This is a genomic window from Rhodococcus sp. MurmanLake-1, from assembly GCF_056945715.1.
The window spans coordinates 514,946-572,616 of record NZ_JBWZNF010000003.1; the positions used below are offsets into that span (position 1 = coordinate 514,946).

The following is a 57,671-nucleotide window of genomic DNA, read 5'->3' on the forward strand; positions in this document are numbered from 1 at the left end:
GCGTCACTCTCGGCGAAAACTCGCGCGCGGACATCAAGATCTCGACTCTGCTCGGCCGACGCTCGCTCGACATCACTCCGAACGGATCGCGCTCGTTACCCGGAGGTTCGACCATTCCCATCGAGAACACGAGTGTTCCGTTCACCCTCGACGATCTCGGACGAGGAGCACAATCCACTTCGGAAAACCTTGATCTGCAACAACTGCGAAACATGCTGACCGTGGTGTCCGACAACTCACCGGACGATCCCGAACTCATTCGCCGCTCGCTCGAGGGAATCGACGCACTCTCCGGAGTAGTCAACGACAACGACGTTGCGCTCCGTTCCCTTCTCACCGGAGCGCAGCAGATGACCGCAACACTGATCGAGCAAAAGGACACTCTGGAAACCCTTCTGGGAAATGCGGACCTGGTGATGGCCACGATCGCCGACCGGCGAGATGTGCTGAATGCGCTTGTACAAGACCTCAATCAGTTGAGCACCACACTTGCCCAGTTCCTGGGCGACAACCAGGCATTGGTCGACTCGGTCATGGGAGACATCCACGAGGTGACGGGAGTGCTTTCCGAGAACGAACAATCACTGACCACGTTGCTCGACAACTTCGCCCCCAGCGTTCGGTATGTCACCAATGCGACCGGTAACGGCAACTGGCTCGACCTCAACTCGCCCTCCACCCTCATCCCGGACAACTGGTTGTGCGTCGTCGGGCTCGTTCAGGGGTGTCGATGACCACGACCGTCAAGAAGCTCGCCGTGCTGGCAGCGATAATGATCTGCGCGATCGGTGCGGTCCTGTTCGTCACGCGTGACGAACACCAACTCACTCTCACTGCCGAATTCACCTCGACCGACGCCATCTTCACCGGCAACACGGTGACTATTCTGGGAGTTCCCAGCGGGAGGGTCGAGAGCGTCACGCCGGAAGGGTCCCGGGTACGAGTGGCGATGAGCCTGCCGTCCGGAACACGCATACCGGCCGACGCGCAGGCCTGGGTCCTGTCTCCTTCGGTCATCAGTGACCGCACGATCGAACTCGGCCCCGGCTACGAGGACGGTGAGTTCCTCGTGGACGGCGCAGTGATCCCTCTCGAACGAACTCACTCCCCTCTGACATGGGACCAGCTCACCGCATCGGTGAACGAACTGACGGTGGCGCTCGGCCCTGGCGCGGACGGCGGTGGGATCGGTGACCTCATCGGAGAAGGCGCCCACGCGTTGGACGGCAACGGGCAAGCATTCAACGATGCCGTTCGGTCCATCTCACAGGCTAGTTCGGTACTGGCGGGTGCAAGTCCCGACATCTCCGAACTCGTGAGGAACCTGAACACCCTCGTGCAGTTGATCGCGGACAACCAGACCAAGGTCGACTCGCTGTCGAATTCGGTGACAGTCACCGCCCGCGCGTTCAGTACCCAGCGAGACGACATCAGCGGGGCGCTCGATTCCCTGACCACGTTGCTCGGACAGGTCTCAGCGCTACTCGCCGAACACGGCGAGGCGGTCACCGCCGATCTGGGTGCGCTCGCACAGTTGGCCGGTGCAGTCGCGACCAAACAGGACCAACTGCGCGAGATCATCGAAACGGCACCAACGGGATTCGAGAACGTCGCCAACCTCGTCACCGAAGAAGGCCGAGCCAGAGCGCGATTGAACGTCGCCACCGATCTCTCACAGTTCGACACGACGCGAGAACTGTGCGAGAAGATGCCGATTCCGCTGTGCACCGGGCCTGGGATCGTCAATCCCATCGAATTTCCTTCGGCAGGCAGCTCCGACCTGGCACGCATCCTCGGTGGGGGCAACTGATGGCGTCGAACAAGTCCGTGGTGAGCGTTGTCGTGGCACTTGTCATCGCGGCGCCGTTGACCGGCTGCAGTCTCAACTTCCAGCACCTCCCCCTCGGGCGCAGTCTGCCAGGAGAGTCGTACCCGCTGAACATGGAATTCGTCGATGCGTCATTACTCCCCGTCGGCGGCGAGGTGCGGATCGGCCAGGCAGTGGTCGGCAGAGTCACGTCGATGAGCGCGGAAACATTTGCAGCCGTAGTACATACAGAAATCGAATCGGACATCGAACTACCCGTCGGCACTCGCGCTCGGATCGAGCTGTCCACTCCGATCGGCGACGCATTTGTCAACCTCGAAGTTCCGGTCGATCCAACGGGCCCCAGGCTCGAACCAGGTTCCACCATCGCGCGATCGGAGACCGTGCGCGGACCCGATGTCGCACAACTGCTCGGCGCCGTCGGAACTCTGTTGAACGGCAGCGGGTTGGCGCAGGTCAAGAACATCGTCAGTGAGGCTGATCAGATTCTCGACGGCAGGGAAGAGACGATCCGCGATCTGCTTGCGCGCCTTGACACTTTTCTCGGAACACTTGAGGACCGAAAGGAATCGATCAATTCGGCACTGAATTCACTGAACCGGCTCAGCGCTCTGATCGGTGACGAGAGCGCCACCATCGACGAAGGCTTGCGAACACTCACACCCGCATTGGGCGTGATCGCCGACCAACGACAACCGCTCCTCGATCTACTCGACGAAACCGATCGGCTCAGTACCGCAACCAATTCCGTGCTCGACCAGTCGGCCGACCAGATTTCCGAGATCACCGGACGACTGTCACCCATCCTCGACCAGTTCTCGGCAATGGGCCCGACACTGAGTGAGACCATGTCCAACCTGGACAACGCAAGAGCGCTCCTCGAGCGCGCCAGCCCAGGTGATTACGTGAACATCGACCTCGACGTCGATGTCGAGGGCACCGTGACCGGGGTGCTCAACGAGATAATTCCGGGCGCCGCACCGCCACTGCCACCTCTGCCCGCCTCCGATCGGGAACTGCCGATCACGACACCCCTGCAAGGAGGAACGCGATGAAGAACCGAACCGTCTATTTCGAGATCGTCGCCTTTCTCCTCATCGCGGTGGTAAGCACTACGTATGTGCTCCGACAAGTAGGTGCCGGAGATCCTTTCACCGGAACATTCTCGGTCACCGTCGAATTGGAGAACGCGGCCGGAATCGCTCCGGGTTCGGAAGTGGCCTATCGCGGAGTCACCGTCGGCGACGTCGAGTCGGTGGAGGTGGACTCTGCCCAGGACCTCGTCGTGATGACGTTGAGCATCGCCGCCGACCAACAGATCCCCAACGATTCGCATGTGGCCATCAGCCAGGACACCGCCGTTCCGGTATTGAAAGTTCAGTTGTCCTCGCAGACCGACGGCGGCCCGTATCTGGTTGAAGGTTCGGTTGTTCCGACTGAGCGAACTTCGATCCCGGTCGCGTTGGGAACCGTGATTGCGAATTTCAACGCTGCTGCCGACACCGTCGATCCGGCAGATCTGCGTACCCTCTCGCACGAACTCGGTGAGGGATTGAACGGATTGGGTCCGGATCTGCAGGCGCTCGTCGACAACTTCGACGTGCTCGCGCGCACTGTCCAAGCCGATCAACCGCGTGTCAACACACTCGTCGAGAACTCGCGCTCACTGTTCACTGCGAACGAGGAAAATGTTGACGCTCTTCCCGAAGTTGCACTCACACTTCGCCAATTGACAGATCAGGTACGAAACTCCGATCCGCAACTGCGCACACTCCTCGATCGAAGCCCGAGTGTTCTCGACAATCAGATACTGCCTCTCATCGAGCAGAGTCGTGAGCCGTTCAGTCTGCTGTTGGCCAATTCTCTCGTCTCCACTCAGATCGTCACTGCACGGATGCCTGCCGTCGATGCCTTGTTGGTGGTGGTGCCCAAAGGATTCGAGAAGTTCGGAAGTATCGTCAAAGACGGACGGGCACAGCTTGATCTGATCACAGCACTCGGCCCGGTCTGTATCTACGACACGCCCCGGCGATCGGTACAGGACACCTCACCGACCACGCTCGACAAGAACCAACACTGCGCGGACCAGTCGGGCCGGATCCAGAATCGCGGTTCGCAGAACGTCCCCACCGGAACTGGAACGATCGACGGGGTTGCCGAATACGATCCTGCTCTCGGCACAGTTGCGGCCGGTGACGGAACGTCGATTCGTCTGGGCCTCAACGGTGGTCAGAACACCGTTCTCGGTGACAACTCGTTTGCCGCACTACTAGTACAAGGAACGCAATGACCGAGACACCCCAATCCCAGACCCCCGACAGTCCGACACCCGAGAGTCCGACACCCACAATCGTCGAAAAGCCCAAGCGGCTTCGCAAGCAGACCTTGTTGATCGTTGCCGGCGTCCTGGTCGTGGTCGCGGCGCTCGGATGGGGCGCATTCGCGACCTGGCAGAAATCGGCCGACGAAGACGCGCGTACCAGCGCACTGGACAGCGGACGACAATTCGCCACTGATCTTGCGACGTACAACTTCCAGAACCTCGATCAGAATCTTTCCGTGGTGCGTGACAACTCTGTCGGTGAGTTCGCCGGTCAGTACGCCCAGGTGGCAGCCAACCTGCAGAACATGATCGTGCAGTATCAGGCGACCTCGTCCGCTCAGATCATTTCAGCCGGGCTGGCGAGCAGTGATCGCGACAACGCCGAGGTGCTCGTGTTCCTCGATCAGACGATCACCAATACCAACTCCCCCGATCCGAGGATCGACCGTAACCGCATGCAACTTTCTCTGGTCCGCGAGGACGGCGATTGGAAACTGAGCAACGTGCAGTTGTTGTGACTTCGTCGCGGCGTAGTATCTCCCCGAGCATTATCGAGCGATAGCTAGGGGACCACGTATGGCCACGAAAGATTCGGCGAAGGACGCCACAGCCAGTTGGCGACGGATCGAGCCGCTCGAGCTGACTCCTATCCTGGAAGCCGCCCTCGAAGGATTCTACGACAACGGGTTCCACGGTACTTCGATACGCGAGATCGCACGCCGCGTCGGCGTGACGATCCCCGCCCTCTACTACCACCACCAGAGCAAAGAGGGGATCCTCCTTGCTCTGCTGGAGATTTCGACCAGTGACGTCCTCGCTCGTGCCCACAGCGCGTACTCCGACGGCGGAGACGACCCTCGACAACAGCTCACCAACGTCGTCGAAGCGATCGTGCTTCGTATGACGACCCGCTCTCGGTTGGCAGCCCTCGAGGGGGAAGTGCGCTACCTCAGTCCCGAACACCGACAGCGATATCGTGTCGTACGCAAGGGCGTCGAAGAATTGGTGCTCGGTATAGTCACCGAGGGTTCGGAACGAGGTCTCTTCTCAGTAGCAGACGTGCCCGAGACCACCCGCGCACTTCTCGCGATGTGCCAGTCGATTCCGCGCTGGTATCACGCCGAGGGAGAACTCACCCCGGAAGAGGTAGCTCAGAAGTACGCCGTGATCGCACTGAATACGGTTGGATGCAAACCCGGCCGCAAGCGTGCACGTTGATTCTCATACTGTCCTGTATCGCGCCCGAAGTTCGCGCTTGAGGATCTTGCCCGTAGCACCCAACGGAAGTTCCGTGACTATCTCGATGGACTTGGGGCACTTGTAGCCGGCAAGTCGGCTTCGAACGAAACCTGAAATCGAGTCGGTATCGAGTTGATGCCCTGCAGCAGCAACTACGACGGCTTTGACCGCCTCGCCCCACAGTGGATCCTCCACTCCGATGACGGCAACTTGGGATACTCCCGGATAATCGGCGATGACCGATTCGACTTCGATGGGATAGACGTTCTCTCCACCCGTGATGATCATGTCCTTCATCCGATCGGTGATGTAGACGTAGCCCTCGCTGTCGACCCGTCCCACGTCGCCGGTGTGGAACCACCCGTCGGTATCTATCGCAGCGGCAGTCTCTTCCGGCCGTCGGTAGTAACCTTCGGTCGTTTGCGGAGACCTGACATAGATCTCGCCGGCCTCGCCGACCGCAACTTCCTCGCCTTCCGGTGACATCACCTTCAAGTCCACCCAGGGGTAGGGTTTTCCGACCGAGCGCAGCAGTCCGACCTTCTCGCCGTCCACCGCATGGTCACAAGAATCAAGTTGTGTTACTGCTCCATGCGTTTCGGTCAGCCCGTAGACCTGGAACAGGGGCTTGCGGAACGTCTCGAGAGCTCGCTTCAAGACCCATGGTGTGATCGGGGAGGAACCGTAAGCGATCGATCGGAGAGTTGCGAAATTGCGCTCTCGCGCGCCTGGTACGTCGACCAGCATCCCGATGACGGAAGGCACGAGAAAGGTATTGGTGATACTCATCCCTTCCAGTACTTCCAACAGACCGGCAGGTGTGAATTCTGGGAGAACGACGTTATGGGCGCCATTCGCAAGCCCCACGAGCGCCCAACCCAATCCACCGATGTGGAACAGTGGCATCGCACACAAGCTGACCGAGGATTCGTCGAATCCCCATGGCCCGCCGGTTCGCGTGCATGCCTCCAGGTTCCTGTTGGACGTGAGAACGCCTTTGGGTTTTGCCGTCGTTCCGGATGTATACAGTTGCAGTACAACGTCGTCCAGGCTCCCTCTCCATCCCGGATCGACCGAACTTGCGCCTGCCGATCGCGCTTCGTAGTCGAACTCCTCGGAACCGTCGATCCTCACGACACGCAGCTTCGTCCCTCCCGATGCCTGCACCGCCGAGACCACACCCTCGAATTCACTGTGGAAGAACAACACACGAGCGTCCGCGTCGGCGAGCACCTCGGCAACCTCGGCGCCGGACAACCTCCAATTGATCGGGATTGCCACTGCCCCGATCTTCGCTGCCGCAAGTACGATCTCGACGACTTGAGTCGAGCCTCTGTCCACCACGGCCACCCTGGTTCCAGATCTACAACCCAGGTCGAGAAGAACGTTGGCCAGCCGACTGGTGCGGAGGTCGAGCTCGGCAAACGTCATCGACCCGTCTCGACCTGTCAACGCGAGGGCGTCTGGTCGTGCAGCAGCGTGGCGTCGAGACTCATCGGCAAGGCGATATTGCGAGCACATCGTGAAAAGCCCTTTCTGGATTGGACGTAACTTCCGGCCCGGGCGCGTGGACGACACCCGGGCGCTATCAGCACCGACGAACTCTCGACGAGCTATTGCATCGCCCCGATGTGTTTCATCACGTCCGGGTACCGACGTAAGTGGGCACCCCCGTTGACATCGAGAACCTCGCCCGTGATCCACGAAGAAGCATCGGAAGCGAGGAAGAACACCGCTTCGGCAACGTCGCGTGGCAACCCGTTACGTCCGAGCGGAGTGTTCTCGGTGAAGTCCGCCTGAATAGCCGGCACACCGGTGAGACCCTCGACAAGTGGCGTTTCGACAAGACCTGGCGAAACCGCGTTGACGCGTATCCCCCGGTCTCCGAGTTCGAGTGCCGCAACCTCGGTGAGCATGGCGAGGCCAGCTTTGGCGGAGCAGTATCCTGCAAAACCTGCAGCCGCCTGCCGTGCGTTCAATGAGGTGATCGAGACGATCGATCCACCGGCAGTCATGGCACGCGCCGCGTGCTTGATCACGAAGAACCCTCCGGTGAGACAGATGTCAACGGTGCGCCGCCAAGTCTGCGCCTCCAAATCCGTTATGTAGCCCGGCAGATTCACCCCGGCACAATTGACCGCGATATCCAACCGACCATGCTGCGCCTCGGCCCCCTCGAATATCCCCTTGACCGATTCTTCGTCGACGACGTCGACCCGGACTGCTTCAGCTCGCCCACCGAGTTCTACGGCGCGTTTCCGCCCGCCTTCGATGTCGATGTCGCCTATCACGACGCTCACACCTTCGGCAGCCAGCAATTGCGCTGTTGCCCAACCGATACCGGATGCTCCGCCGATCACGACGGCTACTGCACCTTCCATTCGCCCCGGCATCAGCGAGGAATGTTCTCGTAGTACGGGACAACGATTTCGTCCGTACTCGTGACGTCACCGAGCATCATCGTCGTGATGGGGTGGACTACGTGCGGGTCCACCTCGACGTTGATACATGCGGGAACCCCTGCGTCGAACGCGCGTTTCATAGCGTCGGCGATGGAGGCGACATCCTTAACACGCTCTCCGTATCCACCGAAGGCCTCGGCAACCTTCTCGTATGCGCTGTCTGCGAGTTCGGATACGACAATTCCTTCGTCCCCGTACACCGCTTCCTGACCGTGGATCGACATCCCCCACACTGCATTGTTGAATATCACTGTCACAACAGGTATTCCATGACGGGCCATCGTGTCGAATTCCTGGATGTGGAATCCTGCCGCGCCGTCACCGGTAATGAGCACGACGGGTGATTCCGGTCGTGCTCGATGTGCGCCGATCGCGAAACCGGGCCCCACACCCAGACATCCGAGGTAGCCGAGCCTCAAGACACCACCAACCTCTTCGGCGGTAGTGAAGAACTCGCCCCACGACGGGGCCTCGGCACCGTCCATCACGAAAGTAGTACCGGGCGGGCAGGCTTCGACGATCGCGCGCGCTGCAAAGTACGGATGCGCCTTACCGCTTTCCGTCGCTTCGTCCTCGAAACGATGCCGGTGCGCATGTTTCGCACTGGTGGCGGCATCGACCCAGGCACTCCAATCGGGCCATTGACGTTGATCAGCAGCAGTTTTCAAAGCGATGAGCGCTTCTCGACAGTCGGCAAGTATCGGAACGTCCACGTCCTGCATACGCCCGATTTCGGACGCGTCGACGTCGATCTGCACCAACCGCGCACCGGGGAACAAGCTGGTGCGTCCGCCGGTGAACATCCCGGCTCGGGCACCGACAACGAACACCACGTCGGGGGTCGGATACCCAAGGGCAGGCAACGAGCCGATCGCCAACAGTCCGCCGCCGGCCAGTCGATGGCTTGCGGGTACCGCTCCATCGGACTTCCCGGGGTAGAACACCGGCACGTCCACCGTTTCCGCGAACGCCACCAGCGCCGAGCTCGCATGGGAGAAAGTGACGCCACCCCCGATCACAATGGCGGGGTTCGTCGCTTCACCGAGCAGATCGAGAGCGGCCTCGACCGCTGCAGCAGTCGGACCCGACCTCGCACTCACGGTGTAGTTCACCGGAAATCTCACGGTGTCTTCGTCGGCTTCACCGAACATCACGTCGATCGGCACTTCGAGCAGCACCGGACCCGGAATTCCGGTCGTCGCCTTACGAATTGCCAGAGCAACTATCTCGGGGACGCGTGCCGGATCGGTGATGCGGTATGCCCACTTGGTCACCGGAACAGCTGCGGCAATCTGATCGAAACCACCCTGAAGCGGATTCGTCTCGGTCTCACGCATCGGCGGAGCACCGACGACGAAGATAGTCGGCGTGCGATCGAGGAGTGCATTGGTCAGCGCGGTGTAGACATTGGTGAAGCCCGGGCCGGAGGTGACCACACAAACGCCGTAATTGCCCGTCACTCGCGCGTACGCATCCGCAGCGTGTCCCGCAGTGGCTTCGTGTCGGGTGTCGGTGAGCCGGATGCCGTGACGTCGACAGGCTACGAGGAAAGCATCCAAGTGCCCTCCGTGCAGGGTGAAGACCTCGGTTGTGCCCGCTTCAGCTAGTGCCCTGGCAAGTAATTCGCCACCGTTGACAATCATGTATTTCCTTCCGGAGTTTGCCGCTTGATTAACGATCGCTAAGTCATTTCACTGTATCGTGGGTCACAGTGCGACGCCAGAGTGGCATTATGCGAACACATGGCACGAAATTCCCCTCAAACCGATCGAATCGTCATGCTGACCGAACTGCTGGCATCCGACCCCACGGCGGGGCGGAGCCTCGCCGACATCGCACGACACCTCGGCGTCGCAAAGGCGACCTGCTACCCCATGGTCGTCGCTCTCGCCGAGGCCGGCTGGCTCGTCCGTCACCCGATCCGCAAGACCTACCAACTCGGCCCGGCGCTAGTCCCCATCGGCCAAGCCGCTTCCCGCGCAATCGATGTCGTCGATCTTTCACGCACCGTCATGCAAGAACTGGCCGACACATCCGAACTGGCCTGTCTCGGATTCATCCGATCCGGCGCCGACCTCGTTGTCGCCGAGGCAATTCAACCGATCTCCAAGCGCAGCGGAACTCTCGGCTTGCGCATCGGCGACAATGTGCTGATGGCACCTCCACTGGGTGCAGGCCTTGCCGCATGGTTCGACGAGAACGACCTTCACGAATGGTTTCTCCTCGGCAAGGAGGCATTGGACACGGAGGCCGCACTTCTACGGTCGGAGTACGAGCCAATCCTCACGGCCATTCGAGAGCGCGGGTTCGCCGTGGAATGCCTTCACCAACAAGAACGTTCAATTTCCGACGCCGTCGCCGAGATGCGCGGCCCGGGAGTCGGCGGCCAGAGGGCAGCACTCGCACTGAGAGAAGCGCGACGTCTTCTGTCCGCGGATGTCGCGGTCGGAACACTCGACCTCGACGCCAATTATCAATTGCTGTCCGTCAATGCCGTCGCCTTCGCCCAGGACTCGACACCGGCGCTGATCCTCTGCTTGGTCGATGCCCCGTCCTCACTGACCGGGGAGCGGATCGCCGCACTGGGCAAACTTGTGCGTGAAGCCGCCGATCAGGTCACCACTCTCATGCACGGCCGGACACCTCGACCATTGACATCCACAGGCGGAGCAACATAGCTTGTGAGTCAAATGACTTATATAACGATCGCTAAGTCAATGAGTGTGGCGGTTTGCCTACGTCCACGTGAGCGCCCCGATCCCCGCACACCCACCCACCGCAAGGAGCCTGCATGATTCTCACTCACTCCGCCCTTTACATAGACGGAACCTGGCAATCACCGACGACTTCGGACGCCATCTCGGTGCACTCGGCCAGCACAGAAGAGAAGATCGGCAGCGTGCCGGGCAGCGCACCAAACGACGTCGATTCTGCCGTCGCGGCGGCGGGCCGGGCCTTCCGGACGTGGTCGCGACTCGAGCCTGCCGACCGAGCCGACGCCTTGGATCGATTTGCCGCAGCCTTGGGGCGTCGCGCCGACCTCACAGCCCGATTGGTCAGCCAGCAGAACGGAATGCCCGTATCGATCTCCACTGTCGCTGAAGGACAGGGACCTTCAGGGCTTTTGAGCTATTACGCCGCGCTTGCCCGCACGACCGAGCTCGAAGAACCCCGTCACGCGCTGGCCGGAACGGGAACCACCATCGTTCGGAAAGAACCGATCGGTGTTGTTGCCGCGATTGCACCGTGGAACTTCCCATCTCTTCTCGCAATGATGAAAATCGCCCCCGCGCTCGCATCGGGATGCACTGTCGTACTGAAGCCGTCACCCGAGACCTTGCTCGACGCGTTCGTCCTGGCAGAGGCCGCAATGGAGGCCGGTCTTCCTGCCGGTGTTCTCAACATCATCACCGGCGGACCCGAAATCGGCAAATACCTCGTCGCTCATCCGGGTGTACACAAGGTCGCGTTCACTGGCTCTACACCGGCAGGCCGACACATCGGAGCAGCCTGCGGACAACTTCTGCGTCCGGTATCGCTCGAACTCGGCGGCAAGTCCGCCGCAGTCATTCTCGACGATGCGGACCTCGACGCGACGATGGCAGGTTTGGCGACGGCATCGTTGATCAACACCGGACAAACCTGCTACGCCTCGACAAGAATTCTCGCGCCCGTCGGACGCTACGAGGAAGTGCTCGATGCCGTCACCGCAATGGTCGATTCGCTGCCGGTGGGCGACCCGTTGGATCCCACCACCTTCATCGGCCCTCTCGTGAGCGCCGGGCAGCGCGAACGCGTCGAGTCCTTCATCGCCGCAGGCACTGCGGAAGGCGCACGGATCACGACCGGCGGATCACGACCGCGCACACTCGAGCGCGGATGGTTCCTGGAGCCAACCGTTTTCGGTAACGTCTCCGCAAACCACACGATTGCAACCGAAGAGATCTTCGGCCCCGTACTCTCTGTCATTCCATACACCGACGAGGCACAGGCCATCGCAATCGCCAACGATTCCGAGTACGGCCTCGGTGGAACCGTGTGGACTGCCGACTTCGACCGCGGGATGGAAATAGCCCGCTCAGTCGATACCGGTTCGTTCGGGATCAACGGCTACACACTCGATTTCGGAGCACCGTTCGGAGGCACCAAGGCGAGCGGCATCGGTCGCGAGCTTGGACCGGAAGGCCTGGCCGCATACTTCCAGACCAAATCGATCTTCACCACGGCCTGATTCGTCACCTGCGCCATGAGTGGCCGGAAATCGTCGAGCACATGATGATTGCACACTTACTTAACGATCGTTAAGCTAGGTTCAATGCAGTAACCGCTACAGAAGATCAAGGAAGTATCCAGTGGCCGTGCGATCCAGTGACCAATACCGAAAAGGGCTCAGCGACGATCGCCGAGTCTTCTACCGAGGCAAGAAGATTTCCGATGTCTACGCCGAACCCGAACTGACTCTCGCAGTGGATCATTCGGCACTATGCTACGACATCGCCGACGATCGACCCGACCTCGCGGTCACCGATGTCGACGGTGACCCAGTCAGCGCGTTCTACGTGGCGCCGACATCTGCGGACGATCTGATTCGTCGCGGCGCCCTGATCGAGGAAGTATCGCGGCGCGGCGGCGGAACCATCGTCCTCAAAGAGGTGGGCAGCGATGCGCTGTTCGCCCTTCTTCGTGCAACCAGCGGTGAAGGTCTCGAGAATGCGCGCGCTTTCTACAAGCGGGTCTGCGACGGCGATCTCGCACTCGCCGTCGCGCAAACCGACGTCAAGGGTGACCGGTCACTTGGACCGCGCCAACAGGCAGACCCAGACCTCTACCTGCACATCGTCGACGAGGACGCCGACTCCATCACCGTGCGCGGCGCGAAGTGCCACACTTCGTTCTCGGCGAACGCCGACGAGTTGATCGTGCTGCCCACCCGCGCGATGGGCCCCGAAGACGCCGATTACGCAGTGTCCTTCGCCATCCCGATCGACACACCGGGTCTCGAGCTGTACGTCTCTCCCTACGCAGCCGGAGAACGCAACTCCTTCGAATTTCCGATCTCCACGAAACACAAACTCCTCGAATCGCTCACCGTCTTCAACGATGTCCGAGTACCGAAGAATCGAGTCTTCCTCAACCGTCAACCCGAACTTGCCGGACCACTCGCGTTGGCGTTTGTCGATTACCACCGGTTCACCGCCATCAACTACAAGTTGCCCCTACTCGACATCATGGTCGGAGCAGCTTCACTGATCGCCGAGGCCAACGGCATCAGCAAAGCAGGCCATGTGAAGGGCAAGATCACCGAACTGATCACCTGGAGCGAGACCGTGCGCGGACTGGCTCAACTCGCCGCCGTTCGATCAAAGCCAGGAGCACACGGTGTCAGGCAACCAGATCCGCTTGCCGTCAACATGGCCAAATACCACTTCGCACATGGATTCCACAACGCGGTCGCCATCCTCACCGATCTCTCAGGTGGCCTCCTCGCCACCGGCCCCGGCGGTGAAGACTGGGACAATCCCGAAATTCGTGTAGTTCTCGAAAAATACTACGCTGCAGCAGTTCCTGCCGAAAAGCGTCTCCGTCTGCTGAACTTCATTGCGGATCTGACCGCCCGCGACTACGGCGGATATCAGTCAGTCCTGGCCACGCACGCAGAAGGATCACTCGAGGCCGAGAAACTGCAGATCTCACGCTCCTTCGATCCGATGAGGGCACGCGAATACGTCAGTGACCTCGCCGGAATATCCCACCTCTGACCATTCGTCCCGAGAGAACAACAAGGATTTTCATGATCTCGACAGCATTCACGGAAACGTTCGGCGTTCGCCACCCCATCGTCCAAGGTGGAATGCAGTGGGTCGGCAGAGCAGAACTCGTCGCAGCCGTTGCCAATGCCGGCGCATTGGGATTCATCACTGCACTCACGCAGCCGACGCCGGCCGACCTGGCGAACGAAATCGCCCGATGCCGCGACCTGACCGACCAACCGTTCGGCGTCAACCTCACAATTCTGCCGTCGATCACGCCACCGCCGTACGACGAGTACCGCCAGGTGATCGTCGACTCAGGCGTGAAGATCGTCGAGACCGCAGGTTCCAATCCCGATCCTCACCTGCCGATCTTCCATGACGCCGGAATCAAAGTGCTCCACAAGTGCACAACAGTCCGGCATGCGGTCAAGGCACAGGATCTCGGTGTCGACGGAATCAGTATCGACGGATTCGAGTGCGCCGGCCATCCAGGGGAAGACGATGTCGCAGGCTTGGTCTTGATTCCAGCGGCCGCAGAAAAGATTTCGATACCCATGATCGCTTCCGGCGGCTTCGCCGATGCACGTGGTCTGGTCGCCGCGCTGGCGCTCGGAGCAGACGGCATCAACATGGGTACGCGATTCATGTGCACCACCGAGTCTCCGATCCACCAGAACATCAAAGAAGCCATCGTCGCTGCAGACGAAACACAGACCGAACTGATCTTCCGACCACTCCGCAATACTGCACGCGTGGCAAGCAACATCGTCAGCCGAGAGGTTGTCGACATACTCTCCCGCGGCGGACAATTCGAGGATGTGCGCGACCTGGTAGCAGGAGCGCGTGGGCGAAGCGTCTACGAAACCGGTGATCCCGACGCCGGCATCTGGACGGTCGGCACATCACAGGGGCTGATCCACGACATCCCCACCGTCGACGAGTTGGTCCAGCGCATGGTGTCCGAAGCAGAGGTCATCATCGGGGCACGCTTGCGTTCGATGACCGAACGCGTTTCCGTCTAGGACAGGAGAGCAACCCATGCGTCGAACACTGTTCACAGCCGACCACGAGGCCTACCGAGAGACTGTGCGCGAGTTCATTGCCCGCGAGATCACGCCTCACTACGACAGCTGGGAAGAAGCCAGGCTCGTCGACCGATCAGCGTGGCTCGCGGCCGGCAAGATGGGTATCGTCGGCCTGGCCGTCCCCGAACAATACGGAGGCTCGGGTGAACTCGACTACCGGTACCGGTACGTGGTCGCCGAAGAGATCGCCCGTACCGGTACCACCTCGTTCGGCGCCGGACTCGGCCTTCAGGACGACATCGTCATTCCGTACATCGCCGACCTCGGCACAGACGAGCAGAAAGCACGTTGGCTACCGGGTATGGCTGCCGGTGAACTCATCTGCGCCATCGCGATGACCGAACCGGGTACCGGCAGTGATCTGCAAGGCATCAAGACCTCCGCCGTTCGAGATGGCGACGACTGGATCTTGAACGGGCAGAAGACGTTCATCACCAGCGGAATTCACGCCGACATCGTCATCGTTGCGGCCCGCACCGATCTCAAAGCGGGGTCGCGGGGATTCAGCCTCCTCGTGGTCGAACGTGGGATGGACGGATTCACCCGCGGTCGCAAACTCCACAAGGTGGGGTTGGCGGGTCAAGACACAGCCGAGCTGTCGTTCGACAACGTAAGAGTCCCGGTAGGCAACCTCCTGGGCGAGGAGGGCGGAGGCCTCATTCATCTCATGGAGCGTCTTCCCCGTGAGCGTCTGTCGATCGCCGCGAGCGCAATCAGTTCCGCGCGTGCGGCATACGAATGGACCAAAGACTACGCGTTCGACCGCACCGCCTTCGGCAAGCCGATCGGCGACTTCCAGAACACTCGATTCGCCCTCGCCGAGATGCTGACCGAGATCGACGTGACACAGGCATACGTCGACAACGCAGTCCTGGCCATCAACGACGACCAGCTGTCAGCAGTCGAAGCGGCACAGGCGAAGTGGTGGGCCAGCGAACTTCAGAAGCGCGTCGTGGATCGATGCGTACAACTACACGGTGGATACGGCTACATGATGGAGTACCCGATCGCCCGGGCGTACGTAGACAGCCGAATCCAGACCATCTACGGCGGAACCACCGAAATCATGAAGGAGATAATCGGTCGCGACATCGCAAAGAGTTGATCAGCACCGAGAACGACCGTGGTCCCGAACATCCTGTGTTCGGGACCACGGTCGTTGTAAGCGCCGTTCTCGCTTCGTCTATCCGAAAACTGCTGCGCGCTTTTCCTGAAACGCCGCAACACCTTCGGCAAAATCACCACTACCCAACAGGTCGATCTGGCCTATGCGCTCGCGTGTGAACGCATCACCGAGTTCGGTGAGCGTAGCGTCGTTGATAGCCTTCTTGGTAAACCGAAAAGCAGGGGACGACCCGGCGCCCAATCGGTGCGTCAGGTCTGCCAATTCCACCGCGAAGGCGTCGTCCTCGCACACGTGTGAGACCAGGCCGCAGTCGAAAGCATCTCGAGCGGATAATCTTTCGGCCAGCAGCGCCATGCGCATCGCGCGCGCGCGACCGATCGACGCTGCCACCAGTGCGGTAGCTCCACCGTCCGGCATCAATCCCACCTTGGTGAACGCGAGCAGAAAGTAACTCGACTCCGCCGCGAGCACGAGGTCGCACGCCAAAGCCAGCGAAACACCCACACCTGCAGCAGGGCCTCGTACCGCAGCGACCACCGGAAACGGAAACTCTCGAATGGCCTGCACCAAGGCATTGGCGGCATCGATCGTGTCCGCCGACGGCGGACCGGACAACGTCACGTCCGCGAGGTCCGCGCCCGTGCAAAATGCCTTGCCCTCTCCTTCGAGAACCGCCACCCGCACATCCGAGGATTGTGCGTGCTCGACGAAGATCGTGGCAAGTCTCTCCAGGGTTTCGGTAGTCAACGCGTTCATTCGCGCTGGCCTGTTGACAACTATGCGGAGCACCCCGCCGTTTCGGCTCGCGTAGACATCCGGTCGCGTTTCGGTCATTGAAATTCCTTGTCAGTCAGACTCGATCGAGTTGTGCTACAAAAGTTGATCTTCGCGATCCATCGACGATGAGTAGGGGGGCAACGTAAGAACGATCGAGAGAGGCTGTCGCGACATTCCTCGCCTGTACTTCTTCCCCTCAGCCGCCCAGCCAATCCTTCGTCACGACGGTGGTGTCGGCCCCGGGTGGCCGAGCACCTGACGGCTGTGCAGTCCTGGAACGGGAGAACCGCGGCGCGGGTGCCGCCTGCACTATTCCGTCGGCCTCGACAAGAGTTCCCCGCTGGGCAAGATGCGGGTGCAGCGCGGCTTCGGCGGGACTCAGGACAGGAGCAACACAAGCGTCCGTCGATTCGAACAGCGCTGCCCAGGCGTCTCGCGTGCGCGACGAAAACGCCTCCGTGAACCGTTCTCGGATTGTGGGCCAGCCCCTTCGATCCATCTGTTCAGGCAACGATTCCGGCGCGATATCCAGGCCTTGGAGGAGCGCCGCGTAGAACTGCGGTTCGAGGGCACCGACTGCTACGAACTTACCGTCCGAACATTCGTAGGTGTCGTAGAACGGCGTGGAACCGTCCAGGAGGTTGGTTGCACGTGAGTCACTCCACTGTCCGCTCCCTCGCAACGACCACATCATCTGCGCCAACACCGAAGTTCCGTCGACAATTGCGGCATCGACCACTTGTCCTTTGCCCGAACTCTCTCGCTCGTACAAGGCAGAGACGATTCCGACGATCAAGAACATGGAGCCACCGCCGAAGTCCCCGACGAGGTTCAGCGGAACCGTGGGTTTCTCGGCCGGACCGATGGCGTGCAGGACTCCGGTCAGCGCCAGGTAAGTAATGTCATGCCCCGCCCGCTGCGCGAGTGGGCCGTCTTGGCCCCATCCGGTCATACGTGCGTAGATCAGCCGGCTGTTGAGTTCGGTGCACACGTCGGGACCGAAACCCAGCCGCTCGGTCACGCCGGGCCGAAAACCTTCCAGGAGCACATCGGCTTTCGAGACGAGGGCCCTCACCAGCTCTCGGCCTGACTCGGTCTTGAGGTCGGCTTCCACCGACCGTCTCCCCCGCAAAAGTTGGTCCTGCTCCCGTGGCGAGATCTCGAGTCCACCAGACGGACGCTCGACTCGAACTACGTCCGCTCCGAGATCTGCAAGCATCATCGCAGCGTGTGGCCCCGGCCCCAACCCGGCGAGTTCCAGCACTCGAACACCGTGCAACGGGCCGCTCATCCGACGGACACCTTCCCTGAATAGCGCTCGCGCAGTTTCCCTTTGACTAGTTTCCCGGTCGGAGTTCGAGGTAGATCCGTACTGAACACGAGTCGCCTCGGCAACTTGTACTTGGCGATCTGTCCGCGCAAATGAGAAAGCAGTTCGTCGCGAAGCGCATCGCCGGCTTCGGCTTCGGGGACTGGCTCGACGACAGCCATCACTATCTCCCCCATCTCGTCGTCGGGCAACCCGATCACCGCCGCGTCCAATACCGAGGAATGCTCGATCAGCACGTTCTCGATCTCCTGCGGGTATATGTTCACACCACCCGAGATGATCATGAAGGACTTACGGTCGGTCAGAAACAGATAACCCTCCTCATCCATGAAGCCGACATCACCCGTAGTCGTCCAGGTCGGGTGGGCGGGATGCTGTGCTTCCTGGGTCTTTTCGGGCGCATTGTGATAATTGAAGGGCAACTCGTCACGTTCGAAGTACAGCGTACCCACCTCGCCGGAGGGTAGATCTTCGCCGTTCTCCCCACATACGTGGAGCACTCCCAGGGCGGCTCGCCCCACTGTGCCCGGCTTTCGCAGCCACTCGTCCGAGTGAACAATGGTCATGCCGTTGAGTTCCGTCGAGGAGTAATATTCATCCAGAATGGTTCCCCACCAATCGATCATCTTTCGCTTCACATCGACGGGGCACGGTGCGGCTGCGTGGACGGCAAGTCGCAGAGACGATATGTCGTAACGGTCTCGGGTTTCCTGTGGCAGTTTGAGCATGCGCACGAACATTGTCGGCACCCACTGGCTGTACGTGACGCGATAACGCTCGATGTATTCCAGGGCCTTTTCCGGATCGAACCGATTCATCATCACTACGGTGCCGCCCAGCGCCTGGACCGACGCGCACGTCCGGAGCGGAGCGGCATGATAGAGCGGCGCCGGGGACAGATAGATGTCGTCTTCGGTTACACCCCAAACACTTTGGTTCATTGTCGTCATCTGATCGCCGGGATCCTGTATCCGGCGATTCGGTAGAGCCGGCTTGATGCCCTTGGGACGGCCGGTTGTTCCCGACGAGTACAACATGTCGGCGCCGCGCGGTTGATCCGGGAGCGGTATGTCCGACTCCATGTCAGCCGCCTGGTCGAGGGAGTCGTATCCGTCTAGTTGACCGCCGAAGGAAAGCCTGGTCACCTGCCGGGGAACGAGGTCGGACAGCGTCTCTGCCAGTTCGCCCAGAGCAGCATCGACGATGACTACCTTTGCCTCGCAGTCCTCAACGATGTATGCACCTTCCGGAGCGGTCAGGTGCCAGTTGACCATCGTCAGGTAGACACCGGATCGCATAGCCGCCCAGTAGATGTCGAAGACCTGAACGTTATTGGTGGCGAGCACGGCCAGGTTGTCGCCTCGCCGCAACCCGAGTCCGTGGAGCACTCGCGCAATCCGAATCGAATTCGATTCCAGTTGCGCGAACGTCACCGCTTCACCGGTCTCGGCAACGATTACCGCGGCCTTATCCGGGTTTGTCGCAACATACGCTCCGGGATACATGGTTTACTCCAAGGTTCGTTCGCTAAGGTCATTTGTTCACAAAGTTGTTCGTGTAGAGATCATTCGAGAGACAGCGCGACTTTTCCTACCGCCGTACGCTCACTCAACGACTTCAATGCATCGGCGGCACGCGCCAAGGGGTAGAGGGTGGGCTCGGGCACCCTCAGAGCTCCGGACTCGAGCAGGGGGTAGAGCTCCTGCCATTGACGCGCCAGATATTGGGGATCGGTTTTCAGATATTCACCCCATCCTGCACCGGTAACCGAAATATTCTTCAGGAGAAGTCGATTGACTTTGACCGTGGGAATATCACCGCCGGTGAATCCCAAAACGACCAGGCGACCGTTCGGCGCAAGGCTGCGCAGGCTGTCGGTGAAGCGGTCACCACCGACCGGATCGAGAATGATGTCGACACCGCGCCCATTCGTAATCCGTTGGACGCGTTCCTTCCACCCGTCGACCGACACGACGTGCGTTGCCCCGGACTCCGCGGCGATTTTCTCCTTCTCGCCTGTACTCACGACAGCGACTGTCTCCAGACCGAGCGCTGACGCGACATGCAACGCGGCCGTACCCAACCCACCGGCCGCGCCGTGAATCAGGACGGTCTCGCCGGCACGGTATCGCGCGCGTTCGTCGAGGGCGAAATGCGCGGTCAGATAATTCAGGAGAAATCCCGAGCCGGCCGAGAGCGAGACCGCATCAGGCAGAGCAAAGACATTGGACGGCGCGACCGCAACGGTCTGCTGCCACGCGCCTTCCCCGGTCGTAAGCACGGCCACGCGCCGCCCGGGTGTGAAGCCGGACCCTGGCGGCGCGCTCCGAACGGTACCGGCGCCCTCAACGCCTAGCACGCAAGGTAATTCGCGCACCGTTTGGTAGCTGCCCGTGGTCTGGAGAAGATCGGGGAAACTCACTCCGGCGGTGTGCAGATCAATTACCACCAGTGCCGGATCGACAGGTTCGTCGACATCGACCAACGACAGACCTCCGGACCCCGTCGCCTCCACCAAGTGGACTGCTTTCATTCAAACTCCTCGGACTGGTCCCGGCGACTTCGTTGACAAACGGAATCCGCCGTAGCAACAGTTTAACGATCGTTAAGTAGGACTCTACGGCGACAGGCAGACCATGGCAATGACGTCTGACCGCGGGATGCCCCCGGGCCGTAGTCCTCGACGATGTTCGCGAAGCCACACTGGCAGAGAGCGGTTTTCGATCAGGTCGTCAGTACAGGTAATCCTCGCCGCTGGCGCGCACGGTTATGTCACTGATGCTGATACCCCATGGTTGATCGATGATGTGAACAACAGCGTCAGCCAGGTCGTCGGGCTTGATCAGCCAGTATTCGATGGAGTCGACGTCCTTCTGCCCGGGGCTGAGGGTGCCGTCGGTTAGATGCCCGACGTTCTCCATGTAGGTACCCGCACGTTGACCGGTGAGACCGAGGATCGCGTTCTCGTTGACGATCCAGCTCGCCAAGTTTGTTCCTGTCACGCCTGTGGGCTTGACCGTCGTCACCTTGATCTTGCCCTTGGCTTCGATTCGCAGTGAATCCGAGATCGTGGTGACTGCAGCCTTGGTCGCGCTGTAGACGCCGGAACCGTCGATGCCTGCGTTTCCGAAGATCGACGAGATGTTGACGACTTGACCGCGTCCCTGCTCGATCATCTGGTCGTATACGGCCGAGATTCCGTTCACGACGCCCTTGATGTTGATGTCGATTGCCTTGTGCCACTTCTGCCACGCACGTTCGTGATCGGCGAAATACGCGAGAGGCATGACGCCTGCGTTGTTGACGAGTACGTCGAGCGCTCCGTACTCCGAAATGCCGTGCTGCGCCGCAGCGATGACCTGATCCATGTCGGTGACGTCGGCAATCTTGTAGGTACCGGTGAATCCCGCGGCCGCGATACCGTCGAATACAGTCTTCAGGCCCGCCTCGTTGATGTCCACGCCGACGACTTTGGCGCCCTGCGCTGCCACCTTCTCGGCGATGAGTTGACCGAACCCACCGCCTGCACCGGTGATGAGAATGACCTTGTCCTGCAAGTACTGAGACATAGCTGTTTCCTCTTGTTCTGGATCTCGGGTTCGTTGTGGGTCAGACGATGTTGATGGCATCGAGGACTGCGGCGACGGTCTTGCGGTCGCCGGAAACCTCGACGGCAGACCGCCATGCAGATCGAGTGGTCCCCCACCGCAGGAATTCGGTGGCCTGGGTGGTCGCGACGTTCTCCGGCACGTCGTCAGCTTCGGTGACGGTCACTCCCCCATCGCCATGAGAGATGACAAAAGTGCGCTCGGTGGCGCCGTTGAGGCGCAGTGCCACAGGCGATGTCAAGGCGGCGGCGACAGCTTCGCCGCACATCTGCGGGAGCCCCGCAACCATCCAGTCGATCGCCGGATCGACAGCGGCCGCCATGTCGATCTCACCGTGAGGAAACGGTCCGAACGGCGACAGAAGATCCGACGTCAAATGGACGAGATGGTCGAACGACACTGCGTCACTGAGCTGATGAAGGCGATAAGTCCCGAGGTCGAGCATCTCGAGTGTGTTGTTGCGAAGCTCCTCTGTCTGCAGCGCGGCCAACGTCGCGAGTCCCGCTTCGGATTGTTCCCGGTAGTAGTCCAGAATCTGCTCGTGCGGTAGATCGGCACGCTCGCGGACGGCAGCGTCGTTGAGCCGCTCGGACTTTCCACTGGGGTTCGGCGGGAACACCAGATCCGGATCGGCGATGAAGTTGAAGAAGAACGCCATGTGACCGATGAGATCGTGGACGCGCCAACCGTGGCACGCGCTGTCTGCTTCCCACTCGGTGGTGCCGAACTGCTCGGCGATTTTCACTGTGTTTTCTGCCAGCGCACGAGCGCCGGCGAGTCCTGCGTCGGACATGGTGGCTCGATTCTTACGAGGATGCGAGGAAAATGGATTTGAGCTGCTGGTACGCCGCGAGCCCTTCGGGACCGAGTTCACGACCCAGGCCGCTGGCTTTGACTCCACCGAACGGTGAACCCCAGTCGAGGTTGAAGGTGTTGACACCGAACGAGCCGGTCTCGACACGTCGAGCAATTGCGATACCGCGTTCCTCGTCGGAGGTCCATACAGTCCCACCGAGGCCGTACTCGGAGTTGTTGGCAAGCGCGACAGCCTCATCGACGTCGTCGTATGAAATGACTGACAGCACCGGCCCGAATACTTCCTGCCGTGCGATGGTGCTGTCGTTGTCGATATCGGCGAACACCGTGGGCTGCACGAAGAATCCGGTGTCGAGGTCGGCGGGGCGTCCGCCACCCGTGGTGACAGTTCCGCCCTCCGAGCGTCCCTGGTCGATCAAGGACAGCACACGTTCCTGTTGCCTTGCGCTCACCATCGGGCCGACGAACGTCGACGGTTCCATCGGGTCGCCGACCTGCAGACCCTCGGCCATTGCGGTAATGGCGTCGACGTACGTTCGACTATGGCTGCGGGGAACCAAGATTCGAGTCGACATATAGCACGTCTGCCCACTGTTGAGCAGGGACGCAGTTGCCAGACCGGTTACCGTCTCCTCGACATCCGCGTCGTCGAGGACCAGGGCCGCCGACTTGCCACCCAACTCCAAGGTAACGGGGCGAAGCATACCGCCACACACCGTGCCGATGTGTCGACCGGCCGCAGTGGATCCGGTGAAGGCTACCTTGTCGATCCCGGGATGCGCCACGAGATACTGACCGATCTCCGGTCCGCCAGTCACGATGTTGATGACACCCGCGGGAAGTTCTGCCGCAATGGCGGCCTCGGCCAATATATAGGAGTCCAAGGTGGTTTCGGGAGAGGGTTTCAGCACGACGGTGCATCCCGCAGCAAGAGCCGGGGCGATCTTGAACATCGAAAGCACAGCCGGGAAGTTCCAGGGCGCGATGGCAGCAACGACACCGATCGGCTCGCGTCGCACGATTGTCGTACCCGGCATCGGTTGGCTGGCCCGTCGCTCTTCGGTAGGCATCGACTCGGCGAGGCCTGCGTAATAGCGCAAAAGCTGGACGGGTGCGGCCCCCTCGGCGAAACGGGCGAGCTCGATAGGCATGCCGTTCTGGTGAGTGACCGCCGACGCGCGGTCTTCGGATCGTTTCTCGAGTTCGTCGGCGAACCTGCGGATGACACGCGCACGTTCGGCGGGGGAAAGATCGGCCCAGTCATTCCGTCGCAACGCTTTTCGAGCCGCTGATACAGCTGCGTCGACATCCGTCGATACGGAGGCGGGGAACGAGCCTATCTGCTGCTCTGTGAAAGGTGATACGGCTCGGATGATTTCGGAAGTATCCGGCGCTCTCCACAGTCCATCGATGAACAGTGCAGTGCGGTCGGTGAGTGTTGTCATTTCTGGCTCCTCCAGGGATGGCGCTCGACGTTGAACCAGCCAACCTGTGTTGATCATCACTGCTCAGAGGACGAGAAAATTGACATCATGCGCCAATTTATTTACATTTCGACACATGGCAGATCTGATCAGTGCCTCGTCGCTGACGCGACTGCCCGAGTTGATCTCCGAACTCGGCGGAGATCCGTACGAATTCCTCGACCGTGTGGGCATCGATCCGGCCATCATCGGCGCGTACGACCACTTCTTGCCGTTCAGCGCCCTGTCCACGCTGCTCGGACTCTGTGCGGATGAATTGGAGTCGCCCGACTTCGCACTCAGGCTCGCAGGCAGACAGGACCCGGACATTCTCGGTCCGGTTGCCATCGCGGCCCGCAGTGCCGAGACAATCGGAGATGCGTTGCACGACGTCGCCCGATACGCGCACGTGTACAGTCCGGCGTTGGCGGTCGATCTGACAGTCGGCGACACCGAGGTGTCCTACGGACTCGACACCGTGCTGCATCGACTTCCGTATCGGTCCCACGTCGTGGAACTGGCGATGGGCGTAACGCTTCAGACGTTCCGGATGATGGCCGGCCCGGATTTCCATCCGACGCAAATCTCGTTTCAACATCCACGGATCTCCGAAATACGGAGGTACGTCGAGTATTTCGGTTGTTCCGTCGAGTTCAGCTCGGATCGGAATCTGTTGACCTTTCCGCGCGGAGTCATGCATCGCCACCTGCCCCGGGTGGATCCGTTGGCCTACGACTTCGCCGTGCGTTTCATGGCAGGTCGAGATCCGGATGTGGCGTTCCACGACGCGGTGTCGGCTTTGATCGTGCGTTCCCTGCCTGCAGGGGCAGCCACACTGAAGCAAGTCGCGACATTGATGATGCTGCACCCGCGAACATTGCAGAGACGATTGGCGTTGGAAGGCAAGGCGTTCGAATCGCTCGTCGACGATTCACGACGCGAACTCGCTCTCGGTCTTCTCTCGAACAGAGACGTGTCCCTCTCCGAAGTGTCACGCCAACTCGGCTATTCCGAACCGAGCACCCTCACTCGAAGCTGTAGGCGTTGGTTCTCCACAACGCCCCTGGAGAAGCGGAGGGCACTTACCCGCCGCGCTGGTTGACCGCATGAGCTACGACGCCGACGGTTCGAAGGTCGTAGCGGCTCACCACCGGGGGCGTGGGAGACGGGATGAGAACAGATCTGGCATTGCGTCACTGCAACGGTCAGGAAACACCGCCTCTCGCTTTTCCAGAAACGCCGCAACACCTTCACGAACGTCAGCCTGAGCACCGCGAGCATTAATTCCGATGCTCTCGACGCGATGCGCGACCATGGGATGTTCGACTCCCAGCATGCGCCAGATCATCTGACGCGACAGGGCAACCGATACCGGCGCGCTGTCACGGGTCAGGCTATGCGCGAGCGCCGTCGCCTCCCCTAGAAGATCTTCGCGCGAATGCAGTCGGTAGACCAACCCGGCCGAAAATGCTTCCGTAGCAGTGAAGATCCGCCCGGAGTAGATCCAGTCGAGGGCTCGCTGGAGCGGAACCAGTTTCGGCAGCAACCACGACGAACACGACTCGGGCACGAGTCCTCGCCGATTGAAGACGAAACCCATCCTGGCGTCGTCGGCGGCCAAGCGAAAGTCGGCCGCAAGAGTCATGGTGATACCCACGCCGACCGCCGGTCCGTTGATGGCCGCAATGATCGGCTTCAATGAATCGAACATTCGCAGGACGACGCGTCCGCCGCCGTCCCGACGTAGATCGTCACCGTCCGCGTCAGTTCCGTTCGACTCGGCGCTCCATTCGGAGAACGTCTCTGCCCCCGAGGACAGATCTGCCCCCGCGCAAAACGCGCGGCCCGCTCCTGTCAGGATCACCGCGCGCACAGCGTCGTTCGCGTCGGTGGAGTCGAACGCTTCGATGAGCTCGTTTTCCATCGTCGTGGTGAATGCGTTCAGCTTGTCCGGTCGATCAAGGGTGATCACGGCGATACCGTCTTCGATACTCATCGATATGTGTTCCACAGGTACCTCTTTCTCCGGGTGGCGATTAGCGAACGATAATCGGTATTCTGCCCATATCGGCAGTTCAAGACGGTTCCTTTCCATCAGGTGTGTCCCGCGACTGTTCGGCTCTAAGCTGGGCAAGACGCAGGCACCGAGGAAATGAGAAGGAAACCGAACAATGAGTGGGTCGAAGACAGTCGTTGTCCGGCAACTCATACTCGATTCCGCTGTCCGAAACATGAACGAGCGCGGCTATCACGGGACGTCCATGCGTGATATCTCCGCCGGCGCCGATCTCACTGTCGCGTCCATCTACCACCACTTCAAATCCAAGCAGGAAATCCTTCAGGAAATCATGATTCGGGCGCTCCACGACGCCATCAGCATGACCCGCAGTGCACTGCTGCGCTCCGGCGGCGACCCGAAAGACCAACTGCAAGCAATCGTCCGCGCTTGGGTCATGTTCCATACGACCAGGCGCGAAGACGCCCTCGTAGGAGCGACAGAATTGCGCAGCTTGGACGAATCGGGTCACCGTCTGGTCGTAGCCTTGCGCGACGAGCAGGAAAGCATGTTTCGCGACGTCGTCGAACGCGGCATTGAAGAAGGTGCTTTCCACACTCCATTTCCCCGAGATGCCGTGCGCGCCATTATCAACATGGGGCAGCAAGTCTGTGTGTGGTGGCGCGTCGACGGACCGATGAATGCGGAAGATATCGCGTCTCGGTACTGCGCATTGGCGACCGCGATGATCGAATCAAGCTGAGCTGGGCGACACCTCCGCCAAAGAAGATCTGAAGGCCCGAAGACCTGAAGGGCTCCAGGACAGAAGGCACATAACGCCGTCGATGTGCGAGACCAGCGTGCCTCGACTTTCGTCCGCACCCCGCCGCTCGAATCGGTATCTCCATTCCTGAGACCTGCATCACTGACTAATCATCATCTCAGGCGAACGATCGTTTGGCAACAGATTCCGAATCGCACCATCCCTGCGGAGAAAGTCGCTGCAAAAGCGCACTTTTCCCGACTATTGACATTTAACGATCGTTAGGTCAATGATGACTCGCAGCCGAACGATCGTTTGGCAAATTCGGAACGAAGGAGTGCGGGCCACATGACCACCTCCGCATTGCCACGAGATGACGCTGCACACGTCGCCGGCGGCCTCGACGTGGTCACCTTCGCCACCCGAATTTGCGAGCGCCTCCGGTACGGCAATGGCGGCGAGATATGACCGCTCGTATCGAAGAACCCACTCGCACTTGGATATTGCGTCACCACCTTTCGACCCCATACCCGGCGAGCACGATTCCGTCTGGTGCCGGCGCTCGGGACAAGCTCGTCGTCGGCCGCACACCGAACTTGCCGCAACTCACGTCCTGACCGAACTCAACTGAACGACCCCACAGAGAGCGAATCGCGATGACCAACAACACCGAATCTGCGGTGGAGCGCCCGGGCAGATCTCGGCGCGCGTCCTTTGCAGCCGCTATCTCCACTTCCCTGGAGTGGTACGACTTCTTCATCTACGCGACTGCCGCCGCGCTCGTGTTCAACTCGACGTTCTTCGCCACCGACAGCGAGGTGGTCGCTGCAATGAGTTCGTTTGCCACCGTCGCAGTCGGATTCATCGCCCGTCCTATCGGTGGTGTGCTCGCCGGTCATTTCGGTGACCGGTACGGCCGAAAGCCGGTGCTCGTTGCCGCCGTGGTCCTCATGGCTGTGGCAACCTCCTTGGTTGGTTTCGTCCCCAACACCAATGTCGTGTGGCTTGCCCCGGCCATTCTCGTGACGCTGCGAATCTGCCAGGGCTTGGCCGTGGGAGCACAGTGGGGCGGGGCCGTATTGCTGGCCACCGAGAACGCACCGGCGGACCGCCGCGGGCTCTTCGGCAGCTTCGCCCAACTCGGTGTTCCGATCGGTGTGGTGCTGGGCAATATCGTGTTCCTGGTCCTGACAGCAACTCTTGCGGCTGATTCGTTCCTCTCCTGGGGATGGAGGATCCCGTTCTGGATCAGCTTGGTCATGCTTCCAGTGGCATTCCTCATCCATCGCTATCTCGAAGAAACCCCCGAGTTCAAGGCACTCGCAGAAAAACTCGCCGAATCGCCGGTCGTTCGGAAGTCCCCCATTCTCGAAGTGCTCAAGAAGAATCCAGGCACAGTCCTCGCTGCAGCAGGCGCCAATGCCATCGGCGTGATCTTCTTCTACACGATGATCACCGGTTCGGTTCAGTTCGCGACCACCTACCTGGAGATACCGCGGTCGACGGTCCTCACCTACATCCTGATCGCATGTGCAATACAGATTCCCCTGGTTCCGCTGGCGGGATATCTGTCCGACCTCTACGGTCGCAAACTAGTCTTCGGCCTCGGCACCGCAGCCATGATGCTCTGGGGTATCCCGATGTGGCTGATGATCGGTGGATCCAGCCCGGACACGATCTGGCCGTTTGCCGTCGCGGTTATCGTCGGCGTAGTAGCAATGTCACTCCAAACCGGCACGCAGGGAACACTATTCGCTGAACTGTTCCCACCGGAGATTCGATTCTCCGGCGCTTCACTCGGTTATCAGATCTCCGCAATCATCGGAGGTTTCGCGCCGATGATCATGGTGATGCTGATCAACGGAAATCCGGACAACGCATGGAAGGTCGGTTCCTTCCTCGCCGCTGCCGGTGCTATCGGATTGATCTGCCTCTACGTGATCATTCGCCGATACTCCGGAACCTCGCCGACCGTCGCAAGCGCCCGTGTGGAGACCGCGAACGCTCAGTACGCATCATGATCAACCTGGGGTGAGTGGTCTCGATGCCACTCACCCCAGGTTTTCGGGTACGAGAAATGACTGTCGGCGACTGCCGATAAAGTGGCCCCCACAAGTCGACGTGTCCTTCGTCGACCAGGAGCACAGGTTCGAGGAGTGTGTCGGTAGCAGTGGCAGTGGAATCTTCGGTGCTGCTGAAGTGGTACTCCGAGACGGCTCGTGACCTGCCGTGGCGACGCGAGGGCGTCAGTGCCTGGCAGATCCTGATGAGCGAGATCATGCTCCAGCAGACGCCGGTGGTGCGCGTTGCGCCCATCTGGGAAGAGTGGGTGGAGCGCTGGCCGGTACCGTCGGCGATGGCAGCGTCGAGTCAGGCAGAAGTACTTCGCGCGTGGGGCAAACTTGGTTACCCACGACGCGCGCTTCGGTTACACGAATGCGCGGGCGTCCTGGCCGCCGAGCACGGTGACGTGGTGCCGGAAGACGTCGACACCCTGCTCTCGCTACCGGGAATCGGTTCGTACACCGCCCGCGCCGTGGCGTGCTTCGCCTACGGACAGCGAGTGCCGGTGGTGGACACCAACGTACGACGCGTAGTTGCGCGAGCCGTCCACGGCAATGCGGAACCCGGGAATCCGTCCAACACGCGAGACCTCGCCGACGTCGCGGCGCTGCTGCCACGGACACGAGCGCGCGCCGCCACCTACAGCGCCGCTCTCATGGAACTCGGTGCACTGATCTGCACTGCGCGGACGCCGAACTGCGAGAACTGCCCTTTGCCGAACTGCGCGTGGGTCGCTTCGGGCAAACCGGCACACACCGGACCGCCCAAGAAGGTGCAGAAGTTCGCGGGCACCGATCGCCAAGTTCGCGGAAAATTGATGGCCGTTCTGCGCGAGAGCCACCGTCCGGTCGAACGCGCGCAACTCGACATCGTCTGGCCGACCGATCCTGGTCAGCGCGACCGCGCACTACATTCCTTGTTGGTCGACGGACTGGTCGAGCAGACCGATGACGGCCTGTTTGCACTGGCTGGAGAAGGTACGCCCTAGCCCACTCGCATCGGGTCGCATGCTTCTGCTGGTTCGACGGTCTGGGGTGGTGTGACATCAGGATCCGAACGCCGAAACGCAGCGGGAACGACGGGTACCACCGGGTCGCAAGGCGGGAGCGTCAGGATCGGTAGGGCCGCTCCGGACGGTGGCCCGCTCGTCGGGTTCGCCGGCTCGGCGCCGACGTTCGGGCGATCAGTGGACACCGCTCGCGACCCGTCCGGCGACAGAGCGATCAGCAATCCCGTCAGCATGAGCAGGAGCGGCAGCACTATTGCCGCCGCCCACCGGATTCTGTTGACGGGCTGAACAGCCGCGCTGCCAGCGGACCTGACCTCACTCCCCCGACCGGCCGCTACCAGCGCAGCGTCTATCGCCAGTTGGGCGCGCTCGCCGAGATACAGGAAGCCGAGCCCTGCCGATTCGGCGGCTTCGGCGGACAGCTGCCGAGACTCTTCCTTCACCAGCATCGCGACGAGCATCTTGGGCACGGGGTCTCGTTCAGCGACGAGCAGGTCCAATGTCGCAGCAAATGTCGAGCTGTCTGTAAGCAACTCGGCGGTTGCGTAACGGTGCGCCGAGTCCACGACGCCGGCGCTCGGATCGATGGCAGCGATCACAGTCTCACCGCCGTCCGGCCAGAATGCGAGAATCGGCGAAATACCATTCAGGGCGTCGACCGTCCGCAAGTAGGCAATGCGAGCGTCCAGACCGTTGACCAACTCGATGTTCTCGAAAGTGCTGGAGGACAATGAACCCGGGACAAATTCGCGCACGTCCGCGCGCTCGCACATCACTCCGACGACGGTGGGGCACAGGTTCGAGCGCAGGGCCCGACCGGTGGCGACCTCGGCAGCGGAGGCGAGCGCGCGTGCCGACGCTTGCGCAGAGGGAACAGTCCCGTTCGCGCCCCACGGATGACGGAACTCGTCGATCGAGCCCAGAAGGGGTGTGTCCGCATCTACGAGAGCTGTTGAAATGGAATTGTTTTCGAATACCACGCCCAGGCTTTCACGCACTGGATCCTCCATCGACTGTTTCCAACTGGTTCTGAACTGTTTCAGGTGTTGCTATCACTGTGGAGCTGTATCAGAACGTCAGGCCACCGACCGCCATTGCGCCTGGTTCCAACACCACGTCCACCGGCGCTCGGCCGTCGACCGTGACGCGATCCGTCCCCGGCAGGAGTCCGACAAACGAGAAGCGACCCTCGAACGGTTTCACCGTCCGCGCTATCGCGTGCCCGCATTGATCGACGCCGTTGATCACCACCGCCTCCGAGATGCCCGACGTCACCAGACCTGAGATCCGACCATCTGCCGAGACAGCTGTCCCCTGGTCTCTCCGACCACCAACAGAATTCCCTTGTGGATCACACACTCCCGGGGTGGTCGCCACCCGCACGGTGACATCGTCCGACCGCACGCGAGCCGCCCCTCGATCTGCGGTGACCAGTGCAGCAATCGATAGACCGTCGGCGTCTTCCCGCTTTCCCGCAATCATCGTCGCTGTCCGGGTGAAGTACCGGTCCGCTTCCAGATTGCCTATCAGGCAATGTAACCCGAACTCGTCGACACCCGAGCCGTCTCCGCAGTAGTCAGGCACGGACGGTAGAACGAAACCTCGAGGCACCGGAAGCTGCACGACCACGTCCGAGAGCGGGTTGCCCCGGACGCCGATGTCTACGACATACGTCACCGGATCACCCTCTCGGACAATGCCGTTGGACGGCCCGGTATCGAGCCCTGGACCGTCACCGGGGTCGAACGGCGGCGCACTGTCAATCGCCGTCAACTCGACTGTGAAGGGAGAAGCGGACTCTCCCTCGGCTGCCAATCGAACATCCGACTGCATCGGTAGCGCACCGAGCGCAGCTGCGCCGACAAGTAACACTCCTGTCACCACGACTACGCCTCGCACTCTTCGGGCGCACGCTCTCGGTCGGAGTCGGACCGTAACCGCCTTCGACCACACCACTGACAGACGAGTTCTCACGACACTCCTTCGATGGCCGACCCTCGGGGCCCGGTCGGGCACTCTCGACCAGATTTGGCGAATCCCGAGCTACGTTCAATAGAAGTCGCTCGAGGGACTCGAAAGCCAATGGTGACGGCATGATTATGTGGGTGAACTTCTCTCACCCGGGGTGAAGTCGCGGGTGAATTGCCCGGGATGACACGCTCTGGATTCGCACCAGCTACGCTCCTCCATGTAGATAGATGGATCGAGACAATCCGCCCAAATCCGCCAATTAGCGTGGGGCGTGAAAGCAGAAAGGGTCCGCGTTGATGTTCGGGAGGGACGGCCACGACTGGGCAGCTATTCCCGAAAGGCGCACTCTCACCGAGTCGATTCCTCGGCAAGCACTGTTCGCGAAACTGGATCGACGCGCCGCTCTGACCGTCGTCCGTGCACCGAACGGCCACGGGAAATCGTCGTTGATCGCATCGTGGCTGCGCGCCCATCTGGCATCCGAACGAATACTCGTCTGGGTCTCGGCCCCAGAGCCCTCGTCGACACTCGAAGATTTCTGGGCCGTTGTCCTCGATCGAATCCACGCTGCCGGAATCGCACTGCCCGACGTCGACGATCTCGCCGATCCTTTCACCGCTGCCGCCAAATCCCTGAACGCCCTCAGCCGCCCCGTGCTGCTCGTGCTGATCAGGCCGGATCTGATATCGGAACCAGAGTTGGACGATCAGTTGATCGATCTCCTCACCCTCTGCCACAACCTGGACCTCGTGGTCACGCTCTCGGGATTCGGCATGTTCGCCGAGCCATACCTTCTCGACACGGATCACGCGGTCATCGGCGCCGATGAGCTGTTGTTCACGACATCCGATACCGCCCAATTGCTGGAACAGGCGGGGGTGCGCACGGCTGAAGGTGATGCAGAACAAATCACATCCCTGACGGGTGGGCTGCCCGCATTGGTTCGCGCCGCAGTCGCCGCCGTCAGGGACTCACGTAACAGCAACCGTGAGCGAGAGATCAAAACGAACACCGCGCAAGCGATAGACGATTACGTGACTGATTCCGTTCTCGCCACCGCTGAGCGCCTAAAGCAACATGAGTTCCTACTCGCGACCGCCTTTGGTCGATCGATCACCGTCGGCGTCGCCACAATGCTGTTCGAGTCCCAGCGCCCTGACACTGCCGAAACCGTTCATGAGATCCGCTCGCGGCTGGTGACGCTGGAGACAGCCGGCTTGTTGTCGCGCGTCGAGGCCGAAGCCGACGAAACATGGGCATTGCCTCCCGCCATTCGACGATCGATACTCGCGCACCACACCCGCGCGGGAATCGATCCGTCGCAACGTCTTTCATTCCTCGCTCACAATCGACTCGACAACGGTCATCACGCGTCGGCGCTGGACTACGCGGTCGAGGCACAGAACTGGACCCTGGCAGTAGACATCGTCGAACAACATTGGGTGACGATGATCGTGCATAACCTGGACTCGGTTCGCTCCGCCCTCCAACGGATTCCGGCGGAAGCTGCCGACAAGCACTCTGCCGTTGAGGCCGGGCGTGCCTTGTTCACGATGCATCCGAGCAAGCGATCCACGGTAATCGACTTGCTACCCGAATCGCCGGCCGAACTGTGGGAACTCGGCGCCCAACCCAGCGCGAAGGACGCCTTGAGCATCGCCTGCGTTCAATCGATCATGCTCAGGATGGCCGGTGAATACGGGCTCTCGGCAGAGACCACCAGGCGACTGTCTCACCTCAGCCGCAGTGCGCTGGAAAACAATCCGGAAGCGGTCAGCGCACAACTCCCCCTGATGCGACTTCAATGGGCGATCAATTTTCAATTGAGCGGCAGGTTCACCGAATCCACGATCAAGGCTCGAATGGCATACCACGGCGCCCTGTCTCACGGAGTCGACTTCATCGCTCGCAACTCTGCGGGTAGTGCCGCCCTGAATTGGGCTTTGGCAGGTGAGCCGCGGCAGGCCAGACACTGGTTCGAACTCGAACAGAAGCATCCTGACCCCGGGGGCTGGCTCGAACCTGTAGTCAAGATCGCCGGCTTGACGGCACGGGCTCTCGCCGCTCTCGACACACTCGACTTCGGTGACGCACGTATCGCACTGACCGAACTCGGCGTTCCGTCCGACACCGAGGAGCTATGGGCGTTCGTCGTCTATGCGCACAGCCAATTTGCCCTGACTCAGAGCAGTGCATCTTCCGCTCTGTCCTTGCTCCACAACGCGATTGGAGTGCATTCCAAGCAGTACACGGCCACGTCTTTCGCGCTTCCTCTGCTGCAATCCGCAGAAATCGATCTCCTGCTCGCACTCGGCGAGGGAAACAAGGCGACGGCTCTGGCCAAGGAAATTGCCGATCCTGCAGCCAACCCGTGGACGCTCGCGTCGGTGGCGCGTTTACGTCAGCGAATCGGCCAGAACGAGGCCGCTGTGGCGCTGTGCCATCAGTTCGACTGGTCTGGCGAATCCTATCCGCGGGCACAGATGGAATCGCTTCTGGTGCAAGCGGTTGCACACTCCGAGCTGGGTGAGCCACGCCTCGCCTCTCAGGAGTGGTCCAGAGCGTGCAGTATCGCGGACCAAACCGGACTTCTGCGTCCGTTCGCGACCATTGGATCGGCGGACGTCGAGAAACTCGAATCGATGGCAGTAACAAAATCGCGTGCACTCGCCGAGTTCTCGAAAAGTGCTCCTGCGGAATCATTTCCGGGATCCGTACGTATCGTGGAGCTGACCGAACGCGAACAGAAGGTCCTCTCCCTCCTGGCGCTCGGCATGGGATCGGCCGCGATGGCCGACAAACTCTACGTGTCCGTCAACACCGTCAAGACTCAACTGCGCACTCTCTACAAGAAGCTCGACGTACACAATCGAAACGAAGCGATCACGAAGGCACGTCAGCTGCGCCTGCTGTAGTCCCGTGTCGGATCTGATTCGGACTACATTCTGTAGGCATGAGCACCGATACCTGTGTCTTCTGCAAGATCGTCGCGCTGACCGAGCCGGCGATTCTCGTCCACGAGAGCGAGACGACTCTTGCATTTCTCGACGCCCGACCGGTGAGTCGCGGACACACCCTGGTGGTCCCCAAGCGTCATGCAGAAAACCTCGATGCTCTCGAAAGCCACGAGGGCGCAGAGATGTTCCGCGTCGGCACGCTCATCGCCGGAGCTCTACGCCGCTGCGACATCGCCGCTGACGGAGTCAACTTTCTCGTCAACGACGGGCGTGCCGCGGGCCAAACCGTGTTCCACTCGCACCTCCACGTCGTCCCCCGCCATCGCGGCGACAAGGCGAAGTTCGCTGCCGGACTCCTGGCCAGGCGAGCCGTCGAACTGGAGCAGGTGGGCGCGTCGATCCGCAGTCAGCTCACCGTCTGAAGGAATTCCGTCACCACTTCGCGATAGCGCTGCGGTTGATCGTCGTGAACCAGGTGGCCTGCATCGGCAATACGTACGTACCGAGTTCCCGGCCTCTCGGCCATCTCTCGCATCTGTCCCTCGGGGGTGATGGTGAACTCTCCCTCGATCAGCAAGGTCGGCACGTCGATCGCCTTCCACTGATCCCAGAAATGCCTCGTGCCCCACTCCTCCGAGATGTCGCGGAAGGTCGACACCTCGCCGTGCAGGTACCACCCGTCGTCGCGGCGGTCGAAAGAGTCGAGAAAGTACTGGCCGGCGACGGGCCCGAAGAATTCCTTCATCGCGTCCTCGGAAGCAAACGGCTGCGGCCACGCCGAGATCATCTGAGCCCAATCCGCGGCGGTGCGTCCGCGAAAATCCGGAGCCATGTCTTCGAGGACCAGTGCACAAACCTTTTCGGGATGCGATGCAGCGAAGCACCACGCGTGCAGAGCCCCCATCGAATGGCCGATCACGATCATCGGCTCCTCGATGGACGCAACGGCAGACGCCAGGTCGTCGACGAATGCCTCGGTGGTCAGCTCTGACGGCGCGGGCCGGCCGTGACCGGCGGCGTCGAACGTGTAGACGTGGCCGAACTCGCGGATCCACGGCACCTGGCGTCGCCACGTCCTCGAGCTGCCCATGAGGCCGTGCAACAACAGAATCGGTTGTCCTGTTCCACCTTCGTCATGCAACACGAGTGTCACGGTACGCGGTGAAGGTGCGCGGGTAATGTCGCTTGCATGGCAGTCGTGAAGATCAATGCAATCGAGGTCCCCGAGGGCGCCGGCCCCGAACTGGAGAAGCGCTTCGCAGCACGCGCTCATGCAGTCGAGAACTCCCCGGGCTTTCTCGGATTCCAACTCCTCCGCCCCACCGCAGGTGAGAGCCGCTACTTCGTGGTGACGCAGTGGGAGTCCGAGCAGGCGTTCGCCGATTGGCGTGACGGCCCTGCCCGCGAAGCCCATTCCGGCGAGCGTGCGAAGCCCGTCGCTTCGGGTGCGTCGTTGCTCGAGTTCGAAGTTGTCCTGGACGTCGCCGCAAAGAGCTGATCTAGAACGATTGTGCCCGCCTTGGCGGGCACAATCGACGGTCATCTCGGCTTACGCGTTGACACGGTGCGGGCAGTAGTGCAAAAGTTCGCATGTAAACGCGATGGTCCGACAGGAATCCGGTGAAAGCCCGGAGCGGTCGCGCCACTGTAATTCGAGGTGAAGTGCCTTTTTCGGCACGACTATTTCGACAGCCAGACACTTCGGCCATCGCATGGACCTAGGGGACGCGAAAATCCCAGGAGGCTTCGATGGCTCTCGCCTATTCTCCCGATACGTCGATCGATTCGACTCGTCTTGCTTTCCTCGCCGCTGCAGTAGTTCTGTTCGCGATGCTCGCTCTCTACCTGGTCGGATTCGACCAGGGCGCTATCTCTCGCACCGGCATGTACATGCATGAATTGATGCACGACGGTCGACACTTGATGGGCCTGCCGTGCCACTAGTCGACAATTTCACGAAGCTTCTCATTCGTGGTTTGTTGGCTGGTTTGATCGCAGGCATCCTTGCCGGCGGAGTTGCATTCGTGCTGGGTGAACCGCACGTCAATGCCGCCATTGCGATCGAAGAAGCCAACAGCGCCACCGGTGAGGTTGCCGGCGAAGCCGCTGGGCATTCGCACGGTCACGAAGAAGAACCACTGGTGAGCCGCGACGGGCAGCGCGCCGGGCTGTTCCTGGCCACAGCGCTGGCCGGACTGGCACTCGGGGCAATCTTCTCGGTCGTTGCCAATTACGCTCGACGACTCACCGGAATGTCCGGGCCGTTGTTGGCGATCACCATCGCCGTCGGTGGTTGGCTGGCCATCGAGGCCGTGCCCTTCTTCAAGTACCCGGCCAATCCGCCGGCCGTCGGAGATCCCGACACCATCAACCAGCGCACACTGCTGTGGCTGGCCGCCGTGATTCTCGGGCTACTGTCCGTCACCGCGGCAGCAGCGGCGGCAAAGGCAGTTTCCGGGCACGAGTTCCTCAGCGTGCGCATCGCTGCTCCGGTGGCTGCGTTCCTGGTGATCGCCACGATCGGTTACGTCTCGCTTCCCGGCATCAACGAGGTGGGCGAGGACTTCCCGGCAACTCTGCTGTGGGAGTTCCGACTTTCCTCGCTCGCTACGCAGGCGACGCTCTGGCTCGTGCTCGGGTTGGCATTCGCCTTCCTCACCGAGCGCGCGACCAAGAACACCGAAGTAGCAAAAAAGTACGCCCTTCGCTGAACCTGCTGTGCGCCTTTATTAACCGCGGGCGGTTAATAAAGGCGCACAGCAGTTCTATTTCAGCTCAGGTGATGCACTTCCTGCAGTCCGTACACCGGCGTCGGGATGCCCTCGTAACGCGCCTTCAACTGCAACGCCAAGTACAGCGAGTAGTGGCGCGACTGGTGCAGATTGCCTCCGTGGAACCACAGCGCTTCCTGCTGCGTCGGCTTCCACATGTTGCGCTGCTCGCCTTCCCACGGTCCCGGATCCTTGGTGGTGTTCGACCCCAGGCCCCACACCTTGCCGACCTTGTCGGCGGTGTCCTGACCGATCAGATCCGCCACCCAGCCGTTCATCGAGCCGTAGCCGGTCGCGTAGACCACCACGTCGGCAGGCAATTCCGTACCGTCTTCGAGGATCACGCTGTTCTCGGTCAGCTCACGAATGTTGCCGTGCGCGAGCTTGATGTCCCCGTTCGCGACCAGTTCGGCCGCGCCGACGTCGATGTAGTACCCCGAGCCGCGGCGTAGGTACTTCATGAACAGACCTGAACCGTCGTCGCCCCAGTCGTGCTCGAAGCCCGCCTTCTCGAGGCGATCGTAGAAATCCTTGTCGCGCTCACGGATTGCGTCGTACACCGGGATCTGAAACTCGTGCATGATCCGGTACGGCAGCGAACCGAACGTGAGGTCTGCCTTGTGTGTCGTCATGCCCGCGGCCAGTGCTCGCTCCGAGTACAGATCGCCCAAGCCCAAATCCATCAGCGAATCCGACTTCACGATGTGCGTCGAGCTGCGCTGCACCATCGTGACGTCGATGCCGTTCTCCCACAGTGCGCCGCAGATGTCGTGCGAGGAGTTATTGGCCCCGATCACGACGACCTTCTTGCCCACGTACTGATCCGGGCCGGGGTGCTTGCTCGAGTGGTGCTGATCGCCGAGGAACTTGTCCTGCCCGGGGAACGTCGGAACGTTGGCCTTGCCGGACATACCCGTCGCCATCACCAACTGCTTGGGACGCAACGTCAGCTTCTCGCCGTTGCGGTTGACCTCGACGGTCCATTCCTGGGTCTTCTCGTCGAACGACGCGGAGGTGCAGGTCGTGGAACTCCAGTACGGAACCTCCATGACCTTGGTGTACATCTCGAGCCAGTCGCCGATCTTGTCCTTGGGCGCGAACACCGGCCAGTTGTCGGGGAACGGCATGTATGGCAGGTGGTCGTACCAAACCGGATCGTGCAGGCACAGGGACTTGTAGCGTCCGCGCCACTGGTCGCCGGGTCGCTCGTGGCTGTCGATCACGATGGCCGGAACTCCGAGTTGGCGCATCCGGGCACCGAGGGCGATGCCTCCCTGTCCGCCGCCGACGATCACGACGTAAGGCTGTGTGGTGTAACCGAGTTCGCGATCCTCGATCTCCTTCTGCTCGGCCCACGTGATGCGGTTCGGGTCTGCTCCGTGCTTCGCTCCACGAGGCCGGCGAGTGCCCTTACCTTCTTCGTGTCCCTTCAATTCCTGCAACGACGTCAGCAGGGTCCAACCTTCATCTCCTTTCAAACGAAGGTGCCCGTGCGCGCGACCGGTTGCAGTCTCGAATTCGATCCAGGCCGACGTGACGCCGTCGGCTTCGTCGGGTGTCTCGGTGGTCCGGAATCCCGAAGGATCGGTGTCGTCGAGACGCTCGGAGAGCATGTCGGCAATCTGCTCGCGACCTTCGACGGTCTTGATGTTCCAGGTGAACGACACCAAGTCTCGCCAGAAGCTGTCGAGTGCAAATTTGCCTGCCACACGCTCGATGTCACGAGCCGCGAGGGCCGACTCGAAATCCGCCAGCCAGGCGTCGACGCGTTCCTGAGGTGTCACCGCCGTCAACTTCACCTCGGGGGTGACTGCGGAATCGATGGTTTGCGTCATCACTTCTCCTTGTTTGTGAATGTGACACACAGCACATCCCATAAGTGGCCCCGGTCACAAGCGTTGCAGTCTGTTGCAATCAGCGGGCGCGGTGCCGCCGCCCGATACCGGTTACCCACACCGATGTGCGGGCAACCGACTCACCCCTCAGCAGGCTTGGATTTGCCGAGTCCCAGCGACTGAAATCCCACGACGTAGAACAGCGTCCACAACACGGCCCAGTCCACGAAACCCAGTGCATTGCCGTGCAATCCGTCGACAACTGCCGGCTCGTGAAGAATATGCTCTGCCGCAAAGCGGTAATAGAACAAGAATGTGACCACCGCGAGCGCAAACGTGAGCAGCGCGCGGATCGCCAGGTTGACCCCGTCCGCAAAGCCCGTGGGCTTGTTACCGAAGGCGTTGGCCCAGAAGATCATCCAGAAGGCCCAGCACACACCGAGCTGCGCCGGGAACTGATGGACCACACCACCCAACTCGGCAACGGCATCGCTTCCCACCAACACCTTCACGACCGGAAGTGCCACGAAGTACAAGCCGGTTCCGACGGCGAAGTTACCGATCGTGGCTGCGAGCGCCGTCTTACCGCCGCCGCCGAACAGTCGCCACGGCCAGTTGTCGAGCGTCTGGCCAGTCAGGATCACGACCACCACGACGCAGTAGAACCACCCGAGTACGGTGTCGACGGTCATCAACGGATCCGTGGCGGACAGCGACACGGACGGCAGACCGAACACGAAGTACAGCGCCAGCGTCGGGACGGCGACAAACGCGATCTCACACAAACCCACCAACGGCTGCTTCATCCCTAGGGAAGTCCACGGCCAATGCTGCCAGTTCAGGACCACCATCACCCAGGTCCCGAAGCCGAAGAGCACGAACAGCGCACCCGCGAAATATCCGAGGCCGCCCTCACGATCGGCCGCGAAATCCGGGTACAAACTCCCCAAGCCGTTTGCCAGGAGCCACGTCACCACGACGGCGAAGACCGCGGTCGCGACCATGATCGCCAAGCCTTTCGCCGGCTGCGGGAGTCGATCGAAGCCGGCGAACTCGCAATTGAAGCCGATGAACACAACAAAAAGGATTGCCCAGAAAAGCGCCGCGTTGAACGGCAGAGGATAGAAACTCCAGGGACTGGTGGTCGGATCGGCCAGAAGGTACCAACTCGCCACGGCCAGCACGAGAACGATCACGAGGTTCGCGATCCCGAACCCGATCCAGCGGCGTGACGGTTGTCGGCTCGGCGTGGCCGGTTCCGTGGGTGTGTCGACTGTAGCGGTCATGTGCCCTCTCCCAGATTGTCTCGCAAGATGATTCGCGAAGTGGTGGCGCAACTATGGAACCGTCGCGCGGGGTACCGGGAGGGTTGCCGAGGGTTGCAACTGCTGTCCGATTTTCCGGAATTGCAACACGGTGCAACCCTTCCGCATTGTGGTCGCCGTCACATACAAATCACTCACCGGTTCACAACCGACTGGTTCACTGCTTACGAGGAGATCTGCATGAGCATCACGGGCAAGGTAGTACTGGTCACCGGCGCCGGCCAAGGAATCGGACGCGGAATCGCTCTCCGCCTCGCCCACGACGGCGCCGACATCGCGTTGGTCGACCTCGACCAGACCAAGCTGGATGCGGTTGCCGACGAGATCAGACAGATCGGTCGTCGTGCGACGACGTTTATCGCCGATGTCAGCGATCGCGCGCAGGTTCACGCCGCAGTCGAACACGCGCACAGTGAGTTGAGCGGATTCGACGTCATCGTCAACAACGCGGGAATCGCTCTCGTCGGCCCGATCTCCGATGCGACGCCGGAAGAGGTCTCCAAGATCTGGAGCGTCAACGTCGACGGTGTCCTGTGGGGAATTCAAGCCGCAGCGGCAAAGTTCCAGGCGCTCGGTCAGCGCGGAAAGATCATCAACGCGTCGTCCATCGCCGGTCATGACGGGTTCGCCATGTTAGGTGTTTACAGCGCAACAAAATTCGCGGTCAGGGCCCTCACTCAGGCTGCGGCCAAGGAATACGCGTCCGACGGAATCACTGTCAACGCGTACTGCCCCGGCGTCGTGGGCACCGACATGTGGGTGACGATCGACAAGAGGTTCGCCGAGTTGACCGGTGCGCCAGAGGGCGCCACCTACGAGAAGTTCGTCGGCGGAATTGCGCTGGGTCGAGCTGAAACCCCCGACGACGTAGCCGGTTTCGTCTCTTACCTCGCTGGGCCCGATTCCGACTACATGACCGGGCAGGCCGGTCTCATCGACGGCGGTCTCGTCTACCGCTGACCGAGGTGTCTTCACTGAAAGCGGCGTCTTCGCTGAAAGCGATGTCTTCACTGAAAAAGCGGTTGCCAGAGCCTGCGATGCCGCCCGGCGAGGATCCTCGCGACTACGCGAGGACCCTCGCCGCGGTGTACGACGCGACGATGGCCGGAGACCGCGCACCGGCCCGCCCACGGGACGTGGTGCGCCAATCGTGGCAGCGTCTGCGCGAACTCGGTATCGATCCCGAGCACAGCCGGGTCGAACCGTCGATGGACGTCGCCGAACTCGATCTCCGTCGCCGTGAGTCCGGACTGTACGACGTGCTCGACGACGTGACACGCGGACTCGAATCGGTCACCGCGAGCGGTGAGAACATCATGGTCGTCGCAGATCTTCGCGGAACTGTACTGTGGCGCAGCGGTTCCCATCGCGTACTGGACCAAGCTGCGCGTCTGGGATTTGTCGAAGGGGCGAACTGGGCGGAGGACAGCGTCGGCACCAATGCCATCGGAACGGCATTGGTGTCACGACAGGCGGTTCAGATCTTCTCGGCGGAACACTATGCGCGCAGCCATCATCCGTGGACGTGTGCGGGGGCGCCCATCCGCGATCCGCGGGACGACCGTGTCATCGGCGTCGTCGACATCAGTGGTCCTGCCAAGACCGTCCATCCCACGACGCTCGCCCTGGTCGACGCCGTCGCACGCCTCGCTCAATCACACCTGCGCGACAAGCATCGGGACAATCTCGATCAACTACGTTCTGTTGCAGGGCCGATGCTTGCACGAAGCGGATCACCCGCATTGGTGATCGACACCCACGGATGGGTCGCAGCGGTCGACGCGTTACCTCATCGCTCGCGCGTGCTGCTCCCCGCAGCTTTGGCTCCCGGCAGGACATGGTTCCCGGCACTGGGCCTGTGCGAACTGGATCCGCTTCCCGGCGGGTGGTTGGTTCGACCGATCGTCACCGGCGAGAGAATCAGCGCGCCCACGGTGCATATCGATCTGCGCGATTCCGAGAACATGTCGGTGACAGTCACGTCGGGTTTCGGCGAATGGGCATACGCCCCCACCCAACGACATGCGGAGATTCTGTTCCTCCTCGGATCCGAGAGACGGGGACTGACTGCATCGCGGTTGGCGCAAGATCTGTTCGGCGACCCGGCCCGCACGGTGACCGCGCGGGCCGAGATGTCGCGTCTGCGAAAGAATCTCGCCGGAGTTGTTGCAGCGCAGCCGTACCGGTTCGTCGATGCAGCGCACGTGACGTTGTCCTGCCCCGTGAACGGCGCACATCTGTTGCCGTTTTCGAATGCTCCGGCTGTGCGTGCCGCTCGCCTTTCTCAGGCCGGTTCGGAGGCCTGAGTGAGCAACTGCAGAAACACCTCTTCGGGCTGAGCGCCGGACACGGCAACCGCACGGTTGGCGACAAAGAATGGAACGCCGCTGACCTGCAGTTGGCGGGCCATGGACAGATCTTCGCGGACAGCCTCCGCTGCGGCATCGGAGCCCAGTTGCTCGCGCACGACATCGGCGTCGAGGCCGACGCTCACGGCCAGCTCGACCAGCACCTCACGGTCGTCGATCACCTTGCCGTCGCTGAAGTGCGCTTTGAACAGCGCTTCGAGGAGTTCGTTCTGCCGCTCACCCGCGAGATGCAGCAACCTGTGCGCATCAAAGGTATTGGCGGCGATCACGGTTTCGAAGTCCAAGGTCAACCCGACCTCGGCGGCCGTCGCGCTGACGTGGGCGAACATCTGACGTACCTGATCAGGCGCCATCCCCTTCATTTCGACCAAGGCGTCGAGTTCGGTTCGGCCCTCTCCCACCGGGGTCTCCGGAGCGAGCTGGTACGAGCGCCAGATGACGTTGACGCGGTCCTTGTTCTCGAAACGATCCAGCGCCGAGAGGAACCTGGTCTTTCCGATGTAGCACCACGGACAAGCGACGTCCGACCACACTTCGATGGTCACGTCTTGGTCAATCACGATTTGATCAGTCACCGAAGGTGCAACAACGAACAGGGTCGGGATTAGTCCCGAGTCACGTCACAAGGCCACACCGGAACGCGATCAACGATGCACTCACGCGGTTGGGCACACCCAGCTTGCCGAACAGCGAAGAGATATGCGTCTTGACGGTGGTCTCACCGAGGTACAGCCGCTCCGCGATGACGCTGTTGGCCGCGCCTGTCGCCAGGATTGTCAGCACTTCGCGCTCGCGCTCGGTGAGCGAAGCGAGCGGAGTCTGATCGGGCGCTTGCCGACGCGGCGACGAGGCCACGATGGCGCGCAGAGAATCGCAACTGAACAACGAGTGGTCCGACGCCACTACCCGCACTGCCTGCTGGAACGCCTGCGGAGCTGCGTCCTTGCTCAGGAAACTGTGCGCGCCCGCCTCGACTGCCTGCACAACCATGTCGTCGACGTCGAAGGCGGTCATGGCAATGACCTTCGGTGGATTGCTCATGGTCATCAATTCGCGCGTGGCCTCCAAGCCGCCGACCCGTGCCATTTTCAGATCCATCAGCACCACGTGGGGACGAAAACGAGTGACCTTGGCTGCGACCTGATCGCCGTCCTCGGCCTCGGCAACCACCACGATGTCCGGCGCTGCTTCCAGGATGTCCTTCATCCCGCGCCGAACCCACGCGTCGTTGTCGACGATCAAAACTGTGATGCGCGAGTCAGCGTCCATAGTGCGCTCAGATTACCCAGAGCCCCCGACAGTTAGAGGGTGGGAGGGCTACGACGACCAGGGCACCCAGCAACTGACGAGGAAATCGTCCCCCAACGCGCCTGCCTCCACCTTGCCGCCGATCTCTCGCGCCTGTTCGGCCAACCCGCGTAGGCCGGATCGAGAACCGATCGACGTCATGGGTGCAAGCTCGCTCAGCTTGTTGCGTGCGAGGATGCGGATTCCGTCGTGCGGCGACCCGGTCACGGAAATGACGAGCATCTGGTCGCTCGCGTACTTCTGGACGTTGGTCAACGATTCCTGAACGACGCGATAACAGACATGCCCCGCCAACATTCCGACATCACCCGGGAGCAACTCGGATTCGAGACGGCAGTGGATGCCTGCCGCGCGTGCACTGTTGACCAGGTCACCGATCGCGTCGATCCCCTGGTGCCCACCGTGTTCGCGGCGATCACCGCTTCCCCTGAGCACTCCGACGATTCCCTTCAATTCGTCCAAAGCCTCGTGTGCGGTGGTTCTGATCATCGCTGCGGTGTTGACGACCTTCTCGGGATTGTCTGCCGCGCTGACCTGCAACCCGCCGGCGAACAACGAGATCCGGCTCAAACTGGCCGCGATCGTGTCGTGCATGTCGCGAGCGATCCGCGTTCGTTCCTCGGTGCGAATCATCTCGTCACGCATCACATCGGTTTTCTCGGTGGCCAGATCCCGTACGTGCTCTGCCTCGACGAGTTCGGTTCTGGTCCGAATCAGGAGCGAGAGCGCCACGACAATGCCGACCATGACGGCAGCGACGAGCCACGGGATCCAGATGGCGACGTCGTATTGAACAACCACCGAACCGTCTTTGGGTTTCGCGGTGCCCATCGTGAGAACGGAGTACTCACGATTTCGAAAAGCGTCGTAGGTCAACGAAATTCCGCACACGACGAAGACAGCTGCCGCGGCTGCCGCAAGCTGAGGCCCACGCGCGATCCGAGCAACGGCGAACAACGCGATGAGCGCCGCCGTCGCATCGGTGGGGAAGAACAGCGGGCCGACCAGCGTGATCGCCAGAACCACCCAGGGATGTTGATGCCGCCAGACAAGCGATATCCCACCGGCCACGCCCAGGACGAACCCGATCCCGACCAATGCCGGTGGCATATTTCCCGACGCGCCTGCGATGCCCACCGTCATGAAGGAACAGAAAAGGCTGAACGCGACGGCGGCGGTAGTCCATACGCGTCGTCGCACAACGGTTCCTTTGGTGGTGATCACCGAGCAAGCGTATCCACCGCCACCGACGCCTCGAATCAGCCGAACGGGTGGACGAACCGTCAAGCTCCGACCGAAAGGATGAGGCTCCCCGATCTTTCGACCGAAGCGGTGAGCGGTCCCCACATCGTTGACTTGTGCCATACCAACTCTCGAAAGGCGCACATCATGCGATCACTCCGTACTCCCCTCGCCCTCCTCGCCGTCGGCGCAGCCCTGTTCGCAACCATCGCCTCGGGCGAGACCGACGAAGCGAAGAAGGTCGACGACAACGGTTCTTCCGCCGCACCCGCGGCTGCCTTCGGCATCGGTGACGTCGTCGAACTGGGCGACTGGCGCGTCCAGGTACACGGCGTTGTCGATCCCTATGTCTCGACCAATCAGTTCATCACCGCGGATCCCGGAAACCGCTACGTCGTGGTCGACACCGAGGTCACCAACAACAGCGACAAGCCGTCGACCGTGTCATCGATGATGTGCTTCGAACTGCAGGACTCGACCAACAAGTCGTACAACATCACGTTCACCGACAGCAGCACGTCGAGTGTCGACGGAGAGCTTGCGCCGGGTGCAGCCAAGCGAGGCGAATTGGCGTACGAGGTCCCCGAAGCCGCCACCGGTCTTCGCCTTCAGTTCAAGTGCGACCTGTTCTCGTCCGGCTCGGCAACCATCAACCTGTCGTGAACCGCCCGGGCGATCTGCTGCTGAGTCCGTGGGCGCTGGTCTCGGTGGCCGTCATCTTGGTCAACGACCACGTACTCAAAGGGGCATTCGGGAACACGATGACGGGCAAGCTGTCCGACGTCGCCGGCGTGTTCCTGTTTCCCTTGCTTCTGCTCTCGGTTCTCGAGGTGCTCAGACGAAAGCTGGCGGGGCGAGCAGCGATCGCCTGGTCCATCGCGGTCACGGGCATCGGCTTCGCCGCGGTGAAGACGGTCTCGCCGATCGGCGACGCGTACGAGTGGGTGATCGGGTTTTTCCGCTGGACCGCAGGAGGATTCCGCGGCGAGCTCTTGCCGATCGTGGTCTTTCGTGATCCCTCGGATCTGTGGGTGCTCCCGATATTGTTCGCAAGCTACCTGGTCGTCACACACAACCGCACTCGGGCGCCGGAGGGGGCGCCCGAGCACGAGGTGATCAGTCCAGTGCCGCATCCAACGTGATGTCGACGCCGGTCAGTGCCTTGCTGATCGGGCACGTTTCCTTGGCCGCCTGGGCAACCTTGGCAAAACCGTCGGCGTCGAGGCCGTCGACCTCGGCGCGAACGGTGAGCTTGATTCCGGTGAGCTTGAAGCCGACCGTGTCGGGGCCCAGCGACACGTCTGCGGTGATGTCGAGGCTCTGCGGGGTTCCGCCGGCCTCGGCGATCAGTGCCGACAACTGCATCGCGTAGCAGGACGAATGTGCCGCGGCGATCAGTTCTTCGGGGCTGGTGGTTCCGCCGGCTTCCTCAGCTGCGCGCTTGGGGAACGACACATCGAAGGTCGCGACACCCGAGCTGGTGAGTTCGACCTGTCCCGACCCGGCTTCGAGGGTGCCGTTCCAGGCGGTGCGTGCGGTACGAGTTGGCATTGCTGTCCCTACTTCCGTCTTCACATGATTCGGTGAACGCCTTGCGATCACGAACCTACCCGCGATACGTGAAGTCACACCTACTGTTTCGGACTGCGCTACCCCAGGAGAGTCGCGGTCAGCAATTTCTCGACGCGTGCTTGCGCGGAGTTCTCCGAGGAAAAGTGCACGATCCTGCCGATGTCGAAGACCAGACCAAGCGCCGCGTGGACGAGGAACCGCGCTTGGACGATCGTCAACTCCGGCCGCGCCTCGACGCACAAGTGCGCCCACTCCTCCACGTTGAGCCGCTGGATGTTCCGCAACTCGGTCCGCGACCGGTCCGGCAAGCTGCCGATCTCGGCGAAATAGACTGCCAACAGTTCGCTTCTGCCGAACGACACCTCGACGTACATCTTGGCCAATGTCTCTACGGCCGCGAGTGGTGTCTCCGACTCCGCCAACGCCGAACCCAACGTCATCGTCAGGCGATCGGACGCCCGGTGGAAAGCCGCGGCGAGTAGATCGGCCTTGCTCGCGAAGTGCCGGTACACGCTCGACGCGTTGATACCCGCTGCGGCGCCGATCTCCTCGATACTCACGTCGTGATAGCCGCGCTGATAGAACAGCAATACGGCTTCCTGAAGCAGCACTTCACGTTTCGACGTCCGGGCAAGGCCGGGTTTGCGTTCGGGCGCCTGTTTCTTGCCGCCGCCCTTCGCACCAACGGGCAACTCGACGCCGATCACCGACCAACAAGCTGTGAGAATCAACGATTCGATCTGCTTGGCGGACAACGCCGATCGATGACCGGTGATACTGGCGATCACGCTGAGCACAGCCGGTGCGATCAGCTCGACGTCGGCCGGGTCCAGTTCCGGGCGCACTGCGGCCAACGGCTCGGCAATCCGAAGATTGAGCGTGCGCATTCCCTCCCGCAATTGCTCACGATCCTCGTCGACCAGGTACCGGCCCTCCCAACGGTAGAGCCCTCCCCTACGCCGATTCTCGATCGTCGCGCGGATGACCCCCACCATGGTGGAGTTCAACTGCTCGCGTGGATCGTCGTTTCCGTGTACCGCGGGATCGCTGGCATCCAGCAACGCCTGGGTCAGGTTGTTCACGGTGTAGACGAACAGCGCGTATTTCGTGGGGAAATGACGATAGAGGGCCGGCCCGGAGATTCCGACCTTCGCTGCGATCTCGTCGATGCCGACCGCGTGGTAGCCACGTTCACTGAATGCCTCCGCGGCAGCGGCCGCGATTTGGGCCTTCCGATTCTTCGGACGCGTTCGTGGTGCAGAGCCACTGCCGCTCACGGAGACGCGTGTCTGTCCGGGCACCTGACCCTCCACTTCCGTTGCTTTCTTCCACTGCCTTCGTCCGCTGCACCGCACTTCTACGGGCGCGAGTCCGAACGGACCATGTTAACCGTCGCGAAGGTCGCAATTCGCGCCCGGTATGGCTTCACCCGAAACCCTACAACGCGGCTGTCACGGCGGACGGATTCCGGAAAAAGAGTCTTGACACCCGCTCTCACATCGGTGTTATGTTAGTGATGATTCGCACAAACTTGCACGCAGTCCGCTGGCGGGCTCGTTCCATACAGCGCAGGATTTTTCTTCGCCTGCAATAGGGTTCGATGCCGATTGACCGATCGTAAGAAAGTAGTTGTGAGCAGATGATTCGCACTCGCTTCACCGAGATGTTCGGCGTAGACCATCCGATCGTGCAGGGCGGCATGATGTGGGTAGGACGCGCAGAACTTGTTGCGGCCACGGCCAATTCCGGCGCCCTGGGGTTCCTGACCGGCCTTACCCAACCCACTCCGGAAGATCTCGTCAAGGAAATTGCTCGGACCCGCGATCTCACCGACAAGCCTTTCGGCGTCAATCTCACGATTCTGCCGTCGATCACGCCGCCGCCGTACGCCGAATATCGCCAGGCGATCATCGAATCCGGGATCAAGATCGTCGAGACGGCCGGTTCCAATCCGATCGATCATCTTCCGCATTTCAAGGACGCGGGCGTGAAGGTGATCCACAAGTGCACTGCAGTTCGTCACGCGGTCAAGGCCGAGAGACTGGGCGTCGACGCCGTCAGCATCGACGGCTTCGAATGCGCCGGACACCCAGGTGAAGACGACATACCAGGGCTGATTCTGATTCCGGCGGCCACGCAGCAACTCACGATTCCGGTGATCGCGTCAGGCGGAATCGCAGATTCCCGCGGACTCGTCGCGGCGCTTGCGCTCGGAGCAGACGGCGTCAACATGGGAACTCGATTCATGTGCACCGTGGAATCTCCTGTAGCACAATCGGTTAAAGAGCAGATAGTCGCCAACACCGAGCGTGACACCAAGCTGATTTTCCGGACTCTGCACAACACCGCACGCGTAGCAGCGAATGCGATCAGCGCCGAAGTCGTCGACATCGAGGCGCGCGGCGACGCGCAGTTCAGCGACATCCAGCATCTGGTCGCCGGGGCACGCGGGCGCAAGGTCTTCGAAGACGGCGATCTCGATGCAGGCATCTGGTCCGCCGGGCAAAGCCAAGGGTTGATCAACGACATCCCGACCGTCGCCGACATGATCGACCGCATGGTCTCGGAGGCCGAACACCTCATCACCTCACGGCTTTCCGGATTCGTCACCGCTGTGAGCGCGGCATGACCGCCACCGCTGAGACGGGCTTTCGCTCCGAAATCACCGACGGTGTACTGCGATTGACCTTCGACCGCCCGAAGCGGATGAACGCGATCGACCTACCCACGATGACTGCTTTCGCAGCCGCCGTCAGAGAGGGCGGCGCAGACCCGAGAGTTCGTACCATCGTGATCACCGGATCCGGTCGAGCGTTCTGCACCGGAGCCGATCTTGCGGCAGCGGCCCTCAACCCCGCAGACCCGAAAGTTGTCATGGATGCGGCGACTTCTCTGATTCGCGCCATCACCAGCGCCCCGGTCCCGGTGATCGCCGCGGTCAACGGCCCGGCAGCCGGCGTCGGAGTGTCCATCGCCCTGGCCGCGGACCTGACGTACGCAGCATCGAGCGCCTATTTCCTCCTCTCGTTCGTCAACATCGGCCTGATGCCCGACGGCGGCGCCAGTGCGCTGGTGCCGGCAGCGATCGGACGTGCCAGAGCGGCCGAGATGGCATTGCTGGGCGAGCGGGTTTCCGCCGAGGACGCAGAGCGTTTCGGGCTCGTGTCCCGCACCATCGCAGACGACGCGTTCGACGCACTCGTCGACTCGGTCGTCGATCGCACGTCGAAGGCTCCCCGACGCGCACTCGAACTCACCAAGCGCGCACTCAATGCAGCGACGCTGGACCGCCTCGATGCCGCGTTGGAGCTCGAAAATACCGGTCAGGCAGAACTTCTCACCGGTGACGACTTCAAAGAAGGCGCGATGGCGATGCTGCAGAAGCGCGCACCGCACTTCAAGTAGTCGTTGCGAATTTTCGTTAACAAAACCACTGTGAGAATCGACGGCTCACTGTAGCCTGAGTCACACAATCACCCACGCATGAGAGGAACCCATCGATGGCCTCCACCGATGCAGTCTCCGAGGCGCAGCGTTCACGCCGCACCAACTGGAACAATCAGATCGCCAGGCATGCGCAGATGATTCCCGATCGCACCGCGCTGCGATTCTTGGGCGATTCCATCACCTGGAGCACCCTCGACGCACGCGTCGAGAAGCTGGCAGACGCTCTAGCCCGACGCGGCGTCAGCTTCGGCGACCGCGTGCTCATCCTGATGCTCAATCGCCCCGAATACCTCGAGATCGTGCTCGCGACCAACGCATTGGGCGCGATAGCTGTTCCGGTGAACTTCCGTCTCACGCCACCCGAGATCGCGTACCTGGTCAACGACTCCGGCTCCAAAGTCATTGTCGCCGAGGGACCATTGGCTCCACTGGCCGGAGCGGCGCGTGCCGCGTCAGAGGGTATCGACATCTCCATCACCGTAGGCGCCCCCGCCGAGGGTGACAGCCTGAACTACGAGGACCTGATCAGCGAGGCGGGCGAGCCGCACGCGTTCTTCGACATCCCGGACGACACTCCTGCACTCATCATGTACACCTCGGGAACCACCGGTCGCCCCAAGGGTTCGGTGCTCTCCCACTCCAACCTGTCTTCGCAAGCATTGACCTGTATCAGGGCCTTCCACCTGTTCAATGCCGATTCCATCGGCTTTTGCGCGTCGCCCATGTTCCACATCGCGGCCCTCGGTTCCATCGCGCCGAGCCTGCAACTCGGCACGACCACGGTGATCCATCCGGTCGGCGCATTCGACCCTGGTCAACTACTCGACATTCTCGAAGCCGAGAAGGTCACCAGCTTGTTCCTCGTGCCCGTGCAATGGCAGGCCGTGTGCGCAGTGCAGAAGGCGCAACCTCGAGCACTGTCGCTGAAGAACATCTCGTGGGGCGCCGCACCATCGTCCGATACCATCCTGCGGGCAATGGCCGAAACCTTCCCGGACGCATTCAATGTCGCAGTCTTCGGTCAGACCGAGATGTCGCCCATCACTTGCGTTCTCGACGGTGAGGATGCGATTCGCAAGCTCGGATCCGTCGGTCGGGTCATCCCGACCATTTCGGCCAGGGTCGTCGACGAGAACATGGACGACGTGGCGCCCGGTGAAATCGGTGAAATCGTCTACCGCGGGCCCACGATGATGAGCGAGTACTGGAACAACCCCACCGCCACCGCTGACGCCTTCCACGGTGGATGGTTCCACTCCGGCGATCTCGTTCGAGTCGACGACGAAGGCTTTGTCTACGTCGTCGATCGCAAGAAGGACATGATCATCTCCGGCGGAGAGAACATCTACTGCGCCGAAGTGGAAAACGTTCTCTACGAACACGAATTGATCGTCGAAGCGGCCGTCGTCGGTCGCCCCGACGCCAAGTGGGGTGAGGTGCCGGTAGCGATCGTCGCGATGGCGCCAGGTTCAGCCGTGGACCTGACCATCGAGGAACTGAGCAGCTTCCTCAATGATCGTCTCGCGCGTTACAAGCACCCGAAGGACATCGTCGTCGTGGAAGCGCTGCCGCGCAATGCAAGCGGCAAGGTCGTCAAGGGCGAACTGCGAGAGAAGGTTCGAGCGGTCGACGCAGTTTCCTGACTCCACACGCAAACGGGTGGCACCGCCAGCGGGGTGCCGCCCGTTTGAGTGTGCCCGTCAAGCGCTCTGCGAATGCAACTTCCGATGCAGTTCTCGCACCAGCGGAACCAACTCCGGCACCGGACCTTCGACCGGGACGTTCGGCGCAACCTCGTTGACGGACAGAGACTTCACCGGCGCCGGGGCCGCACCCCACTCCGCGAGCCAGTCGCCGAGTTGAGCCGAAGAGCAGATGTAGACGATACGTCCGAGGCCCACCCATGCGTGCGCAGCCGAACACATCGCGCAGTGCTCTCCCGAGGTGAATACCGTTGCCGTCGAACGCTCTTCCGGCGTCAGATACTGAGCCGCCCACCGAGCCAGCTCGAACTCGGGGTGGCGGGTGTTGTCGCCGCCCGCGATCCTGTTTCGATCTTCCCCAGAAATGTTCCGTCGGCCGCTGCCAGGACGGAACCGAAAGGTTCGTCGCCGGCATCCAATGCTTCCGTTGCCAATTCGACGCAACGACGCAGGTGACCCAGTTCGATGTCGTTCATGTGTACGCCCTCTCCCGTGATACACGAAACGGGCGGCACCGGTGAGGTGCCGCCCGTTCGTTACTTACTCTGCTGTACTACTCTGCTGCGCTTTCGCTTTCGCCGGCCTTGGTCAGCTCGATCGGCGGTGCGTCCGGCACGTCGATCGGCTTCTTGGTGGGCGTGAACGTGAACTTCGCGTCCTCTCCCGAGCCTTCGCCGTCCCAGTTCTCGACGTCGACGAGCACGATGTGGCCGGGTCCGATCTCTCCGAAGAGGATCTTCTCGGACATCTGGTCTTCGATCTCGCGCTGGATGGTGCGACGCAGCGGTCGTGCACCCAGTACCGGATCGAATCCGCGCTTGGCCAGAAGCGACTTGGCCTTGTCGGTGACCTCCATGGCCATGTCCTTGTTCTTGAGTGCCGCCTCGACGCGAGCGAGCATCAGGTCGACCATCTGAACGATCTGCTCGTTCGTGAGCTGATGGAAGACGACGATGTCGTCGATACGGTTCAAGAACTCGGGACGGAAGTGCTTCTTCAGCTCGTCGTGAACCTTGAGCTTCATGCGCTCGTAGTTCGACTCCGTGCCCGTTCCCGAGCTGAAGCCCAGGCCGACTGCCTTGGAGATGTCCGACGTACCGAGGTTGGACGTGAAGATCAGCACCGTGTTCTTGAAGTCGACGGTACGTCCCTGACCGTCGGTGAGACGGCCGTCCTCGAGCACCTGCAGGAGGGTGTTGTAGATCTCCTGGTGTGCCTTCTCGATCTCGTCGAACAGCACAACGCTGAACGGCTTGCGGCGCACCTTCTCGGTGAGCTGGCCACCCTCTTCGTATCCGACGTACCCGGGAGGGGCACCGAACAGACGCGAAGCGGTGAAGCGGTCGTGGAACTCGCCCATGTCGATCTGGATCAGAGCGTCGTCGTCGCCGAACAGGAAGTTGGCGAGCGACTTCGCGAGCTCCGTCTTACCGACACCGGACGGGCCGGCGAAGATGAACGAGCCCGAGGGACGCTTGGGATCCTTCAGACCTGCACGCGTACGACGGATCGCCTTCGAGACGGACTTGACTGCCTCTTCCTGGCCGATGATCCGCTTGTGCAGTTCCTCTTCCATGCGGAGCAGACGAGTGGTCTCCTCCTCGGTGAGCTTGAAGACGGGGATACCGGTCCAGTTACCCAGAACCTCGGCGATCTGCTCGTCGTCGACCTCGGCGATGACGTCCAGGTCGCCCGCGCGCCACTGCTTCTCACGCTCAGCGCGCTGAGCAACGAGGGTCTTCTCCTTGTCACGCAGGTTCGCAGCCTTCTCGAAGTCCTGCGCGTCGATCGCGGACTCCTTCTCGCGACGCGCGTCGGCGATGCGATCGTCGAATTCGCGCAGGTCCGGCGGTGCAGTCATCCGACGGATGCGCATTCGCGCGCCCGCCTCGTCGATGAGGTCGATCGCCTTGTCCGGCAAGAAGCGGTCGTTGATGTAGCGGTCGGCCAGCGTCGCCGCTGCCACGAGAGCACCGTCCGTGATGGAGACACGGTGGTGAGCCTCGTAGCGGTCACGAAGACCCTTGAGGATCTCGATGGTGTGCTCGACGGTCGGCTCGCCCACCTGGACGGGCTGGAAACGACGCTCGAGAGCGGCATCCTTCTCGATGTACTTGCGGTACTCGTCGAGAGTGGTGGCACCGATGGTCTGCAGCTCACCGCGGGCAAGCTTGGGCTTGAGGATGGAGGCCGCGTCGATAGCGCCCTCGGCCGCGCCCGCACCAACGAGGGTGTGCAGCTCGTCGATGAACAGGATGATGTCTCCGCGGGTGTTGATCTCCTTGAGAACCTTCTTCAGGCGCTCTTCGAAGTCACCGCGGTAACGGCTGCCGGCCACGAGCGACCCGAGGTCGAGCGTGTACAGCTGCTTGTCCTTGAGGGTCTCGGGGACCTCACCGTTGACGATTGCCTGAGCCAGGCCCTCGACCACAGCGGTCTTACCGACACCGGGTTCACCGATGAGAACCGGGTTGTTCTTGGTACGACGCGAGAGAACCTGCATGACGCGCTCGATTTCCTTCGAGCGGCCGATGACCGGGTCCAGCTTGCCTTCGAGGGCAGCTTGCGTCAGATTGCGACCGAACTGGTCGAGCACGAGCGAGGTGGACGGCGTGCCGGCCTCTCCGCGGGTGCCACCGGTTTCGGTGGGCTCCTTGCCCTGGTAGCCCGACAGCAGCTGGATGACCTGCTGGCGGACACGGTTGAGATCGGCACCGAGCTTGACCAGAACCTGGGCTGCTACGCCCTCACCCTCACGGATGAGACCGAGCAGAATGTGCTCCGTACCGATGTAGTTGTGTCCGAGCTGCAGCGCTTCGCGCAGACTCAGCTCGAGGACTTTCTTGGCGCGCGGTGTGAAGGGGATGTGACCGGACGGAGCCTGCTGGCCCTGGCCGATGATCTCCTCGACCTGGCTGCGGACTCCCTCGAGGGAGATACCCAACGACTCCAACGACTTGGCTGCAACACCTTCGCCCTCGTGAATGAGGCCGAGAAGGATGTGCTCCGTGCCGATGTAGTTGTGGTTGAGCATCCTGGCTTCTTCTTGAGCCAGGACAACAACGCGCCGCGCGCGATCGGTGAACCTCTCGAACATCGCTCTCCCTCACACTCTCCGGCGGGCAGGTTCGAGACCGGATGTCTCGTCCCTGGTCGCCGCGTTTCGCTCCGGCACTACAGACTGATCGCCTCGCCGGTCAGCGGACTGACGTCCACGAATCGACAAAGGTTGCACGACCCCACTTATTACTCTAGAGGGCGCGAAGTCCACCTGCTGCTCCTCCACCCGATTGGCGGCGGAAGCCGGACTGCTTACCGTTCACAACGTCGCAGCTGAGGGAATCGTTTCCCGGTTCCTGTACGCCTGAAGCGAACAGCGATTTTCGACGCCTGATCAGCCGAATATCGGGAGTACCCGAGTGCACGGCACCTCACGCGGATTCGACGGATCAAGCGCGTTGAGCGTCAGAGTCGCCGTTCGCTGCGACGCCACCAACGCGATGTGATCCGACAGGTCCTGCTCGCAACCGTCCTGAACAACTATGTTCGACGCGTTCGACGCGGCCAGTATTCCGCTGCTGTACGGAACGACTACCTGATCGAACCGAGTCACGATGTTGGTGTACTCGACGTCATCGGAGTAGACGCCCGCGTCGCGCAGTTCGGTCACGAAGGTGGCGTTGTCGAAATCCGGTCCCCCGACGCCTTCCGGCGGCCCGACCTCCGAGCCGTCCCACAACGGAGCGATGGAGACGATCTTGGAAACCTTCGCGTCGCCGCCGAGGAACTTGGCGTAGTACGCACTGACCGTCGTCCCCTGAGAGTGTCCGATCAGGTCGACCTTCGAGGCACCCGTCGCAGAAAGAACGTCATCGACGAAGTCCGACAGCTGCCCTGCGCTGTCTCCGAGTGGTGCGAGACCGCCGGCTGCGGAAATCGGCCACGGCTGGTCCGTTCGATTCCCGAAGGTGAGCGCGAAAACGCAGTATCCCTCGTTGGCCAGTACGGGTGCGAGTACGCCCCAATTGGTCTGACGGTTGGCCGCCGTCCCGTGCACCAGGACGGCTGGATCAGGATGAGCAGCGGAAGGCGTGCACGAGAAGTCGTTGGTGCCAGGGGCCGATCCGCCCGGGTTGGTCGCTTCGAGGGCGATTCCGCTGAAGAAACCGGACGGAACGGGAAGAGGTTCGTTCGCCGACGCAAGAGGTGCGGCGGTCGCGGCCACGGCACCCGCCAGAGCGAGCGCACCCACGCATGTTCGAATCCCCACCGAAGGCCTCCACATATTGATCAACCCACGACGGGCAATACCGAGTTGCACGGTACCGGCCGCTGATGCGCGGGATCGAGTGCATTGAGAGCAAAGGTCGCCGCGCGCAGCGACGCCGCGATGGCGAGATGATCGGAGATGTCTTGCTCACAACCGTCCTGGACGACGATGTTGGTTGCGTTCGGCCCGGGCTCCAGCCCATTTGTATACGGCAGCACCAGTTCGTCGTAGCGCGTCGTGATGTTCGTGTAGTGAACGCCCGGCGCGTAAACGCCTCCCGCACGGAGATTTTCGATGAACTCCGAACCGGCCCCCATGTTCAGGCACGCCTTGCAGATCGGGAATCCTGCCTGTGCCGCCTCGGATACCCCGAGTTCGCGAAGGCTGCGGCCGATACTTGCCTGCTCGTTTCCGAGGGTTCCCTTCCACAGCGATGCCACCGAGACGATGTTGTCCACTTTGTCGGCACCGCCGAGGAACTTCGCGTAGTACCCGTTGATGATCGTGCCTTGCGAATGCCCGACGAGATCCACCGACGTTGCGCCCGTAGCGCCCAGAACTTGATCGACGAAATTCGACAATTGTGCTGCGCTGGAGGGAATTTCCTGCATTCCACCGATGGCCGACAACGGCCATGGCTGCTCGGGGAAGTTTCCGTACGTCAGCGCGAAGACGCAGTAGCCCTCGTTGGCGAGCAACGGCGCATAGGTGGCCCAGTTGGTCTGCCTGTTTCCACCCGTTCCGTGAACGAGCACAACCGGATTGGGATGTTCGGCAGTAGGTTTACACGAAAAGTCATTGGATCCAGGAGCTGAACCGCCAGGATTTCCCAACTCCTGAGGAACACCGGCAAGGAAGGCATTGGGCACGGGCAACGGGGCCTGAGCCGAAGCCACGGAGGTGAACCCGACAAGCATCAGAGCGGCAAGAACCACGCCCCCGAACAACCCGATTCTGTGCACGACCGACTCCTCTACGAGAGATGCGAACCGTGCAGACGCTAACAAACTAGAACGCGTTATCAATCCGTTTCGGCAAAATGCGCCCGAATCCATTCGCGATCCATTTCAGACGGCCTTTTCGTAGGCTCGGCGCACCTCCGTGGAAATACGACCGCGGGCCGAAATCTCGAAGCCCGCACCCTTGGCCCATTCGCGGATGGCGGCACTCTGATCGCGGTCCGCAACGGGACGGGATTTGGTCACCGCTCCGTTGACCGATTTGGCGGAATTCGACTTTCTCGCATGAGGAATCCACTT

52 protein-coding genes, 1 pseudogene and 1 riboswitch (2 of these 54 running past the window's edge) are annotated in these 57,671 nt (G+C 61.4%); of the genes and pseudogenes, 27 read left to right on the forward strand and 26 right to left on the reverse strand.

Going from position 1 to position 57,671, the window contains the following annotated elements; all coding sequences use genetic code 11:
• The 6 genes in view from AC2ETI_RS12355 to AC2ETI_RS12380 are tightly spaced (at most 58 nt apart) and all read left to right on the forward strand, a layout consistent with a single transcriptional unit that may run on beyond the window.
• Positions 1-734: the 3' portion of an MCE family protein gene (locus tag AC2ETI_RS12355; RefSeq protein WP_483633973.1), read on the forward strand. Its footprint begins 259 nt before the window's first position; 734 of the gene's 993 nt are visible here — the last part of the coding sequence; its start codon lies beyond the left edge, outside the window; its stop codon occupies positions 732-734.
• Entirely contained in the window at positions 731-1,810 is a 1,080-nt protein-coding gene (locus AC2ETI_RS12360) for an MCE family protein (RefSeq protein WP_446837277.1), read from the forward strand. Before AC2ETI_RS12355 ends, AC2ETI_RS12360 begins: the two co-directional genes overlap by 4 nt.
• The gene (locus AC2ETI_RS12365; protein WP_195791531.1) at positions 1,810-2,883 is read left to right on the forward strand and encodes an MCE family protein; all 1,074 of its coding nucleotides are present in this window, start codon (positions 1,810-1,812) and stop codon (positions 2,881-2,883) included. The genes AC2ETI_RS12360 and AC2ETI_RS12365 overlap by 1 nt, the downstream gene beginning before the upstream one ends.
• On the forward strand, positions 2,880-4,118 hold the full coding sequence (locus AC2ETI_RS12370) for an MlaD family protein (protein WP_264613859.1): 1,239 nt from the start codon (positions 2,880-2,882) through the stop codon (positions 4,116-4,118). The genes AC2ETI_RS12365 and AC2ETI_RS12370 overlap by 4 nt, the downstream gene beginning before the upstream one ends.
• Positions 4,115-4,669, forward strand: a complete 555-nt coding sequence (locus AC2ETI_RS12375; RefSeq protein ID WP_019746822.1) for a hypothetical protein — start codon at positions 4,115-4,117, stop codon at positions 4,667-4,669. The genes AC2ETI_RS12370 and AC2ETI_RS12375 overlap by 4 nt, the downstream gene beginning before the upstream one ends.
• A 58-nt stretch (positions 4,670-4,727) precedes the next feature.
• Positions 4,728-5,369 carry a TetR/AcrR family transcriptional regulator gene (locus AC2ETI_RS12380; RefSeq protein ID WP_069146941.1) on the forward strand — a complete coding sequence of 214 codons (642 nt, stop codon included), beginning with the start codon at positions 4,728-4,730 and terminating at the stop codon, positions 5,367-5,369.
• A gap of 3 nt (positions 5,370-5,372) precedes the next feature.
• On the opposite strand, the gene AC2ETI_RS12385 is transcribed toward AC2ETI_RS12380, so the two are convergent.
• The 3 genes from AC2ETI_RS12385 to AC2ETI_RS12395 form a co-directional block, all read right to left on the reverse strand.
• Positions 5,373-6,911 carry a long-chain-fatty-acid--CoA ligase gene (locus tag AC2ETI_RS12385; RefSeq protein ID WP_069146940.1) on the reverse strand — a complete coding sequence of 513 codons (1,539 nt, stop codon included), beginning with the start codon at positions 6,909-6,911 and terminating at the stop codon, positions 5,373-5,375.
• A gap of 92 nt (positions 6,912-7,003) precedes the next feature.
• A complete protein-coding gene (locus tag AC2ETI_RS12390; RefSeq protein ID WP_047888203.1) occupies positions 7,004-7,783 on the reverse strand; it encodes an SDR family NAD(P)-dependent oxidoreductase in 780 nt (259 codons plus the stop codon).
• Positions 7,783-9,495, reverse strand: a complete 1,713-nt coding sequence (locus tag AC2ETI_RS12395) for a thiamine pyrophosphate-binding protein (RefSeq protein ID WP_446837275.1) — start codon at positions 9,493-9,495, stop codon at positions 7,783-7,785. The genes AC2ETI_RS12390 and AC2ETI_RS12395 overlap by 1 nt, the downstream gene beginning before the upstream one ends.
• Positions 9,496-9,594: 99 nt before the next feature.
• Here AC2ETI_RS12395 and AC2ETI_RS12400 point away from each other — a divergent pair, with 99 nt between their 5' ends.
• The 5 genes from AC2ETI_RS12400 (at position 9,595) to AC2ETI_RS12420 (ending at position 15,795) form a co-directional block, all read left to right on the forward strand.
• A complete protein-coding gene (locus AC2ETI_RS12400; protein ID WP_446837274.1) occupies positions 9,595-10,530 on the forward strand; it encodes a helix-turn-helix domain-containing protein in 936 nt (311 codons plus the stop codon).
• A 113-nt stretch (positions 10,531-10,643) separates the two neighbouring features.
• Complete coding sequence (locus AC2ETI_RS12405; RefSeq protein ID WP_446837273.1) at positions 10,644-12,083, forward strand: aldehyde dehydrogenase; 1,440 nt, start codon at positions 10,644-10,646, stop codon at positions 12,081-12,083.
• Between the two features lie 121 nt (positions 12,084-12,204).
• Positions 12,205-13,611, forward strand: coding sequence for a 4-hydroxyphenylacetate 3-hydroxylase N-terminal domain-containing protein (locus AC2ETI_RS12410; RefSeq protein ID WP_069146936.1), 1,407 nt, complete (start codon positions 12,205-12,207; stop codon positions 13,609-13,611).
• A gap of 32 nt (positions 13,612-13,643) precedes the next feature.
• Positions 13,644-14,627 (forward strand): NAD(P)H-dependent flavin oxidoreductase, encoded by a 984-nt coding sequence (locus AC2ETI_RS12415; protein WP_446837271.1) that lies wholly within the window; start codon positions 13,644-13,646, stop codon positions 14,625-14,627.
• Between the two features lie 16 nt (positions 14,628-14,643).
• Entirely contained in the window at positions 14,644-15,795 is a 1,152-nt protein-coding gene (locus tag AC2ETI_RS12420; protein WP_047888209.1) for an acyl-CoA dehydrogenase family protein, read from the forward strand.
• A gap of 78 nt (positions 15,796-15,873) precedes the next feature.
• On the opposite strand, the gene AC2ETI_RS12425 is transcribed toward AC2ETI_RS12420, so the two are convergent.
• From AC2ETI_RS12425 to AC2ETI_RS12455, 7 genes are all read right to left on the reverse strand, one after another.
• A complete protein-coding gene (locus AC2ETI_RS12425) occupies positions 15,874-16,650 on the reverse strand; it encodes an enoyl-CoA hydratase (RefSeq protein WP_446837270.1) in 777 nt (258 codons plus the stop codon).
• A gap of 139 nt (positions 16,651-16,789) precedes the next feature.
• The gene (locus tag AC2ETI_RS12430) at positions 16,790-17,884 is read right to left on the reverse strand and encodes a CaiB/BaiF CoA transferase family protein (RefSeq protein ID WP_047888211.1); all 1,095 of its coding nucleotides are present in this window, start codon (positions 17,882-17,884) and stop codon (positions 16,790-16,792) included.
• Complete coding sequence (locus AC2ETI_RS12435) at positions 17,881-19,428, reverse strand: acyl-CoA synthetase (protein WP_069146932.1); 1,548 nt, start codon at positions 19,426-19,428, stop codon at positions 17,881-17,883. The genes AC2ETI_RS12430 and AC2ETI_RS12435 overlap by 4 nt, the downstream gene beginning before the upstream one ends.
• Before the next feature lie 59 nt (positions 19,429-19,487).
• The gene (locus AC2ETI_RS12440; RefSeq protein WP_446837269.1) at positions 19,488-20,456 is read right to left on the reverse strand and encodes an NADPH:quinone oxidoreductase family protein; all 969 of its coding nucleotides are present in this window, start codon (positions 20,454-20,456) and stop codon (positions 19,488-19,490) included.
• Positions 20,457-20,655: 199 nt separating this feature from the next.
• The gene (locus AC2ETI_RS12445) at positions 20,656-21,492 is read right to left on the reverse strand and encodes an SDR family oxidoreductase (RefSeq protein ID WP_019749697.1); all 837 of its coding nucleotides are present in this window, start codon (positions 21,490-21,492) and stop codon (positions 20,656-20,658) included.
• Between the two features lie 40 nt (positions 21,493-21,532).
• Complete coding sequence (locus tag AC2ETI_RS12450) at positions 21,533-22,324, reverse strand: maleylpyruvate isomerase N-terminal domain-containing protein (RefSeq protein WP_483633974.1); 792 nt, start codon at positions 22,322-22,324, stop codon at positions 21,533-21,535.
• A 13-nt stretch (positions 22,325-22,337) separates the two neighbouring features.
• Positions 22,338-23,792 carry an aldehyde dehydrogenase gene (locus AC2ETI_RS12455; protein ID WP_069146929.1) on the reverse strand — a complete coding sequence of 485 codons (1,455 nt, stop codon included), beginning with the start codon at positions 23,790-23,792 and terminating at the stop codon, positions 22,338-22,340.
• A gap of 115 nt (positions 23,793-23,907) precedes the next feature.
• Here AC2ETI_RS12455 and AC2ETI_RS12460 point away from each other — a divergent pair, with 115 nt between their 5' ends.
• Complete coding sequence (locus tag AC2ETI_RS12460; protein WP_019749700.1) at positions 23,908-24,912, forward strand: AraC family transcriptional regulator; 1,005 nt, start codon at positions 23,908-23,910, stop codon at positions 24,910-24,912.
• A 42-nt stretch (positions 24,913-24,954) separates the two neighbouring features.
• Here AC2ETI_RS12460 and AC2ETI_RS12465 read toward each other — a convergent pair whose 3' ends face one another.
• The gene (locus tag AC2ETI_RS12465) at positions 24,955-25,821 is read right to left on the reverse strand and encodes a crotonase/enoyl-CoA hydratase family protein (RefSeq protein ID WP_446837268.1); all 867 of its coding nucleotides are present in this window, start codon (positions 25,819-25,821) and stop codon (positions 24,955-24,957) included.
• A 160-nt stretch (positions 25,822-25,981) separates the two neighbouring features.
• On the opposite strand from AC2ETI_RS12465, the gene AC2ETI_RS12470 reads away from it, so the two are divergent.
• From AC2ETI_RS12470 to AC2ETI_RS12480, 3 genes are all read left to right on the forward strand, one after another.
• Positions 25,982-26,569: a TetR/AcrR family transcriptional regulator gene (locus AC2ETI_RS12470; protein WP_019749702.1), complete on the forward strand. Its 588-nt coding sequence runs from the start codon at positions 25,982-25,984 to the stop codon at positions 26,567-26,569.
• A 656-nt stretch (positions 26,570-27,225) separates the two neighbouring features.
• Entirely contained in the window at positions 27,226-28,590 is a 1,365-nt protein-coding gene (locus AC2ETI_RS12475; protein ID WP_483633975.1) for an MFS transporter, read from the forward strand.
• 149 nt (positions 28,591-28,739) lie between these two features.
• Positions 28,740-29,621 carry an HhH-GPD family protein gene (locus AC2ETI_RS12480; RefSeq protein ID WP_024487744.1) on the forward strand — a complete coding sequence of 294 codons (882 nt, stop codon included), beginning with the start codon at positions 28,740-28,742 and terminating at the stop codon, positions 29,619-29,621.
• Here AC2ETI_RS12480 and AC2ETI_RS12485 read toward each other — a convergent pair.
• Both AC2ETI_RS12485 and AC2ETI_RS12490 read right to left on the reverse strand, forming a co-directional pair.
• Complete coding sequence (locus tag AC2ETI_RS12485) at positions 29,618-30,640, reverse strand: hypothetical protein (RefSeq protein WP_446837266.1); 1,023 nt, start codon at positions 30,638-30,640, stop codon at positions 29,618-29,620. The genes AC2ETI_RS12480 and AC2ETI_RS12485 overlap by 4 nt on opposite strands.
• A gap of 70 nt (positions 30,641-30,710) precedes the next feature.
• Positions 30,711-31,523, reverse strand: coding sequence for a hypothetical protein (locus AC2ETI_RS12490; protein ID WP_483633976.1), 813 nt, complete (start codon positions 31,521-31,523; stop codon positions 30,711-30,713).
• A 386-nt stretch (positions 31,524-31,909) separates the two neighbouring features.
• On the opposite strand from AC2ETI_RS12490, the gene AC2ETI_RS12495 reads away from it, so the two are divergent.
• The gene (locus tag AC2ETI_RS12495) at positions 31,910-34,528 is read left to right on the forward strand and encodes a helix-turn-helix transcriptional regulator (RefSeq protein ID WP_483633977.1); all 2,619 of its coding nucleotides are present in this window, start codon (positions 31,910-31,912) and stop codon (positions 34,526-34,528) included.
• A 38-nt stretch (positions 34,529-34,566) separates the two neighbouring features.
• A complete protein-coding gene (locus AC2ETI_RS12500; protein ID WP_019746817.1) occupies positions 34,567-34,992 on the forward strand; it encodes an HIT family protein in 426 nt (141 codons plus the stop codon).
• On the opposite strand, the gene AC2ETI_RS12505 is transcribed toward AC2ETI_RS12500, so the two are convergent.
• Positions 34,977-35,714, reverse strand: coding sequence for an alpha/beta fold hydrolase (locus AC2ETI_RS12505; protein ID WP_029254422.1), 738 nt, complete (start codon positions 35,712-35,714; stop codon positions 34,977-34,979). The genes AC2ETI_RS12500 and AC2ETI_RS12505 overlap by 16 nt on opposite strands.
• 45 nt (positions 35,715-35,759) lie before the next feature.
• Between AC2ETI_RS12505 and mhuD the strand changes: the two genes are divergently transcribed.
• The 3 genes from mhuD (at position 35,760) to AC2ETI_RS12520 (ending at position 37,281) form a co-directional block, all read left to right on the forward strand.
• Positions 35,760-36,068: a mycobilin-forming heme oxygenase MhuD gene (gene mhuD, locus AC2ETI_RS12510; protein ID WP_007726927.1), complete on the forward strand. Its 309-nt coding sequence runs from the start codon at positions 35,760-35,762 to the stop codon at positions 36,066-36,068.
• Between the two features lie 87 nt (positions 36,069-36,155).
• Positions 36,156-36,294, forward strand: a riboswitch (cobalamin riboswitch).
• A gap of 25 nt (positions 36,295-36,319) precedes the next feature.
• Entirely contained in the window at positions 36,320-36,514 is a 195-nt protein-coding gene (locus tag AC2ETI_RS12515; RefSeq protein WP_003945915.1) for a CbtB domain-containing protein, read from the forward strand.
• Positions 36,505-37,281 carry a CbtA family protein gene (locus tag AC2ETI_RS12520; protein WP_483633978.1) on the forward strand — a complete coding sequence of 259 codons (777 nt, stop codon included), beginning with the start codon at positions 36,505-36,507 and terminating at the stop codon, positions 37,279-37,281. Before AC2ETI_RS12515 ends, AC2ETI_RS12520 begins: the two co-directional genes overlap by 10 nt.
• 59 nt (positions 37,282-37,340) lie before the next feature.
• Here the strand turns inward: AC2ETI_RS12520 and AC2ETI_RS12525 are convergent, their stop codons facing one another.
• Both AC2ETI_RS12525 and AC2ETI_RS12530 read right to left on the reverse strand, forming a co-directional pair.
• Entirely contained in the window at positions 37,341-39,176 is a 1,836-nt protein-coding gene (locus AC2ETI_RS12525; RefSeq protein ID WP_020968370.1) for a flavin-containing monooxygenase, read from the reverse strand.
• Positions 39,177-39,316: 140 nt separating this feature from the next.
• Complete coding sequence (locus AC2ETI_RS12530; protein ID WP_046377895.1) at positions 39,317-40,462, reverse strand: hypothetical protein; 1,146 nt, start codon at positions 40,460-40,462, stop codon at positions 39,317-39,319.
• A gap of 219 nt (positions 40,463-40,681) precedes the next feature.
• Between AC2ETI_RS12530 and AC2ETI_RS12535 the strand changes: the two genes are divergently transcribed.
• Both AC2ETI_RS12535 and AC2ETI_RS12540 read left to right on the forward strand, forming a co-directional pair.
• The gene (locus AC2ETI_RS12535; protein ID WP_020906092.1) at positions 40,682-41,461 is read left to right on the forward strand and encodes an acetoin reductase; all 780 of its coding nucleotides are present in this window, start codon (positions 40,682-40,684) and stop codon (positions 41,459-41,461) included.
• A gap of 77 nt (positions 41,462-41,538) precedes the next feature.
• Complete coding sequence (locus AC2ETI_RS12540; RefSeq protein ID WP_042950667.1) at positions 41,539-42,807, forward strand: GAF domain-containing protein; 1,269 nt, start codon at positions 41,539-41,541, stop codon at positions 42,805-42,807.
• Here AC2ETI_RS12540 and AC2ETI_RS12545 read toward each other — a convergent pair.
• The 3 genes from AC2ETI_RS12545 to AC2ETI_RS12555 are packed head-to-tail and all read right to left on the reverse strand — an operon-like array spanning position 42,786 to position 45,543.
• The gene (locus AC2ETI_RS12545) at positions 42,786-43,430 is read right to left on the reverse strand and encodes a DsbA family oxidoreductase (protein WP_232816808.1); all 645 of its coding nucleotides are present in this window, start codon (positions 43,428-43,430) and stop codon (positions 42,786-42,788) included. The two genes, AC2ETI_RS12540 and AC2ETI_RS12545, sit on opposite strands and share 22 nt — an antisense overlap.
• Before the next feature lie 55 nt (positions 43,431-43,485).
• Positions 43,486-44,139 carry a response regulator gene (locus AC2ETI_RS12550; RefSeq protein ID WP_021342792.1) on the reverse strand — a complete coding sequence of 218 codons (654 nt, stop codon included), beginning with the start codon at positions 44,137-44,139 and terminating at the stop codon, positions 43,486-43,488.
• Positions 44,140-44,187: 48 nt separating this feature from the next.
• Positions 44,188-45,543, reverse strand: coding sequence for a sensor histidine kinase (locus tag AC2ETI_RS12555; RefSeq protein ID WP_387405097.1), 1,356 nt, complete (start codon positions 45,541-45,543; stop codon positions 44,188-44,190).
• Positions 45,544-45,567: 24 nt separating this feature from the next.
• Here AC2ETI_RS12555 and AC2ETI_RS12560 point away from each other — a divergent pair, with 24 nt between their 5' ends.
• Both AC2ETI_RS12560 and AC2ETI_RS12565 read left to right on the forward strand, forming a co-directional pair.
• Positions 45,568-46,083, forward strand: coding sequence for a DUF4352 domain-containing protein (locus AC2ETI_RS12560; RefSeq protein ID WP_019746807.1), 516 nt, complete (start codon positions 45,568-45,570; stop codon positions 46,081-46,083).
• The gene (locus AC2ETI_RS12565) at positions 46,080-46,562 is read left to right on the forward strand and encodes a hypothetical protein (protein WP_387405096.1); all 483 of its coding nucleotides are present in this window, start codon (positions 46,080-46,082) and stop codon (positions 46,560-46,562) included. Before AC2ETI_RS12560 ends, AC2ETI_RS12565 begins: the two co-directional genes overlap by 4 nt.
• On the opposite strand, the gene AC2ETI_RS12570 is transcribed toward AC2ETI_RS12565, so the two are convergent.
• Positions 46,537-46,971 carry an OsmC family protein gene (locus tag AC2ETI_RS12570; RefSeq protein ID WP_003945839.1) on the reverse strand — a complete coding sequence of 145 codons (435 nt, stop codon included), beginning with the start codon at positions 46,969-46,971 and terminating at the stop codon, positions 46,537-46,539. The two genes, AC2ETI_RS12565 and AC2ETI_RS12570, sit on opposite strands and share 26 nt — an antisense overlap.
• Positions 46,972-47,069: 98 nt before the next feature.
• On the reverse strand, positions 47,070-48,293 hold the full coding sequence (locus tag AC2ETI_RS12575; protein ID WP_172932236.1) for a TetR/AcrR family transcriptional regulator: 1,224 nt from the start codon (positions 48,291-48,293) through the stop codon (positions 47,070-47,072).
• Positions 48,294-48,631: 338 nt separating this feature from the next.
• Here AC2ETI_RS12575 and AC2ETI_RS12580 point away from each other — a divergent pair, with 338 nt between their 5' ends.
• From AC2ETI_RS12580 to fadD5, 3 genes are all read left to right on the forward strand, one after another.
• Complete coding sequence (locus AC2ETI_RS12580) at positions 48,632-49,621, forward strand: NAD(P)H-dependent flavin oxidoreductase (protein WP_019746804.1); 990 nt, start codon at positions 48,632-48,634, stop codon at positions 49,619-49,621.
• Positions 49,618-50,397 (forward strand): enoyl-CoA hydratase, encoded by a 780-nt coding sequence (locus tag AC2ETI_RS12585; RefSeq protein ID WP_133727742.1) that lies wholly within the window; start codon positions 49,618-49,620, stop codon positions 50,395-50,397. The genes AC2ETI_RS12580 and AC2ETI_RS12585 overlap by 4 nt, the downstream gene beginning before the upstream one ends.
• Before the next feature lie 95 nt (positions 50,398-50,492).
• Positions 50,493-52,082: a fatty-acid--CoA ligase FadD5 gene (fadD5, locus tag AC2ETI_RS12590; RefSeq protein WP_400822882.1), complete on the forward strand. Its 1,590-nt coding sequence runs from the start codon at positions 50,493-50,495 to the stop codon at positions 52,080-52,082.
• 57 nt (positions 52,083-52,139) lie between these two features.
• Here fadD5 and AC2ETI_RS12595 read toward each other — a convergent pair.
• The 5 genes and pseudogenes from AC2ETI_RS12595 to AC2ETI_RS12615 all read right to left on the reverse strand — a co-directional run.
• Positions 52,140-52,618: pseudogene (locus AC2ETI_RS12595) on the reverse strand (nucleoside deaminase).
• A 77-nt stretch (positions 52,619-52,695) separates the two neighbouring features.
• Entirely contained in the window at positions 52,696-55,239 is a 2,544-nt protein-coding gene (locus AC2ETI_RS12600) for an ATP-dependent Clp protease ATP-binding subunit (protein WP_003945604.1), read from the reverse strand.
• A gap of 297 nt (positions 55,240-55,536) precedes the next feature.
• Complete coding sequence (locus tag AC2ETI_RS12605) at positions 55,537-56,427, reverse strand: esterase/lipase family protein (protein WP_400822880.1); 891 nt, start codon at positions 56,425-56,427, stop codon at positions 55,537-55,539.
• 5 nt (positions 56,428-56,432) lie between these two features.
• Positions 56,433-57,374, reverse strand: coding sequence for an esterase/lipase family protein (locus tag AC2ETI_RS12610; RefSeq protein WP_019746799.1), 942 nt, complete (start codon positions 57,372-57,374; stop codon positions 56,433-56,435).
• Between the two features lie 105 nt (positions 57,375-57,479).
• A protein-coding gene (locus AC2ETI_RS12615; protein ID WP_003945673.1) for a histone-like nucleoid-structuring protein Lsr2 crosses the window boundary here: on the reverse strand, positions 57,480-57,671 show its 3' portion. It continues 147 nt past the right edge of the window; only the last 192 of its 339 coding nucleotides appear in the window; its start codon lies off the right edge, out of view; the stop codon is at positions 57,480-57,482.

Bases quoted from the DNA above. Each gene is read 5' to 3' on its own strand.
- AC2ETI_RS12360 (WP_446837277.1), top strand. From the start codon at position 731: ATGACCACGACCGTCAAGAAGCTCGCCGTGCTGGCAGCGATAATGATC.
- AC2ETI_RS12365 (WP_195791531.1), top strand. From the start codon at position 1,810: ATGGCGTCGAACAAGTCCGTGGTGAGCGTTGTCGTGGCACTTGTCATC.
- AC2ETI_RS12370 (WP_264613859.1), top strand. From the start codon at position 2,880: ATGAAGAACCGAACCGTCTATTTCGAGATCGTCGCCTTTCTCCTCATC.
- AC2ETI_RS12375 (WP_019746822.1), top strand. From the start codon at position 4,115: ATGACCGAGACACCCCAATCCCAGACCCCCGACAGTCCGACACCCGAG.
- AC2ETI_RS12380 (WP_069146941.1), top strand. From the start codon at position 4,728: ATGGCCACGAAAGATTCGGCGAAGGACGCCACAGCCAGTTGGCGACGG.
- AC2ETI_RS12385 (WP_069146940.1), bottom strand. From the start codon at position 6,911: ATGTGCTCGCAATATCGCCTTGCCGATGAGTCTCGACGCCACGCTGCT.
- AC2ETI_RS12390 (WP_047888203.1), bottom strand. From the start codon at position 7,783: ATGCCGGGGCGAATGGAAGGTGCAGTAGCCGTCGTGATCGGCGGAGCA.
- AC2ETI_RS12395 (WP_446837275.1), bottom strand. From the start codon at position 9,495: ATGATTGTCAACGGTGGCGAATTACTTGCCAGGGCACTAGCTGAAGCG.
- AC2ETI_RS12400 (WP_446837274.1), top strand. From the start codon at position 9,595: ATGGCACGAAATTCCCCTCAAACCGATCGAATCGTCATGCTGACCGAA.
- AC2ETI_RS12405 (WP_446837273.1), top strand. From the start codon at position 10,644: ATGATTCTCACTCACTCCGCCCTTTACATAGACGGAACCTGGCAATCA.
- AC2ETI_RS12415 (WP_446837271.1), top strand. From the start codon at position 13,644: ATGATCTCGACAGCATTCACGGAAACGTTCGGCGTTCGCCACCCCATC.
- AC2ETI_RS12420 (WP_047888209.1), top strand. From the start codon at position 14,644: ATGCGTCGAACACTGTTCACAGCCGACCACGAGGCCTACCGAGAGACT.
- AC2ETI_RS12425 (WP_446837270.1), bottom strand. From the start codon at position 16,650: ATGACCGAAACGCGACCGGATGTCTACGCGAGCCGAAACGGCGGGGTG.
- AC2ETI_RS12430 (WP_047888211.1), bottom strand. From the start codon at position 17,884: ATGAGCGGCCCGTTGCACGGTGTTCGAGTGCTGGAACTCGCCGGGTTG.
- AC2ETI_RS12435 (WP_069146932.1), bottom strand. From the start codon at position 19,428: ATGTATCCCGGAGCGTATGTTGCGACAAACCCGGATAAGGCCGCGGTA.
- AC2ETI_RS12440 (WP_446837269.1), bottom strand. From the start codon at position 20,456: ATGAAAGCAGTCCACTTGGTGGAGGCGACGGGGTCCGGAGGTCTGTCG.
- AC2ETI_RS12445 (WP_019749697.1), bottom strand. From the start codon at position 21,492: ATGTCTCAGTACTTGCAGGACAAGGTCATTCTCATCACCGGTGCAGGC.
- AC2ETI_RS12450 (WP_483633974.1), bottom strand. From the start codon at position 22,324: ATGTCCGACGCAGGACTCGCCGGCGCTCGTGCGCTGGCAGAAAACACA.
- AC2ETI_RS12455 (WP_069146929.1), bottom strand. From the start codon at position 23,792: ATGACAACACTCACCGACCGCACTGCACTGTTCATCGATGGACTGTGG.
- AC2ETI_RS12460 (WP_019749700.1), top strand. From the start codon at position 23,908: ATGGCAGATCTGATCAGTGCCTCGTCGCTGACGCGACTGCCCGAGTTG.
- AC2ETI_RS12470 (WP_019749702.1), top strand. From the start codon at position 25,982: ATGAGTGGGTCGAAGACAGTCGTTGTCCGGCAACTCATACTCGATTCC.
- AC2ETI_RS12475 (WP_483633975.1), top strand. From the start codon at position 27,226: ATGACCAACAACACCGAATCTGCGGTGGAGCGCCCGGGCAGATCTCGG.
- AC2ETI_RS12495 (WP_483633977.1), top strand. From the start codon at position 31,910: ATGTTCGGGAGGGACGGCCACGACTGGGCAGCTATTCCCGAAAGGCGC.
- AC2ETI_RS12500 (WP_019746817.1), top strand. From the start codon at position 34,567: ATGAGCACCGATACCTGTGTCTTCTGCAAGATCGTCGCGCTGACCGAG.
- mhuD (WP_007726927.1), top strand. From the start codon at position 35,760: ATGGCAGTCGTGAAGATCAATGCAATCGAGGTCCCCGAGGGCGCCGGC.
- AC2ETI_RS12515 (WP_003945915.1), top strand. From the start codon at position 36,320: ATGGCTCTCGCCTATTCTCCCGATACGTCGATCGATTCGACTCGTCTT.
- AC2ETI_RS12525 (WP_020968370.1), bottom strand. From the start codon at position 39,176: ATGACGCAAACCATCGATTCCGCAGTCACCCCCGAGGTGAAGTTGACG.
- AC2ETI_RS12530 (WP_046377895.1), bottom strand. From the start codon at position 40,462: ATGACCGCTACAGTCGACACACCCACGGAACCGGCCACGCCGAGCCGA.
- AC2ETI_RS12535 (WP_020906092.1), top strand. From the start codon at position 40,682: ATGAGCATCACGGGCAAGGTAGTACTGGTCACCGGCGCCGGCCAAGGA.
- AC2ETI_RS12540 (WP_042950667.1), top strand. From the start codon at position 41,539: ATGCCGCCCGGCGAGGATCCTCGCGACTACGCGAGGACCCTCGCCGCG.
- AC2ETI_RS12550 (WP_021342792.1), bottom strand. From the start codon at position 44,139: ATGGACGCTGACTCGCGCATCACAGTTTTGATCGTCGACAACGACGCG.
- AC2ETI_RS12555 (WP_387405097.1), bottom strand. From the start codon at position 45,543: ATGGCACAAGTCAACGATGTGGGGACCGCTCACCGCTTCGGTCGAAAG.
- AC2ETI_RS12560 (WP_019746807.1), top strand. From the start codon at position 45,568: ATGCGATCACTCCGTACTCCCCTCGCCCTCCTCGCCGTCGGCGCAGCC.
- AC2ETI_RS12570 (WP_003945839.1), bottom strand. From the start codon at position 46,971: ATGCCAACTCGTACCGCACGCACCGCCTGGAACGGCACCCTCGAAGCC.
- AC2ETI_RS12580 (WP_019746804.1), top strand. From the start codon at position 48,632: ATGATTCGCACTCGCTTCACCGAGATGTTCGGCGTAGACCATCCGATC.
- AC2ETI_RS12585 (WP_133727742.1), top strand. From the start codon at position 49,618: ATGACCGCCACCGCTGAGACGGGCTTTCGCTCCGAAATCACCGACGGT.
- fadD5 (WP_400822882.1), top strand. From the start codon at position 50,493: ATGGCCTCCACCGATGCAGTCTCCGAGGCGCAGCGTTCACGCCGCACC.
- AC2ETI_RS12600 (WP_003945604.1), bottom strand. From the start codon at position 55,239: ATGTTCGAGAGGTTCACCGATCGCGCGCGGCGCGTTGTTGTCCTGGCT.
- AC2ETI_RS12605 (WP_400822880.1), bottom strand. From the start codon at position 56,427: ATGTGGAGGCCTTCGGTGGGGATTCGAACATGCGTGGGTGCGCTCGCT.